The following is a 57671-nucleotide window of genomic DNA, read 5'->3' on the forward strand; positions in this document are numbered from 1 at the left end:
TCGTTTTATCGATCGGGAAAAACTGAATGATTACAAAAGCGACGAGTAAAATGACCAGTATTTTTTTCATAAATGAATGTTTTAGAAAGTCTTAAAAATTTAGAACAAATCAAATGCCTAAACTTTAAAAATAAGAAAAATCGTGCAGTATTCGTTTGTAAATTAGTGATTTATATCAATCAATTCCAAATGCTGAAAAATAAACGTTATCTTTGCAAAAAAAATTGGGCTCCAATAGTTGGAGTAACCCATTGATAATCTTGTCCTATCGCATTGCCGAAGGATTATTAAACATTTTTTATGTCAAATATTGTTGCTATTGTTGGGCGTCCCAATGTAGGAAAATCCACGTTATTTAATCGTTTATTAGAAAGAAGAGAGGCTATTGTAGACTCTACTGCAGGGGTAACCAGAGACCGTCATTACGGAAAATCTGACTGGAATGGTGTAGATTTCACCGTTATCGACACAGGAGGTTATGATGTAAATAATGATGATGTTTTTCAGGGAGAAATCTCAAAACAGGTTCAGCTGGCAATTGATGAAGCTACTTCAATTATTTTTATGCTGAATGTGGAAGAAGGTCTTACCGATACAGATTTTGAAATCCACGAAATGTTGAGAAGGTCTAATAAACCTACTTACATTGTTATTAATAAAGTAGATTCTGCAAAAGAAGAAATTGATGCAACAGAATTTTACCAATTAGGAATCGACAAATATTATACTATTTCTTCTGCTACAGGTTCCGGAACGGGTGAGATTTTGGATGATATTGTAAAAGATTTCCCGACAACAGATTACAAAGATCCGTTTGAAGGTCTTCCAAAAATTACCATCGCAGGTCGTCCCAATGTAGGGAAATCTACCATGACGAATGCTTTGCTTGATGCAGAAAGAAATATCGTAACTGATGTTGCGGGAACAACGAGAGATAGTATTCAGACACTTTACAATAAATTCGGGCACGAGTTTGTATTGGTTGATACAGCCGGAATGAGAAGGAAATCTAAAGTTAATGAAGATTTAGAATTCTATTCCGTAATGCGTTCAATTCGTTCTATTGAATATTCTGATGTCGTAATCATTATGGTTGACGCTACTCTGGGATGGGAATCTCAGGATATGAATATTTTCGGTTTGGCTCAGAAAAACAGAAAAGGTATCGTGATTGTTGTTAACAAATGGGATTTGGTAGAAGATAAAACGACAAATACCGTAAGAGATTTTGAAAATTCAATCAAAGAAAAGATAGGTCAGTTCAGCGATATTCCAATTTTGTTTGTTTCAGCTTTAACGAAGCAGAGAATTTTGAAAACTGTTGAGATGGCAATGACTGTTTATGAAGACCGTAAGAAAAAAATCAAAACGTCTAAACTAAACGAAATTATGCTTCCAATCTTTGAAAGAACGCCGCCACCGGCAAACAAAGGGAAGTTTATTAAAATTAAATATTGTGTACAGCTTCCAACGCCATCGCCGCAATTTGTATTCTTCTGCAACCTGCCACAATACGTGAAGGAACCTTACAAAAGATTTGCTGAAAATCAACTGAGAAAAGAATTCGGTTTTACTGGAGTTCCAATCGAAGTGTATTTCAGACAGAAATAATTTACAGTCCCTTTTAGATTTCTAAGAGGGATTTTTATTTTTTATTTCATAATTTTGTTTTTAATCTAGTCTTGATTGTTTTAATCAATATGAATGGGCTTTAGCCCGTTTTTGATAAGAGATAAATCAATTTGGCTTTAGCAGAAACTTAGTATTTGTAAATCAATTTCCCCTCAAAACTATAATAATCATGACAGTAATTCTTTCAGAACAATTTTCTTTAGTAAACTCTTGGATCAACGAATTAAGGAATATAGAAATTCAACATGACAGAATGAGATTTCGTAGAAATATGGAAAGGATTGGTGAAATTGCTGCTTTTGAAATATCTAAAGATTTAGAACAAAAAGAAATCGAAATTCAGACGCCATTAGATACAATAAAAGTAAAAGAAATTGCTGTTCAGCCTGTTATAACAACCATTTTGAGAGCCGGAGTTCCTTTGTTTGAAGGAATTTTGAATTATCTGGATAAGGCAGATTGTGGTTTTGTTGCTGCTTATAGAAAACACGATGCCAATGATTATTTTTCCATAAAACAGGATTATCTGACGTGTCCGAATATTGATGGAAGACCACTTATTGTTGCAGACCCGATGTTGGCAACCGGAGCTTCTTTAATTGAAGCCATTAAAGATTTATTAACAAACGGAACGCCGACTCAGCTTCACATTGTTGCGGCAATTGCTTCTAGGCAAGGTGTAGAAACGATTGAAAAAGCTTATCCCCATGCAAAACTATGGATTGGAGCAATCGATGAAAATTTAACTGCAAAAGGCTATATTACACCGGGATTGGGAGATGCAGGAGATTTGAGTTATGGTGAAAAATTGCAGAGATAATTAATTTCGTCCATCAGGGCGGAAAACTTCCAGCATCCAGCTTCTAGCTTCCCAAATTACTCATCCATCGCCATTACCAAAACACTCACTTTATTGTCTCTGGTTTTCAAAATTTCCCAGGCAATTGTTGAAAGCGTATTTCCCGTTGTAAAAACATCATCAATCAGTAAAATATGTTTTCCGGAAATAAATTTTGTGACGGAAAATGCATTTTCAGTTTCCAAACGATGTTCCTTATCTTTCAAAGCCTGAGCTTTTGAATAATAATTTCTCTTCAATAAATCCTGGCTAAATGGAATTTCATAAAATTTCGACAAAGTTTCTGTAAACAAATGAAGTTGATTGTAACCTCTTTCTTTTAATTTCTTCGGATGCAAAGGAACGGGAACTAATAAATCTGGTTTTTTATTTTTAAAATCTAAATGTTCTGTCGTCCATTCAGCTAATATTTTTCCAACTTTTTCACGGCTTTTATATTTTAATTCATGAATAATTTTTCGGCTCAGACTTTCTTCTTCGAACTGCATCAGAGAAAAAGCGTTTTCAATCGGGAAAAGTAGTTTGCATTTTTCCTTAATATAATTGTTCTCAAAAAAGTTGAAATGGGTAAAATGAATTTGCTCAAAACACAGATTACAAACCAGCAAATTGTCATCAATAATTGTATTGCATTGAATGCAGCGATTCGGAAAGAAAATATCTAAAATCATTTGTGTGTTTTCTGTAACTAATTTAATCAAAATAATTCAAAGAAATAAATTCAAAATCAAAATCCTATCTTTGAGTATGGGTTTGATTTTTGAAAAGCAGATACAGATAACGAAAGAGCATATCGACGGAAATAATCATGTTAATAATGTTCAGTATATAAAATGGGTTGAAGAAGTTGCTGCAGAACATTGGGATTCTGTAAAAAATAAATTAGGTTTTCCGGATGATATTTGGATGTTGCTCGATCATCATATTCAATATAAAAAACAGGTTTATGTAAATGATACCATAACAATAAAAACCTATCCAAAACCGCCCGAAGGAATTCGTCAACCGAGAAAAGTAGAGTTTTATTGTAATAATGAGCTGGTTGTAGACTCTTCTACGCTTTGGGTTTTTCTTGATAAAGAAACTCAGAAGATCAAAAGATTGGATGAGAATTGGTTGAATTTAATATAAATGTCTATTTTCGTCTTTCAATAAAAACTACATGGAAACAAAAATTACTGAAAATCGCTTTGAAGAATTTGAAAAATACAATATACTGTCGGATAAAGACGTTTTCACAAAAATCTGGACTGATCCTCGAAAGGTTTTCAGATTTATAAATGAAACCCGCTACGAGAAATATTTTTACTTACTGATGTTTCTTGCGGGTGTATCAAGTGCTTTTGAGCGTGCAAGTTCTAAAAATATGGGTGATAATTCATCATTGTTTTCTATTGTTTTCGGATGCGTTATTCTTGGTGGAGCTTTGGGTTGGATTTCCTATTACATTTATGCGGCATTGATGAGCTGGTCAGGAAAATGGTTAAACGGCGTTGGAAATACTTCTTCCATTTTTAGAATGATGGCGTATGCAATGATTCCTTCAATTTTAGGTCTGTTCTTTTTATTTTTGCAAATTGCAGTTTATGGGGTTGATTATTTTACGGATTTTGCAGGATATTTAGAAACAAATTTAGTCACAAACATTGTTTTCTGGATTTCATTCGTTATACAAATGCTATTATCACTTACAACTTTGGTTTTTATGGTGATCGGACTTTCAGAAGTCCAGAAATTTTCAATAGGAAAAGCTATTTTAAATCTTATTCTACCGGTATTATTTATTGTTGTGCCGATTGTTTTAATTGTAGCAATATCGGCGGTCTTTTAATTAAATCAAAATTAAAGTCAGGCAAAGGTCATTCATTTACCTATTGAATTTCCTTATCTTTGCAACATGATACGTATTACAAAAATTTTTACATTCGAAACCGCTCATGTTTTGTACAATTATGACGGAAAATGTAAAAATATGCATGGACATTCTTACAAACTTTTCGTTACGGTAAAAGGAAAACCAATCAATGATCTTGAAAATCCTAAAAATGGAATGGTGGTAGATTTTGGTGATATCAAAGCTATCGTGAAAGAAGAAATCGTTGATGTTTGGGATCATTCAGTGTTAATAAACGGTGTTTCTCCACACAGAGAAATGGGTGAAGAGCTTGAAAATAAAGGTCAGAAAGTGATTTACTGTAACTTTCAGCCAACTTGCGAAAATATGTTGTACGCCATTGCAGCAAAAATAAAAACAAAGCTTCCGGAAGGAATTTCTTTAGCTTATCTAAAGCTTCACGAAACCGAAAACTCTTACGGAGAATGGTTTGCAGAAGATAATCAATAAATTTTTTGCTGAATTTAAAATTTAATAAGTGCTCAAGACGACCATTAATTTAGAACCTGGAAAAAAAGTGTATTTTGCTTCAGATCAGCATTTTGGTGCGCCGGATCCTAAGCAGAGCAAAATTCGTGAGCAAAAATTTATCCGCTGGATGAATGAAATTAAAAAAGATGCTCAGGTTTTGTTTTTGATGGGTGATTTATTTGATTTTTGGCATGAATGGAATCACGTAATTCCAAAAGGTTACGTGCGTGTTCTAGGGAAAATTGCAGAATTAAAAGATCACAGCGTTCAGGTTTATTTTTTTGTCGGAAACCACGATTTGTGGATGAAAGATTATCTGGAAGAAGAAATTGGATGCACGGTTTTTTATAAAAAGCAATATTTCGAAATCGCAGGAAAGCAGTTTCTTTTGGCTCACGGAGATGGATTAGGACCAGGAGATAAAGGGTATAAAAGAATGAAAAAAGTCTTTACAAATCCTGTTGCACAATGGTTTTTCAAATGGCTTCATCCGGATATTGCTATGAAAATTGCATTGTACATGTCTCAGAAAAATAAAATGATTTCGGGAGATGAAGACAAAGAATTTTTAGGTGAAGACAAAGAGTTTTTGATTATCTATTCAAAAAAGAAGCTGGAAACCGAGAAAATCGATTACTTCATTTATGGTCACCGACATTTGCCGATGGTTTTAGATTTAGTAAAAGATTCAAAATACATCAACTTAGGAGACTGGATTTCCTACTTTACCTATGGAGTTTTTGAACATGATTTTGAATTGAAAACTTTTGAAAAACAGGAATAAAAAATTACCCCAAAAGAGGTAATTCTTGAATAAAGTTTCTACAGTCTTTATTACTAATCCATATTCCACCGGTCATGTTTCAAAAACCTAACCAAAATCGGCTCCTTTAAATAAATTAATTGTGAATGATTAAGCTTAAATCTATAAAAGATTCATTTTGAATCAATAAGCTTAAAATTTAATCTGAAAATTACATTGAAAAATATTTTTGACATACAAACCGAAAAAGATTTTTTGACAGCTTGTCTCGAAACTTTCCGTTTTCAATATGAAAATGTTGAGATTTATAGAAAATTTGTAGATTATTTAAAAATAGATCCTCAAAATGTAAATTCTTTGACTAAAATTCCGTTTTTGCCGATTGAAATGTTTAAAAATCATCAGATTTTAAATAAAAATATTTCGGCCGATTTGTTTTTTCAAAGTTCAGGTACAACGCAGATGAATTTGTCTAAACATTTCATTGCAGACGAAAATATTTATCAGGAAAGTATTTACAAAAGTTTCGAACAGTTTATCGGAAAACCTGAAGATTTTATTTTTTTAGGTTTATTGCCAAGTTATTTGGAGAAACAAAACTCATCCCTGATTTACATGGTTGATTATTTAATGAAAAAATCCGGCAAACCAGAAAACGGATATTTTCTCTACAATCACGAAGATTTACTTCAGCTTTTAAACAAATTGAAAGATAAAAAGGTCATTCTTTTTGGAGTTTCTTTTGCGCTTTTAGATTTCTTAGATTATTGTCATTCTGAGCGAAGTGAAGAGTCTTTAAATTCATTAAAGAGTTTAATAGTTATCGAAACTGGCGGAATGAAAGGAAGAAAGGAAGAAATGACCAAAGATGAATTGCTGAAAATTTTACAGAACGGATTTAAAACCGATAGAATTTATTCAGAATATTCCATGACGGAATTGCTTTCTCAGGCGTATTCTTTAGGTGAAAATATTTACCAATGCCCAAACTGGATGCGGGTTTTGATAAGAAATACTGAAGATCCGTTTAATTATGAGAAAGAGGGTAGAACCGGGGCAGTTAATATTATTGATTTGGCAAATATTCATTCTTGTTCATTCATAGCGACTCAGGATTTAGGTAAAACAACAGGCAATAAATTCCAGGTTTTAGGAAGAATTGATCATTCTGATATTCGTGGATGCAGCCTTCTTGTGAGCTGATTCATTTCAATTAGAGCATTTGAGTTGATTTTAACAGAAATTCTGCTTTCATTTGCTGAGTGAAGCGCCTTTGCGAACGAAAAATATTCACAATAATTTTTTAAAAAAATACTGGCGAACTTTTCGTTAAAAATATATTTCATTTTAAAGAGTCATGTTAAAAATAGAAGAACTTGTTCATGCCTACATTCATTCTCAATGTGATTTTGAGAAGGAAATTGTCTTAACCAATCATTTTCAGGCAGATTGGGAAGCCGATATTTTGATTATTAATACTGAAGGTTTCAGTCATGAAATTGAAATCAAGCTTTCGAAAAGTGATTTTAAAAATGATTTTAAAAAGTCTTACGTCAATGCTTCCACGGGAGAAAAATTTCTAAAACACGATAAAATTTGCTGTGGTGATTATATCTGTAATTCTTTCAGTTTTTTGTTGCCAATGGGAATGATTGAACATGCTGTAATTCCCGAACACTGTGGAATTATCGAATTTTATCACAATGTAGATTCCTGGGAAACAGAATTTTATGTAGTTAGAAAACCTAAAACGGTTCATGGAGATTCTTATTGGAAATTAGCCGATAAAGATTTATTTATAAGAAAAATGGCGCTCAATCTTTTGTATAAGAAAATGGAAGTCAAAGGGAAACATGAAGAATTAATTTTTAAAAATCCCTTTGAAATCAAGAAAACAAAATAGAAAATCCTGTCCGATAAAAGGCAGGATTTTATTTTGATACCTGTTGTGCATTTATAAATTTGTTTTACTTCAGTAAGTGAAAAGCCTTTGTTTACCTTTAAAAAAACTTTGTGATTTAAATTCTTTGTTTTCCTTTGCGATAAAATAAACGCAATGTTAAACAAAAGAAACTCAAAAACTATGCTGAAATAAAGTAAAACAAGGGCGCTTCGCTTATCAAAGAAATACAAGTTTTTGATTTTCAGTTTGTTTAATATTTTCTCATAAATGCACAACAGGTTTTGATATAAAATTGTAATTAATTTACTTCAGGTTTTTCCATTAATAAGTTGTAGGTAAATGCTGCAAAAACTCCTCCCAAAACGGGTGCTAAAATAAATAACCACAGTTGAGAAAGTGCTTCTCCACCTGCAAAAATTGCTGGTCCGATACTTCTTGCTGGGTTTACAGAAACTCCTGTGATTTTTATTCCCACGATGTGTATCAATACTAAAGCCAGTCCGATTGCTAAACCGGCAAATCCGCCGTTGATATTTTTTGTAGAAGTTGATCCTAAAATCACCATCAAAAAGATGAATGTGAAAACAAATTCTGCAATGAAAGCAGCCGTCATATTGTAAGCGTCTAAATATCCTGTTCCCCAACCGTTTGATCCTAAAGCCCAGGGTTTCATTTCTGCGCCGGGATGATTGGTGAAAATCAGATACAGAATTCCGGCTCCGATGATGGCTCCGAGAATTTGGGCAATAACGTAACGGATTGCTTCGTCTATTTTCATTCTTCCGGCAGCGACCATTGCGATAGAAATTGCGGGATTAATGTGGCATCCTGAAATATGGCCAATTGCATAAGCCATTGCTACAACGCTTAAACCAAATGCGAAAGAAATCCCCAAAAGCCCGACTCCTGTAGTTCCGTCTGCGCCGGCAATTACTGCGCTTCCGCAACCCATTAAAACCAAGACCATTGTTCCGAACATTTCTGCTACGAATTTTGAAGTTTTTGAAATCATCTCTTAATGTATTTTTAAATTAGAGAGCTAATGTACAAAAATTAATAATTCATTTTTTATATATTTTTAATATTTATAAAATAGCTGTTGTGGTTTATTTCATATTGATAATTAAATTATTTAACATAATTTATAAATTTGTTTTTAATCGTAAATTATTATGACGTTGCATTAAATTAATATCTTTGAGCGTAAGAAAATCAAAATTGTCTGTTATAAAATTCTAAATAGCCTTTCATGAAGAAGTACCTGTTTATAATTCCTATTGTTTTTTCGCATTCTTTTTACAGTCAGAAGTCGATCAAATCTCTTCCTTGTTATGATTTAACAGAAGTTTTGAAGGTTGAGCCAACTGCGCTGTACAAGCCACATTTGGATGCATCACGAAGCTTTAATGTGAACATTCTGAAGAACACTTCGCAGGTGCAGAAATACATCAATAAAGGGAAGTTTCATACAGTTAAAAAATCAGGAAAAGGATTTAAGGTTCAAAAATTAGATTACAGCAGAGCCTATTTGGTTTCAAAAGCAAAATCTATATTAGAAAAAATAGGTTCGAAATTCAGCAAAGAAACCAAAGGTCATACTTTTACGGTTTCTTCGATTACGAGAACGCTTGAAGATCAATGCAGATTAAGAAAAGTAAATTCTAATGCGAGTTTAGGAATCAGCTCACATAACTATGGCAATTCTTTCGATATTTCTTATGTTCGTTTTAATGGGGTTTTAAAAAATAATCCAAAAATGGAGGTTGCTTTGGAGAAGGTTTTAAAATATTATGCCGATGCAGGTAAAATTTTCTATATTAAAGAAAGGCAGCAGAGTTGTTTTCATGTGACGGTGAGGAATTATTAAATTATTCTTATTTATTAAACAGATGTTTGTATAGCATGTGTAGATTCGATAATTTTATCGCTTAAACTTAAAAACCTTTATTAATGCAGAATCTAAACAGAGATCAGTACACGACAGCGGTAGAAGGATGGATGACTTCCAAAACCGATTTAAGAAGTCTTGAAAATCTTTTTCCGGAGAATTATATTTTCAACATCACTCCAGAGCAAGTTGATTGGCTTAAAAAAGCGAATGCCAACAAAGAATTTTGTGCAGAAGTTGGTGTTATCGAAGGCCGATTAAACATCATGCTTTGTCCACTCGATGAAAAAGGAAATAAAATAGCAGTAGGAGAAGTTCCTTACTCTGTGTTCGAACCTTTAGAGCAAGATTTAAAACTGACGGAAATTCAAACTTACACGGTTGTGAAGAATGCGGTTTTGTCGAAAGATATGCGCAAAGTAGATAATGACTCTGATATGTTTATGCCGATTGCAGGAAAACCTGTGATGGAGCAGGATAAAGCGGTAGATTCTATAGAATCTTGGCAGGAAAACGGGCAGGACTGGTTTTATGCTGAATACAAACAAAACGGTGGGAAAAGTATTTTTAATAAATTTTATGTTCCGTTTGATAAGATCACAAAATCCGAATTGGAAGTAAGTTTCGTTTGTTCTTTTGGGTTGAAATATTCTGAAATCTATCAAAAGCAGCTTCCGGCACTTATTTTTATTTCTTTTGTAAAAAATTTAGGAGGAAGTACAGAAACAATTTCGAATACTTTTGATTATGCAAAACCATGTCCTCCGGTTTGCAAAATCCCTGATTTCGGTGAAGGTTAATATCAATGGTAAATTTTTATAAAACATTTTTATTTCTCAACTACGGATTGCTTTTAATAATAGTTTTCCTTATTTTTTGGAAATATATCATTCTAAATAAAAAAGAAAAACAATATGCATTTTATATTGTTTTTCTTTTTCTTGTTGAGTTAATAAGTCTTTTTTTTGCCTACGTCATCGAATTACAAGATACTTCATTCATTTATCCTTATTACATAGCCGGAGAATTTTTACTTCTTACAAGTTTATTTATTAAAAAGCTTGATTTACCAAAGTATTTGTTTGGAATAACTTCGATTGTCGCTTTATTGTTTTTAATTATCAGTCATATTCCTGCAATTACGTTTAATTTTGATGAGGTGAAAGTCGCGTCGAATATTATCATTATTTGTTTTGCCGGATTTACTCTGGTTCAACAGATTAAGAATAATAAAAATATAAGTAGATTTACTCTCATTGATGCCTGTATTTTCTTTTATTATTCGGTTTCGGTATTTGTTTTCATTATTTTTCAACAGCTTCAAAATCTTTCAGAAGATAATTTTTATATGGTTTTGGGAATTAATACAGTGTTGTCGAGTATTTTATACAGTTCATTCATTTATACCTTTTTAAGATTAAAGAAGTAACGCTAAATATCAATTTGCTTGTTTTAATAATCGTCACATTGGCGATTATCGTATTCTTTATATTAGTGCTCTACAAAACATTTATTGATCGAATTATCAGAGAAAAAGATGTACAAAGCAGAGCTGAAATTCAGCATCAGAAACAGTTGGTTTTAGAAAATACCAAAGTTCAGGAAGAAGAACGAAAAAGAATTGCCGTTTCTGTTCATGATGACATCGGAAACCGGTTAAATATTCTTTCTTTATGGCTGAATAATTTGGATATTGAAGATGAGTCTACCTCAGAAGTTATTTCTAATCAGATTTCTGAGTTGATTGACAGTACAAGAAGTATTTCTCACTCTTTATATCCTGTGAATTTAGAAAAATTAGGTTTGATTTTATATATTGAAGAATTAATTACCAATTTATCAGCAAAAATTAACATCGAATTATACGTTTCTTCAAAATACAACCAAAGAGATTTATTTGCCGAAGTTCAGATTTATCGTATTATTCAGGAGTTTACAACCAATGTTATAAAACATTCTACTGCGGATAAGATTGATATTATAATTAAAGATTTTCAAAATTTTACCGGAATTATTATCTTTGATAACGGACAAGGTTTTGATTATGAAAAAGTTAAAAAAGGAATGGGAATCAAAAATATAGAATCCAGAATGAAATCGATGGATGCAGAATTCAAATGGAAAAGTATTATCAATAAAGGAAGCAGATTAATTTTTAAAATTCAGAAAAAACAATGAGTGAGCAAATAAAAATTGCATTGATAGATGATGAGCAGTTGATTCTTGAAGGGGTGAAAATGCTTTTGTCTAAAGAAAAAAACTTTTCGGTGACAATGATGGCAAATGACGGAAATGTTTTTCTTGAAAATCTTGAAACGATTGGAAAAGATAAATTTCCAGATATTGCGTTGGTTGACGTACAAATGCAACCCATGAATGGTTTTGAATTGGTTGGAATTTTAAAAGATAAATATCCCGATTTAAAAATCATCATTCTTTCTTCGCATTACAAAACATCAGTTTTAGGGTATATGGTAAAACTTGGTGTTTCAGCATTTCTACCAAAAAATTCCAACAAAAAAATATTTATTGAAGCGATTACAAAAGTTCATGAGAATGGAATTTTCTTCACCAATGAGGATCACGAAATGCTTCTTTCTTACATGAATAATTCTTCAAAAAAAAAGTCATTGTTTGATATGGAAGACGATCTTTCAGAAAGAGAAAGAGATGTCGTTAAATTAATTTGCCAGGAATTAACCAATAACGAGATTGCCGAAAAACTCTTTATCAGTCCGCGAACGGTAGAAAGTCATCGTCAAAGGGCCATTGAAAAAATTGGTGCAAAAAATACGGTGGGAATCGTAATTTACGCCATCGTTAATAATATTTATGCTCCTGCCTAAAAAGAAATTGATTCCGTAGAAATACGGAATTTTTTATTTACGTGTTTCTACTCATGTTATTTACAGTTTTCGGTCGTTACTTTGTCATGTTCATTCAGAGCAACTACATGAATAACTGATGATTGAAAATTCCTGCTTAATTTCAGAAATTATATTCTAGGCAAACGTTCTTTTTAAAATTTAGCGGGGAGCTGTCATTTAGACGGCTCTTTTTTTATTTTCCTGTCATTCATTTCTTTTCCGTATTTTTGCACCCGAAAAAGATTCACATTCAGTATTCACTTTTAATATTCATTTCAAATGCTTTCGGTTCAGGGTTTAGGATTACATCATTCGGGTAATTATTTATTTCAAAACGTAAATTTTACCATTAAAAAAGATGATAAAATTGGTTTGGTTGGTAAAAACGGAGCGGGAAAATCTACGCTTCTGAAAATGCTTTCCGGAGAAATCACATTCTACGAAGGAAACGTGGTTCCTGAAGGAAATATTACCATCGGATTCCTAAAACAGGATCTTGATTTTGTGAAAGGCAGAACCGTTTGGAACGAAACCATGCAGGCTTTTGAGCAAATTAATGCATGGAAAGATGAATTGGAAGAAATTAATCATCAATTGACGGTAAGAACAGATTACGAAAGTGATGCTTACACCGATTTGATCAACAGAATGACTGATCTGAATGACCTTTTAATGCATCACGATGCGTATAATCTTGAAGGTGATATTGAAAAAGTATTGTTCGGTCTTGGCTTTAAAGCGGATGATTTCCAAAAAATTACCGACGAATTTTCCGGAGGCTGGAGAATGAGAATCGAACTGGCGAAACTTCTTCTTCAGAAAAATGATCTGATGCTTCTCGATGAGCCTACCAATCACCTGGATATGGAATCGATCATCTGGCTAGAAAACTTTTTGAAAGATTATCCGGGAGGAATTCTTTTGGTAAGTCACGATAAGCAGTTTATGACAGCGGTTTGTAACCGTACTTTTGATGTTAACAACAGAAAAGTTGACGATTATAAAGCCAATTATTCTAAATATTTAATCATGCGTGAAGATCGCCGTGAAAAACTGATTCAGGCTAAAAAGAATCAGGATGCGGAAATCAAGCAGATGGAGGATAACATCAATAAATTCCGTGCGAGTGCTACAAAAGCTTCTTTCGCACAATCTCTGATTAAAAAATTAGATAAAATAGAACGTATCGAAGTTGATAATGATGATGTTTCTAAATTTAATATCCGTTTCGTACAGTCTGTTGTTCCCGGAAAAGTTATTTTTGAAGCCGAAAAATTAGGTAAAGCGTACGGTAAAAAACAAATTTTTGATGATGTAGACTTTATCGTTCAGAGAGGAGACAGAATTGCACTTCTTGGTCAAAACGGACAGGGAAAAACGACCCTGGCAAAAATTCTTGCCGGCGATATCAAAGAGTTTTCAGGAAACTGGAATTTAGGACACAACGTCAACATCGGTTATTTTGCACAAAATCAGGAAGAAGTTTTAACTCCAAATAAAACCGTTCAGGAAGAAGCCGAAGATGCAGCAACCGAAGAAACGAGACCGAGAGTTCGTGATTTATTAGGATCTTTCCTTTTCCAGGGTGAAGCAGTAAATAAAAAGACAAAAGTACTTTCCGGAGGTGAAAGAAACCGTTTGGCACTTTGTAAATTGCTTTTGCGCCCGTTCAATGTTTTGATTATGGATGAGCCTACCAATCACCTGGATATTCAGTCTAAAGAGATTATCAAACTGGCTTTGCAAAGATTTGAAGGTACATTGATTGTAATTTCTCACGATAGAGAATTTTTACAGGGATTAAGTGATAAAATCTACGAATTCCGTGACGGGAAAATGAAAGAATTCTTAGGCGACATCAATGAATATCTAGATTTCAGACAAAAAGAATCCATCAGAGAAATTTCTGCCGAAAAAGCAAAACTTCATGGTGAAGAACCCAAAGTTGAGGTAAAGACCAAAAAAGTTGAAGAAAAACCAACAACTGTCAACCAACAACCAACGACCATCGTTAGCAAAGAACAAAAAAGCATTCAGAATAAATTAAAGAAAGTAGAAGAAAAAATCTCAGAATTGGAAACTACCATCGAAAATTTTGAAGCTTCTTTTACCAAAGATAATCCATCAGAAGAAACTTTAGAAAAATACAATAAAACCAAAGAAGAGCTTGATCTTGCGCTGCAGGAATGGGAACATTTGGGAACGCAATTAGATTAATTTCTAAATTTAAAATATTGAAAAGATGGACTTTGGTTCATCTTTTTTTTATTGAAATAAGATTCATGCTTACAAAAAGCTTAATAATTCAAAAATTATGCGATGAGCATTTGCTCCGTAGAAACAATCTGTTAGTAAGAAACGTGTTAACTAAGAGCGACCTGTTAAAAGATTGTGTAAAAAATCGCTCCGTAGGAGTAAAAACCTTTGTAGCATAATTGATAACGATAGGATTTTAGCTCCGTAGGAGCGAAGCCTTTTTAAGATTTAAACAAAAAATTGTATCATAAATATCACAAATCTTTTCTATTGGAATACGATATTGTATTAATAATCTTTTATTAATCAAAAATTAATTTTAATTGAAATCCCTTTCAATAATTTTTTATAATTTTGCCAAATGATTTTCAAGGAAAGCCGACAACTAAAAAGCTTTATCTCAAAACTGATGTTTGGGATTTACTTTTTTGCGCTGTTTTCTTCGAACTTTCACAGCCATGAGTCTTCAGATGTTTTTATAGGTTTTAATTTTAAAAAATCTGAGAATACTATTTCAAAATCTGAAGCGAAAGAAAAAGCCGGCGACTGTTTGGCCTGTCATTTCTTAGCAACAGGCAATACGTTAGTTCCGGACGAATTTAATTTCACTTTGATCAAACACGCTCATGAAGCAGAGCAGGTTTTTGCTGTACAGGAAAAAATATGGTCACAGACAAAATTCTCCTTTCAACTTCGGGGACCTCCCGCAATTTCATAATCAATAGATTCTTTTATGGATTTTTTTGCTTTAAATTTTTCAAGATTTGAATGATTTTAAAAGCGTATAGTTTAATTAAATAATCCTGTTTTTTAACCATTAAGGTTAATTTAGGATTTAAGTTTTATTAAGGAAAACCATATAGATTTTTTAAGTATGTCTAAAAAGCAAAGCGTAACTTAATTATTCTAAACTGCTTAAATAAATCTTAATGGTTCAAATTTGAGCGTAAAGATTTAAAATTTAATTAAAAAAATCCAATTCAAAATTTTAACGAAATGTATTTTTTAAGTTTATCATTACTCGTAATGAAAAGCTTAAAACGTACGCAATCAATCTATTTTACAATGAAATTGATATATAGTGTTCTGCTTATCCTTTGCGGATTTGCAATGACAAACGCACAGAAAACTTACACAGTTGAAGGAACTGTTCAGGATTTCCACGATAAAACCATGCTCGACAATGCAGTGGTGACAATAGGAAATTTTACAGCTAAAACTGATAAAAAGGGCAAGTTTTCATTTAAAAATATTCCTTCCGGGAATTATCTACTCATTGCAAAGCATCCTGATTGTAATGATTATACTGAAAATGTAGGAGTTACACAGGATCTTCAGCTATCAATTACCTTAGAGCATCACGTTCAGGATATTGAAACGGTGACTATTCACGGAAATCATAAAAGCAATGGCTCTTTAATTGTAAAAATACTTGACAAATCTGAGATAGAAAGAAATTCTACAGATAATCTTGGGAATTTGCTTTCAAAAATTTCAGGAGTTTCAGCGTTGAAGACCGGAAATAATATTTCAAAACCTATTATTCATGGGCTTTATGGAAGTAGAATCTCTATTTTAAATAACGGAGTGAAACTTGCTGAGCAGGAATGGGGAGTAGAACATGCACCGAATGTTGATATTAATAATTTTCAACATATTGATGTTATAAAAGGAGCATCAGCGTTGAAATACGGAAGCGATGCAATAGGTGGAGTTGTCGTAATGGAGCCTGAAATTTTCCCTAAAAAAGATACGATAAAAGGCTCAGTTGGTCTTTCGGGGATCTCCAATGGTCGAGGTTTGGCTCTTGACGCAGATGTTGCCAAAGTCTGGAAAAATGGTTGGGCCATAAAATCGGGTGGAAGCATCAAAAAATTGGGCGACCAAAGTGCTCCGAATTATAACCTGAAAAATACAGGAATGGATTTTTCTTCTTTCAATTTCACCGTTCAGAATAATACATATGAAAAAGGAATTTCATTTGATTATTATTTAACGAACCAGAATATTGGGATTTTGAGAGATTCTCACGTTTCTACAACGGGAGATTATGATAGAGCGATGACTGCAGGTATTCCTGTTTATTCGGGAAATTTCAGTTATGATATTGACAATCCGAGACAGGTTATCGAGCATCATATTGCAAAAATTTCGGCTTTTAAAAGATTTTCAACTATCGGAAAACTGTCTGCAACGTACAGCTATCAATACAATCACAGACAGGAATACGATATCAGAAGAGGTGAGCTAAAAGATATACCTTCTCTCGATTTGGAACTGATGACGCATCAGTTTAATATTAATGACTTGTTGGAAAGAGAAAAATGGTCTCTTGAAACGGGATTTGATGGCGGTTTTCAAAACAATTATTCAGATCCTGCTACAAAAGCCAGACGTTTGATTCCTAATTATGACAAATATTCTGCAGGTGCATATTCGATTTTTAAATATAAAATTGCCGACCATTTTAATGCAGAAGCAGGCGCAAGATATGATTTCGCACGTTATGACGTTACCAAATGGTATGACACCAGCGATTGGGAGTCAAGATATGCTGATCTATTTCCCGAATTTTATGTGAAAACTAATCAAAACAGAACTTTAACGCGCCCTCAATTGAATTATAACAATATTTCTTTCAATGCAGGTTTGGAATATCATCCGAGTTCAATGTTTGATCTCAAATTTAATTATGCGAAAGTGGGAAGATCTCCGAATATTGCAGAACTCTTTTCTGACGGACTGCATCATTCTGCCGGAATCATAGAAACCGGAGATATGGGATTAAAAAATGAACAGGGACATCAGTTTAATTTAACGGTAGATTCAAAATTTAATGTTTTGAGAGGTTTAAATATTTCTGTAAACCCATATTTTTTCATGACTAAAAATTTCATCAATGAAGTTCCGGTAGGAATTAAAGGAACAATTCGGGGAGTTTTCCCGGAATGGGCATATCAACAGATTGATGCAAAGATGTATGGTGTGGATCTGGATGTTCTTTTTAAAATTACAGATGATCTTACCTACGTTGGAAAAGGAAGCTACGTTTACGGACAGGACGAAACCAACAACGAACCATTAATTTTAATGATGCCTCCGAATTTTTCCAATGCATTGCAATTCAAAAAAGAAAAATGGAATAATTTCTATTTTACGATAGAAAACCAAACGTTTTTAAAACAAAACAGATTCCCGATCAGAAATGCCGATTTGGAAATCTATGTTGATGGCGAACTGACCAATAAAACAATAGATTTCAGTACACCTCCAAACGGATATTCACTCTTGAATATTCAGACGGGCGTGAACATCAGCAAAAATCTTTCAGCGGGTCTTATCGTCAACAACCTCTTCAATACTTCATACAGAGATTATCTTAATCGTTTAAGATTCTTTGCAGATGAGGCAGGAAGAAACTTTATTTTAAACTTTAGATACAGATTCTAAAGACTCAACAAATTATTTAATTAAAATTTCACAATCTTAAATTTATCAAAATGAACAAATTTTTCAATACAAAAAATATTATTAAATTATTAGCCGTTTTATTCATCACCATTACAGTTGTTTCTTGCCAGAGAGATGGTTCGGCAGACGAAGATGATCTTCCACAGGAAGAATTAACTAATATTGTTCTGCTGGTTACGGAAGATGGAACAACGACTACAATACCTTACGATTATAGTATTGGAGCTGGAGGAATTCCTACAATTCCTTTGAAAAATGGAAAAACCTATACTGTTGAAGCACAATTCAGAAACGGAAATGAGGATGCTACAGGTGAAATTATTAGTGCTAAAGATGAGCATTTCCTTATTTTTGATTTTCCGAAATCTAATATCAATATCACAAGATTAAATGGGAACGATCTTAGAAATGACGGAAAAAGAGTTGGATTGAAAACAAAATGGGAAGTTGTAAATGTGGTGAATTCTCCATCACCTTTCTTGAAATTAGATTTAATTCATTCTCCTCAAAGTGTAAACGATGCCAAATCAGGAACAGCATGGGGAAGTGTAGTAGGTGGAGAAACCGATGCCGAAGCAACCTATAATCTTACCAACTAATTAAACCTTTGATTTGTACTAAAAATATGATACAGATTTTAGAGACTAAATACCTTTAGATTATTATAAAACCACTGAAAATTTCGGTGGTTTTACATTTATACCATTTTGGTGACGAAGAATTTATCTTTAATGATTCATTTTAATAAAAAATTCATATTTTTGCAACCTAAAATTTTAATCAATAATGAAGGTTACCGCAAAAAACCATGATGATGTAAGTGCATTGCTTACAGTAACATTGGAGAAATCTGACTACAAAGAAAAAGTAGAAAAGCAATTGATTAATTATGCTAAAAACGCACAGGTTCCTGGTTTCAGAAAAGGAAAAGTGCCTTTGAGTATGGTTAGAAAGCAATATGAAGCAGGGATTGCATTCGAAGAAATCAACAAACAAGTTTCTGATGCTTTAAATAACTATATCAACGAAAACAAACTGAGATTAGTTGGTCAGCCGGTTCCGCAACCTGTAAATGATTTCAATCATAACGCAGAGAAATTGGAAGTAGCTTTCGAAGTAGGTTATGAGCCCGATTTTACAATCGACCTGGCTAAATATGAAGCTCCTCACTACAAAGTTTCTGCTTCAGATAAAGAAATCAACAAGAGCATAGAAAATATGCAGAAGCGTTTTGCAGAGCAGGTTCCGCAAGATAAAATCACTAAAGATTCTTACATCAACTTCGAGATTACTCAGGTTGTAGAAGAAGGTGCAGAAGGAGAGCACAACCACGCTCCGAAAATAGCTACCATTACTGCTGAAAACAAAGCAGCTTTCAAATTGCTTAAAGGTTTGAAAATGGATGAGTCTGTGAAAGTTTCTAAAGAAACTCTTGCTTCAGACGAAGATTTGGCTAAAGAATTAGGTTTTGCTAAAGAAGAAGTTGAGCATTTACACCACGCTGAAGTTGAAGTGAAAGTAAAAGATTTCTATTCTTTAAACCTTGCAGAACTAAACCAGGAGCTTTTTGATAAAGTTTACGGTGAAGGAAACATCAAAACTGAGGAAGAACTTAAAGAAAAGGTAAAAACTGAATTAGACGAGTATTTCCAGCAGAATGCAGACGTACACTTTGTAAATAAAGTATTGGAGCAGGTTTCTGAGAAAGAAGAAGTAAAACTTCCTGAAGCATTCTTAACGAAATGGTTAATCTTCTCTAACCAGAACATTCAGTCTGAAGAGCAGGCTCAGGCAATTCTTGAAGCTGAAAAAACTCAATTGAAATATCAGATCATCGAAGGTAAATTGATGTCTGATAATGAGATCCAGTTAGATTATGCTGATGTTTTGGCACAAGCTGAGCAATTGGTAAAAAATCAATTGGCAATCTACGGAATTCACCATTTAGGGGATGAAGAAGTTCAGAAATATGCTGCTGAAATGTTGAAAGATCAAGAGCAGGTAAGACAAATTTCTTCTGAAGTAGCAATGGCGAAGTTGAAAGACGTTATCCTAGAAAAAGCAACTAAAAAGGAAACTGAAATCTCTCACGACGAGTTTTTAGAAGAATTGAAGAAATAATTTATTTTAAATAAATATTTTAACCCCTTTCAGGAAATTGAAAGGGGTTTGTTTTTTAGACTTAGAATTTATATTATCTATGAGTTTAAATGGAGAAAAAAAATGAAAAATCTGGAGTGAAAAACTTTCTTGGAAATGGAAGTCTTAACTTAAATCCAGAGCGGGAGAAAATATATGAATTTGAGGAAAACTGAAAGATGTAGAACTGGAGCGAAATATAAAAAAAATGCACTTTTTCTAAGATCTGTTAATAAAAATATTAATTCATTAAAAAATCATAAACCGCCTTTTTGTGAATGAAAAATATAAGTGGTTTTATAAGTTGGTTTCGGCAGTTACTCCAAATGGGAAAGCAGATTATTTTAAATAAATTCCTTAGGTAAAGAATCCAACTAGCCTCAACATATTTCGCTTTAAATATATTATTGATGGCGTAAAAATTCCGCTAGAGACAAATTCTTCATGACATAAAATATATCGAATAAATTATGCAGAAACCTATATTCTGAAGTAAGTTTAATTTTTTACATGAATGGCAGTAAATGATAATAATTAATAATTAAGTTTTAAGAGTTCGTTTGTCATTCCGGAAGAATCTAAATCGCTTTATTTCAGAATGTTTAGATTCTTCCGGAATGACAAAATGACTGCAGATTTTAGAATTGTTATTAAAACGGACATTCTTTTTATAATAAAGAGGTGCTCAATATACAAATAAGGTATTTGTAAAAACAATTGAATCTTACAGTAACAAACTTATTTCCAAAGGAAAGATAGAACTGGAAATTTTTGAATGTATAGTAATTTAATGTAAAAAAAACCTTCACTCTAATATAGAAAACAATTGAAGAATTTAACAATCAAAAAATTGAATTAAAATACTGCTTAACTAATGCTAGAATTTTATTTACATATCCTATTATTGTTCACTAAAAAGCGTGATTGAGCAGATGAATAATAAGATGATCATTCGTAAGTCTTGTGAACCTTACGAAATAAGAGAACCTTTGAAATGCCGAAGTATTTTTCGTACGGATCAATTCATATCATATCATTAATATGATTATCTTTACTGCTTTAATTTTAATATGGGAAATCAAAACATATTCTAAGGAGAATAAAAGGGTTTCTTTAAGCTTTAAACAAATAAATAATTAATATGAAAAAGATCATCATTCCGTTTTTCTGTGCAGCACTGCTTACTGCTTCAGTCAATATCAATGCGCAAACAGCAGCGGCAACAGCTTCGGCAGCTGTAAAATCTTCACTTTCACCTAAGCAGGTCATTGATAAATATATTGATGCATTAGGCGGAAAAACAAAACTGGAATCTGTAAAAAGTACCATCACCGAAAATACAATGTCTGTACAGGGCATGGAAATCTCTATGAATACCAAAAAAATGGGTAACAAATTCAAATCGGTACAGTCTGTAATGGGACAGGAAGTTACGCAGATGTTTGATGGCGAGAAAGGTTATATGAACCAGATGGGTAACAAAAGTGATCTTCCCGCTAACGTTATTCCGGAGTTGAAAAAAGGGAGAACAGTAGATGCATTAGGATATGATGCAGCCAACTTTAAAGAAGTTACTGTAGAAAAAATAGATGGTAAAGATTATAATGTGCTGTCTTCAGATAAAGGCAAATTCTATTTTGATACCACTACGGGTCTTCTATATAAATCTAACTCAGGAATGGGTGACGCTGTTATAAAATCTTATCTTACCGTAGACGGAATCAAGTTTCCTGGCGATATCGAAGCAGAAGGAAACGGCCAGAAAGTGTCTATCAAAACCACAAAGGTAACGGTGAATTCTGGAGTTACCGATGCTGATTTTAAATAATCCTTATTAAATACATATTAAAAGCCGGTTTTTGCCGGCTTTTCTGTTTTTAAAACTTTAACGCAAGTTTAACTAAAATGGAAGGGATAAAATTTCTTGGGGTTGTGATAAATATTTAATTTTATCTCCGAGAAAAGATTTAAAATCAAATTGTATGAAAAAAATTTTATCGTCAGTAGCGGCCATTGTATTAATGTCATCTACGGCTTTTGCACAGAACATTCCGATGGATGCTTCTGTAAGAACGGGTACTCTTCCAAACGGAATGAAGTACTACATCAAAAAAAATACACTGCCTGAGAAAAAAGTAGACTTCAGACTGGCCATCAACGCCGGCTCGATCCTTGAAGACGAAAACCAAAGAGGTCTTGCTCACTTTATGGAGCACATGAACTTCAACGGAACCAAAAACTTCCCCGATAACAAGTTGGTAGATTATCTACAGTCGATCGGAGTAAAATTCGGGCAACACCTTAATGCGTATACGAGTTTCGACGAGACTGTTTACATGCTTCCTGTTCCTCTGGACAAGCCGGGTAATCTTGATTCCGGCTTGAAAGTAATGGAAGACTGGGCCTTCAACGCAACACTTACCGATGAGCAGATTAATAAAGAAAGAGGCGTTGTTTTGGAAGAATTAAGACTGGGTTTAGGAGCTGACAAAAGAATGTCGGATAAATATCTTCCTAAATTATTATACAAATCTCAATATGCAAACAGATTACCCATCGGTAAAAAAGAGGTTCTTGAGAACTTTAAGCCCGATGTCATCAGACAGTTTCACAAAGACTGGTACAGACCAGATTTGATGGCGATTGTTGTGGTTGGAGACATTAATGTAGATGAGGTAGAAAAGAAGATTAAAGATAATTTCGGCAAATATAAAAATCCTGCGAAGCCAAGAGAAAGAAAAACTTTTGATCTTCCGAACCATACAGAAACTCTGGTGGCGATTGAAACCGATCCGGATGCTACCAATTCTATGGTTCAGTTTATCATGAAAGATGCAGATTCTTATCAGCCGGATGTTACCGTAGAGCAGTACAATCAAAGCATGATTGAGAACCTTTCAACCCAAATGCTGAACAACAGACTGAGAGAACTGGTGAATTCAAACAATCCTCCTTTTACTTTTGGATCGGTCTATCATGGCGGAACGTATGCAAGAACTAAAGAAGCTTTCCAGGGATTTGCCATGGTAAAAGAAGGCAATCAGATCAGCGCATTGAAAGTTCTTCTGGAAGAAACGGAGAGAGCAAAAAGATTTGGCTTTACACAGGGTGAATTAGACAGAGCAAAATCTCAGATCATGTCTAATTTGGAAAGATCTTACAACAACCGCGACAAGACTGAAAGCGATATGCTGGTAGATGAATATGTGAGAAACTTCCTTGAGCAGGAACCAATGCCCGGAATTGCCTGGGAATATGAAGATGCCAAGAAGTTTTTACCAACAGTTACATTGGCTCAGACAAACGAGGTGATCAAGAAAATGGTAAAAGACGACAGCAGAGTAATCGTGATTACAGGTCCTAAAAAGGATAATGTAACCATGCCTACAGAAGCCTTGGTTCTAAAAACTTTTGATGATGTAAAATTGGCCGATCTTAAACCTTACGAGGAAAAGGCAACTCTCAAAAATTTAGTAAAACCTTTCAAATCTGAAGGTAAAATTGCTAAAACAGAAACCGATGCCAGATTAGGAACTACAACGTGGACTCTAAGCAACGGTGCAAAAGTTACTTTTAAAAAGACCGACTTCAAAGATGATGAAATCGTATTCTCAGCAAGAAGTTTAGGGGGAAATTCATTATTAAATGATTCAGATTACAACAAAACACAATTCGCTTACCAGGCTCTTACTGAAGCGGGGGTTGCAGGAGCTTCTAAAGCAGATCTTACCAATTATTTAGCTGGAAAACAAGTGAATGTAAATCCTTTTATCAGCAGTACTTTGGAAGGGATATCAGGAAGAACCAACCAAAAAGATTTGGGAACTGCAATGGAATTGCTCTATGCTTATTTTACAAGTTTAAATTACAGCCCGGAAGCATTTAATGCCTACAAAGTAAAGCAGTCTGCCATGTTGGATAATATTTTGTCTAATCCGCAAACTTATTTTGCCAATGAGCACGCTAAATTTACGAATCAGAAAAACCCAAGATTCATTGGTATTCTTCCGTTGGAGAAAGATTGGGCAGCTACAGATTACAAAAAAGCGTACGATATTTACAAAGAGAAATTTGCCAACGCAGGAAACTTCCATTTCTATTTTGTAGGAAATATCGATGAAGCTAAATTTAAAAATGAAGTTTTACAATACATCGCAAGTTTGCCGACTACAGGAAAATCTACAAATTTCAGAGATACAGGATACCGAGGAATAACAGGTGATCACACCAGAGTATACAAGAAAGGTAAAGATCCGAAGAGTATGGTGCAAATCGTTTATTCGGGAGAAACTCCTTACAACGAGAAAGAAGCTTTGGCGCTTTCAGCTTTAGGTGAAGTGGCGACAATCAAGGTTATCGAAAAATTGAGAGAAGACGAAAGCGGAATTTATGGTGGTGGAGCAAGAGGTTACATAGGGAAAGTTCCTTACGGAAGTTATTCATTCAGCTTAAGTTTCCCTTGCGGGCCGGAAAATGCTGAGAAATTAACGAAAAGTGCCATCGCTGAACTTCAGAAGTTAATTGATAAAGGTCCTGAACAAAAAGATCTTGACAAGTACAAAGAAGGAGAGCTGAATGACTATAAAACAGACATCAAAGACAACTCCTACTGGATGAGCGCAATCTCTAAAAATCAGCTGGATGGAAGTGATAAATACGAAATCCTGAATTATCAGGATAAAGTAAAAGCATTAACTGTAAAAGATCTGCAGGATGCCGCTAAAAAATATCTTACCAAAAACAGAGTAGTGGCAACTCTAATGCCTGAAGACGGTTGGGAAGCTAATGCAAAACCAACAGCTAACGCTGTAAAATAATAATCTTAGTCGATTACATATAATGAAAACCACCGCAGGAATTTTTCTGCGGTGGTTTGTTTTTATTTGACACTGAATTCCTTTTCTTTACCATTTTTCACACTCCAGTAATAATTGTTATCATGAGAGTTTTCGTATCCTATCATTTCGCCTCCTTCATAAACGATATATGCATTTTTATGCTTATCATAATAAATATTAGTATATTCTATCGGAACAATAATTTCATTTTTCGAATTGACAATTCCCCATTTACCACCAGTTAAGGAAATTTCTTCTTTTTCACGATCAATTTTAAAAATAAATGTACCCAGACCAACTTTAAAATGATCATCATGGATCTGCTGTATTTTATCATAAATGTTGGGAATACAAATTTCGCCATCAGCATTTATTAAGCCATATTTACCTTCATCTGTTATAAATCCGTCTCCAAAAATCCCGTTTTTTTCATAAAAATCATCACCGCCGTCGATATAATCCGTAACGGTTATAAATTTTCTTACGTGATAAAGCGAAAGATCATAAAGGCGTGAAGTGGGATAGATCAAATCGAAGTCAAGTTTTATTTTTTCTCCTGAACAAATATCTAAATGATAATATGTTTCAGATCCTTTGATGATAATTTTATTATTATAAATTTCTTTAAAAATAATTTCTGAAGATCCTATGTCGAAGATGATTTCTTCTTTTTCATTAATTAATAATTGTTTGGAAGAAGACGATATTTTTACAACAAAAAGGTTTTTTCTTAACGCCGAAAAAACACTGTATTTTGCAGGAATCTGTATTTCAAATGCAAAGTCGAGTAATCCGTATAAATGACTGAATGAAAAATAAATATTCCCGAAGGGGTCAAAATTAAGAAAATCAACATCTCTCAACTCTCTGATGACATCTCCTTCTGTATTAAAAATAGTGGAAATATTGCGACGGGAATAAGATTGATTTTTACAGACAACAGCTTCAATAATTTTATATCGAGGATGAAAACCTATAGCATCATAAATACATTCTGCAATAATAGAATACTGATGACTTTCTTTATCATATTTTAAAGCGCCCCATTTTTCATTTGATGACTTAAAAACAAAGATATTCTCATAGTTTTTATAACTATCATCATATATCACAGAATACTTTTTTCTTATAAATTCGGGAAGTTTATTGTAAATCTGCTGCAGTGGCTCGGGCTGAGAGTCATCATATTCTTCTCCGTTATTTTTCATGTTTATTTTTAAGTTTTATTACTTTTCTCCTTTAAAAAAGGAAATATAATCAGCTCACACACGAAAAGATGCCTTAAAATATGGAATAAAGCTCCTTCGTCTGATAAAGATATTAAAAAAACAAACCACCGCAGGAATTTTCCTGCGGTGGTTTGTTTTTTTGTTTGCATATTTAATTAATAGGATTGCATCCTATTCTGTAGAAAATAAAATCGTCCTTTCAGGACTCTAGCATTGATTTGATAATAATAAGATTGTAATTAAATTTGCTATCAACTATCAACTATCAACTATCAACCATTAACCAAACCCCAACAACTATTTCCCATATTCCTTTTTCCACTCCTCGGCAACATCGCTCAAAGTTGTATAAAAATCCTCACCATATTTTCTTGTAAGCGGAGTTTTCAGAAATTTATAAACGGGAACCTGCAGTTCTTTTCCCAAAGTACAGGCATCGCTGCAAACACTCCATTCGTGATAATTTAAAGCTGAGAATGTAGAATATTCTGTAACTCTTATTGGATATAAATGACAGGAAATAGGTTTTTGCCAGTCAACCGCACCATCTTCATAGGCTTTTTCAATTCCGCATTTGGTTATCCCTCTTTCGTCAAAAGTTACATAGGCACATTCTGCATCTTCGATCATTGGGGTTACGTACATTCCGTCCATGGGATCGGTTGTCCATGTTCCCTGTTCGTCTAATGCTTTAATTCCGGCTTCCGTTAGATAAGGTTTAATCTTGTCATAAATATTATCTAAAATCACAAGCTCGTCTTTATCCAAAGGAGCTCCTACGTCACCTTCCACACAACACGCACCTTTACATTTGGTAAGGTTACAAACAAATTCTTCAGAAAAAATATCTTCAGAAATTAATTTATCGTCTATTTGAATCATAATCTTTTTTTAAAATAAATTGAAGTGAGTTCCTGCCTTAAAAGCAATTAAACTTATAATGGTTAACCATACACTTGCTTCCTGCATCCAGTATTTGGGGAGGAATTTCATCATCCTGCTCAGTATAATCGTCGATGGAAAAGCCAGAAGCAAAAGATATTCATAACTTTTATCCATGTAAAGAATAATACTGACTAATTGAGCCAAAGAAAAAACCAAAAGGAAAGTATATTTATAACGACTTACGGGACTTTTTTTATTATAATGCTTGAAGTGATCGTAAATGGCATAAATCAGCAGCAGAATAATCGGAATCAACGGAATCAGTTCGGTATAATCGGTCACCATTTTCATTTTTCCAAACGGAATATAATCTGTATTCCAGGAATTAAACTGAAAGAAAAACATCACTGAAAAATAACTCATCGCAATCATCGTGATTCCTAAAAGAAACCTGAAAATATTTAAACTGACTCTTTCAGAAGTTACAATCAGGTGTATCAGTACAAAACACATCATCGGCCATGTTGTAGGAAGGAAAATAAAATTTAAAGCTACAATAGAGCCTACCAAAACATAAGATTTCTTTCTCAAATCTTCATCTGTACTCATTAAAAGCAGCAGAAGAAAAGAATTGGTAAGAATAGCGACCGCAATTCCGAGATCAAGATTTCCGTCGTACAACCCGAAAATAAAAAATGTGTAGAGGAATAAAGGGAGATGGGTATGATAATTAAGGTCGATTGCATTAAAACAAAAATATCCCAGCGCAATTCCTATAAAAGTAATTCCTGCGATTATTCCTTCGTAAGTATTGAAATTCAGTATGTTAAATAATATTACAATTAAAAGAAGAAAACCAATATACACCGGAATTGAAAAAATATTGCTTTCTTTTGAAAGTAATCTAAACATTTTTTATAAATTTGTGCAAAGTTAATTTAAAAAAGGAAAATAATGACGTCTTTCTTTCTATTCTTAAGTAATGCATTCAAATGGGCATTCGGTTTCTACGATATTTTCGGAAACGTACTAAACTGGGTTTTATTCGCAGTTTGTTGTGTATTATTTACGTATTGGTGTTATGTTTTGGTGGCAACTCTTGGGAATAATAAAGACAAAGACTATCATTCTCCGACAGAAGGAAAGCATCCTTACTACGATCCATCGATCTATAAAAAAGAAGGTTAATTAATTGGTTATATAGAAAAAGACCGGTCAAATTTTTTGATCGGTCTTTTTTAATTTTAGCTGAAACTAAATTTTATTCGTGAATAGGAATAACCAGAACAGGAACTTTAGAATCTTTTGTTAATCCTTTTGTCAGGCTTCCTACAAATACATCGTAAATTCCGCTTCTGCCGTGAGAACCCATGACAATGTAGTTTGCATTTTTAAGGTCGGCATATTCCAAAATAATATCTTTTGCGATACCTTGCTTCAAAATATGCTCACATTCCACATCGTGAGCGAGAATTTTTTGATTAATTTTATTTAAAAGCACCAGTTCTTCTCTGATCTCGTTTTCTTCAATTTCCGGAAAATACTGATATCCCATATCTCCGATTGCAAAACCAATATCTGTGGGTGCAACGTGGATAAGACAAATCTTTCCGTTTACTTCTTTCGCAAATTTTACGGCTCCATTTACAAGCTGATCTGTTTTTTCTCCAAAATCGACAGGCAAAATAATGTTTATCATAATTTGTAATTTAAGTCTTTCTAAAGGTATGAAAAAAACAGACCATTCTCAAATCATATTTCTACATAATTCTAATATCCAAGACTTTTTCGCCTTCGAGATACGCTTCCAAAACATCATTTTCAGAAACCTTTCCAACACCTTCCGGAGTTCCTGTGAAAATAAGATCTCCGACTCTTAACGTGAAGTATTGTGAAATAAAAGCGATGATATCATCAATTGTGAAAATCATGTCTTTTGAGTTTCCATTCTGAACTGTCTCTTTGTTTTTTTGCAATGAAAAATTCAGCGATTCAAGATTGTAATTTTCTTTTTTAAAAAAATTTCCTACCACTGCAGAACCGTCAAAACCTTTCGCCAATTCCCACGGAAGACCTTTAGACTTTAAATCACTCTGTAAATCTCTTGCTGTAAAATCAATTCCCAAACCGATTTCCTCGTAATGTTTGTTGGCAGATTCTTTCTGAATGTATTTTCCTCCTTTTGATATTTTTACTACAACTTCCAGCTCATAATGTACGTCATTCGAAAATTCGGGAATGTAAAAATCGTTTCCTTTCAAAATCGCCGTATCGGGTTTCATAAAAATCACAGGTTTGTCTGGAATCGCATTGCCCAGTTCTTTTGCGTGTTCGCTGTAATTTCTTCCTATGCAGATTATTTTCATAATTTATTTTTTCATTGCGATGAGCGAATCGAAGAAGTAATTTCAAATTCACTCATTAATTAATATTTTTTATTTGAAGCTAATTCCCGCTTTCCGCTCTATCTTTTGTTTCGCTGCGCTTCACAAAAGGATGTCGCTGCAATCGGGGCTAGAATTTTTGTCTTACTTTGAAATTTAGAGTTTTACTGCAATATTTGTCATCCTGAAAGGATTAAACTTTACAATTTAAATCATTCAAATTCCTTCAAAATGCTCAAAACCAATTTGTCTATTCGTGAGTAAACTCGTTTTCACAATAATAGCAAACATATTTATCGCTTGATAACAGCGAAATTCCAAAGAAGCTCGTTGAGCTGTCATCTTTATAAATATGGTTGGAACCACATTTCGGGCAAACAAAATCAAACTTCGGATTTTCAATAGTATGTTCAACTTCTAAAGAAAATTTGTTGTTTTCGTGATAATCAGTTAAAACTTTTTCAGCCTCATTAAAGTCATCTTCAAAAACCTGCAACTGAATTCCGCCAACAGCTTGCGAAAGTAACCAATCTGACTGGATTAATTGCTCGTTTGCAATAAAGCTGTTGATCCCGTTTTCAGCAAGAATCTGTTTGTCACGATTGGCTTCTAAAGCAGTTTCATAAAATTTAAACTTAACTAAATCATTCATCTTTTCAATTTTATAATTCTTTTACCGCAAAAGAAACAAAGAATGTGCTGAAAATAAAATTACAAAAGTTTTAAAAACGAAAATGTATTATGGATGTCCGTTTTCAATCATAACTATAAACTCAACCGTCAAACAAACTTTTTAAACTAAATTATTATTAATAACGCACATTCATCAATGTATTAATTTTTTTGTATATTTTGAGATCTTCAGCGATTAAGTCTTTTCCCTTTTGCGGTTGAAAAAAATTAAAATTTACTTGAAAGCTGAATTTTTGTAAAAACTTTTTTCGTGTACAGAGGAAAATCAGCGTTTTGCAGCCATCCGAAATATCCCAGATCTTTCTGGAAAACTTCTTTCACAACCTGTCCTTTATATTTTCCGAAAGCGAAAATTTCCTGGTTTTTTGCGTTGTAATGAATCATTCCTGCTAAATCGGCAAATTTATTCTGGGTTGAAAATTCGCTTAGCTCAGCAATTTCATTAGAAATATCATCGTATTTTCCAACCTGAGCATCCAGAACTTCGAATGTTGCCAAAACATCAGCTTCGGCAGAATGGGCATTTTCTAAAGTTTTTCCACAGTAAAATTGAAAAGCCGCACCTAAATTTCTTGGTTCTTTTTTATGGAAAATAGTTTGTGCATCAACCAGTTTGAATTTGCTCAAATCAAAATCAAAATCGGCACGAAGCAATTCTTCCGCCAACAAAGGAACATCAAATCGGTTAGAATTAAAGCCTCCTAAATCACTACCCGAAATCATTTCAACGATTTTCGGAGCAATTTCTTTGAAAGTAGGCGCATCTTTTACGTCTTCATCATAAATTCCATGGATCTCGCTTGACGAAACAGGAATCGGCATTTCGGGATTTACTTTCCAGGTTTTGCTTTCTCTTGAAGAATCCGGATTTACTTTTAAGATACAGATTTCAACAATTCTGTCTTTTCCAATATTTGTTCCGGTAGTTTCAAGATCGAAAACGCAAAGAGGTTTGTATAGTTTTAAGTTCATTTTAAATTGCTTTTAGCTAATGGCGATTGGCTATTTGCTTTCTCGCTCTATTTTATTTGAAAAAATTTGATAATATATTAATTTGATAATGAAAACTTCGAGCTTGCACCATCCATCTTCCTACTTTAGTTGTTTTTGAAATAGTAATGAAATGAAGATATAGTAAAGAATGACTAACGGAATTCCTACAGTTTTAAATATAATTAAAATAAGAATTGCACCAATTAATAAAGCTATTTTTGGATAATTGTCCTGCAACTTCATTGATTTGAATTTCATAGCAATCATTTTGATTGGAGAGATTAGAAGCCATGATGCAATTACTGTTAAAAGCAATAAATAATATTTATTTTCAAAAAGAACAGAAAAAGCACTAGATTCTTTGTGAGCGAAAAATAATCCAAAAATCAAAATTGTATTTGAAGGTGTATTTAAACCTTTAAAATAATATTTTTGATCTTCATCCAAATTAAAGATAGCTAGTCTTAGACACGAAAAAAGTGTAATTATAAATCCGAAATAAGAAATCCAGCGATGTTCTTTGAGGAGAAAATATCCATAATCGATAAAATTTAAAGAATTACTGTTTTCAACTTCAAGAAGAGAAACAAAAATTGTCAATCCCGGAATCAATCCGAAACTCACCATATCTGCCAAAGAATCCAGCTGAGTTCCCAAATTTGAATTGGCTTTTAAGGCTCTTGCTACAAATCCGTCAAAAAAATCTAAAATCAGAGATAAAATAATGCAGATCGCAGTGGTCTGATAATCGCCTAAAATCAAATGTACAGCACCAACACAACCCGAAAAAAGGTTTCCCAGCGTAATAGCGTTTGCGAGATTGTTCTTTATGAAATTCATGGAAGCAAAATTACATTTTTTAAAAATTTTAACCTTAATTAATATGAACTAAAAATTACATTGCTGTGAAATCGCTGTAACCAACAGTGAAATATAAAGTCAATATATATTGGTGATTGCATATGACCATTAAAAAAATAAATATCTACATATGAATTTAGCGTAAATTTGCGGTGCGAATTTATTGTTGATCAAAATCTTAAAGTAAAGTGTTGATTAATAACGTTTCATCAATTAAAGACAAGTATATACGAATGAAATTTTTCAAAGAATTCAGAAAAGAAGAAATCCTGATTTTGTGCTACAGGATTTTTTTGGCTTTTGTGTTTTATCAGATTGCAAGACTTCTGTTTTGGTTTTTCAATAAAGATTTAATAAAAGTAGACAGCGTTTCAGATTATCTGAGTCTGGCTTTTCACGGGATTGCATTTGATCTCACTGCGATTCTTTATGTGAATGTTCTGTTTATTTTTTTAAGCTTAATTCCGATTGTTATCAACACTAAAAAAGTTTATCAGAAAATTCTTTTTTGGCTCTATTTTATCACCAACGGAATTGCCTATGCCATGAATTTCGGGGATTTTATCTATTATAAATTTTCCCAGACCAGATTGACTTCAGCCGCTTTTCAGGTCGCAAAACACGAAAGCAATATTATGAAAGTCTTTACGGCTTCTACAAAAGAACATCCTTTTGTGATTTTTTGGTTCGTAATTTTAATGGCTGCGTGGATTTTTCTTTACAAAAGATTTAAAATTACCGAAAGAAAGCCTGTAAAGCTTTTTCCATACTTTATTTTATCAATTGTTACTTTATGTATTTCTGCAGTATTAATTGTGGGTGGAATCAGAGGCGATTTTAAGCACAGCACAAGACCTATCAATTTGGTCGATGCGAATAAATTTGTGAAAACCCCGGTTCAGGGAAATCTTGTTTTAAACTCTACTTTTTCGTTTTTCAGAACATTGGGAACAAATAATTTCAAGGAAGTTTATTTTGTAGATCAGAAATTTATTGATGAAAATATAAGTACTTATAAGACGTATGACAGACAGGTTGCGGATAAACCCAATATTGTGATTTTTATTGTTGAATCTTTCGGAAGAGAATATTCGGGAGCATTTAACAGAGACAAAAACATTAAAGATTACGTTTCTTATACGCCTTTTATCGACAGTTTGGCAGGTCAAAGTCTTATTTTTCCGAACACTTTTGCCAATGGAAGACAATCAATTCACGGAATGAGCAGTATTTTAGCTGGAATTCCGAGTTTGACGGATGCTTTTACGAGCTCACCTTATTCCAACCAGAAAATTCAGTCGATTGTTTCGGTTTGCAATGATTTGGGTTACGATACGTCATTTTATCACGGTGCTCCAAATGGTTCGATGGGATTTTTAGGTTTTGGAAATATTCTGGGTTTTAAGCATTATTACGGAAAAGACGAATATCATAATGATCAGGATTTTGATGGAATGTGGGCAATTTGGGACGAACCATTTCTACAGTATTTTGCAAAAAATGTAGGAAAAACAAAGCCTTTTATGGCAACAGTTTTTACCGCATCTTCACACCATCCGTTTAAAATTCCGGCAAAATATAACGGGAAATTTAAAAAAGGGAATATTGAAATGCATGAACCGATGCAATATACCGATTATGCGATCAAAGAATATTTTGAAACCGCCAAAAAGCAACCTTGGTTTAAAAATACGATTTTTGTATTTACGGGAGATCATACCAATGAGGTTTATTATTCTGAATACGAGAAAGCGATGAACCGTTTTGCTGTTCCTTTGATTTTTTATTCCCCAAATCCGGCTTACAATTTAAAAGGTGTGAATAATGAATTGGCGCAGCAAATTGATATTTATCCGACTTTGGCAGATTTAATTGGGTATAATAAAAAAATAAGAAGTTGGGGTAGAAGTTTGGTGAGTGAAAAAGTTTATCAACCTTTAATTGTGAATTCAGACGGAACTTCAGAACAGTTTATTTACGGGAATTACATTTATAGATTCGATGGCAAAAATATCATCGGGATTTATGATAAAAATGATTTAGGTTTTGAAAATAATCTAAACGATAAGATAAAAACTCCCGAAACTGAAAAAGGAAAACAGGTTGCAAAAGCTTGGTATCAGGATTATATGAGCCGAGTGATTAATAGAAAACTGAATTAAACTGAAGATTGTTTAATTTTAAAACAGATCAAATCTTCTGTTATCTATGCAAAGGATAATAAAAATGTTTGTCTGTTTGAAATTTATTTATATTTTTAACTAATTAAGAATGTAAGAATCTATAAATAAAAATTAAACTTTATTAATATGAAAAAATTATTAGCAACATTTGTACTTTCATTATTCAGTGTAATGTCGTTTGCGCAAATTGAAGGAAAATGGAAAACGATTGATGATGAAACAAAACAGGCAAAATCAATTGTTGAAATCTGGAAAAAAGCAGACGGTAAATATTACGGAAAAGTTTCTCAGTTATTGATTAAACCGGCAGATCCGAATTGTACAGGGTGTAAAGACGACAGAAAAGGTAAACCAATTTTGGGTATGGAGATCATCAGAGGTTTGGTAAAAGACGGCGATGAATTTACTGGCGGAACAATCACAGATCCTAAAACCGGGAAAACTTACAAATGCACAATTACAAAAAGCGGTGATAAACTGAATGTAAGAGGATACATGGGAGTTTCTATATTGGGAAGAACTCAGGTTTGGCAGAAAGTAAACTAACGAACTATAAAATAATATTAAATATAAGGCAACTCAGCAATGAGTTGTCTTTTTTGTGATGTAAATAATAAATAATTACTATTTTTGTACTCTAAATTTTTCAAATAAATATGGCAGAATATACTTTTCGTGAGGTAATTGCACAGGCAATGAGCGAGGAAATGCGTAAAGACGAATCCATTTTTCTAATGGGAGAAGAGGTAGCAGAATACAACGGTGCCTACAAAGCTTCTAAAGGAATGTTGGACGAGTTTGGTGCTAAACGTGTAATCGATACACCTATTGCAGAGCTTGGTTTTACAGGTATTGCTGTAGGTGCTGCAATGAATGGTAACAGACCGATTGTAGAGTATATGACGTTTAACTTTGCGCTTGTAGGGATTGACCAAATCATCAACAATGCAGCAAAAATCCGTCAGATGAGTGGTGGTCAGTGGAACTGCCCAATTGTTTTCCGTGGTCCTACAGCTTCTGCAGGTCAGTTGGGAGCGACGCACTCTCAGGCTTTCGAAAACTGGTATGCAAATATTCCTGGTCTGAAAGTGGTGGTTCCTTCAAATCCTTATGATGCAAAAGGATTATTAAAAACAGCTATCCAGGATAATGATCCGGTAATCTTCATGGAATCTGAGCAGATGTATGGTGATAAAATGGAAGTTCCTGAAGAAGAATATTACTTACCAATAGGAAAAGCAGATATCAAAAGAGAAGGTACAGATGTAACTTTGGTTTCTTTTGGAAAAATTATGAAATTAGCGCTTCAGGCAGCTGAAGATATGGCTAAAGAAGGTATTTCTGTTGAGGTTATCGATTTAAGAACAGTTCGTCCTTTAGATTTTGACACTGTTTTAGCTTCAGTAAAGAAAACAAACAGACTTGTAATTTTGGAAGAAGCCTGGCCGTTTGGTTCTGTATCTTCAGAGATTACTTATATGGTGCAGCAAAAAGCATTTGATTATCTGGATGCACCAATCAAGAGAATTACGACTCCGGATGCACCGGCTCCTTATTCATCAGCTTTATTCGCAGAATGGTTTCCAAAGCTTGAAAAAGTGAAAGAAGAGATCAAAAATGCGATGTACGTAAAATAATGAGTATACGATTATAGAAAAAAACTTCCGAAAGGAAGTTTTTTCATTTATACAATGAATGACTTATATGACGCAGCATCATTAATTTAATATAAATTTGCGCTTTTAAAAATAATAAGCTGAAATGGCAGAAGTTATAGAAGGAGGTCATCATATAGACCTTAAGAAACTTTCATATGTGGGAGTTCTTGTTTCACTCGGAATTGTTTTCGGCGATATTGGTACTTCCCCGCTCTATGTAATGAAAGCGATTGTGAATGCAAGCAAAGATTCTACAATGCCTTTCGATACTTATATTGAAGGTGCAATTTCATGTATCATCTGGACACTAACGCTACAGACCACTGTAAAATATGTTGTTATTGCATTAAAAGCAGATAACAAAGGCGAAGGCGGGATTCTAGCGCTATATTCACTCGTCAAAAAACTCAAAAAGAAATGGCTCTACGTCGTCGCAATTATTGGAGCATCTACTTTGGTTGCCGATAGTGTGATTACGCCCTCTCTTACTGTAATGTCGGCTATTGAAGGACTTAAAATATATAATCCTGAAACGCCGGTGGTAATGATCACCATTTTTATTTTATTCGTCGTATTCGTCGTTCAGCAATTTGGTACGGCATCTATTGGTAAGCTATTCGGGCCAATTATGGTTACCTGGTTTTTGGCATTGGGAGTTTTCGGTTCTGTGCATATCGTAGATCATTTTGAGATTCTGAAAGCATTCAATCCTGTTTATGCTTATAATCTGATTACTCATTCACCAAGTGCAATTGTTATTATGGGAGCTGTTTTCCTTTGTACAACGGGTGCGGAAGCATTATATTCAGATCTGGGACATTGTGGGGCAAAAAATATCAGAGTAAGCTGGATTTTCGTTAAATTAATGTTGATTCTGAATTACTTAGGTCAGGGAGCGTGGCTTTTAACGAATTATAAACAAGTTTTTACAGGTGTTAATCCATTTTTCGGAATTATGCCGGAATGGGCAGTTTTACCGGGAGTTATATTGGCAACTTTAGCCGCAATTATTGCCAGTCAGGCAGTGATTACAGGCTCATTTACGATGTTTTCAGAGGCGATGTCAATTTCATTTTGGCCCAATCAACATATCGAATATCCTTCAGGAATTAAAGGACAGATGTATATTCCCAGAATCAATTGGGGTTTGATGGCTTTGTGTTTTGGCGTTGTTATTTTCTTTAAAGAATCGGGTAAAATGGAAGCTGCGTATGGTTTAACGATTACCATTACGATGCTGATGACAACTATTTTATTAATTTATTGGTTAAGCAGAAGCAGAGTCAACAGGATTTTTATTATTGGTTTTGCACTAGTTTATATATTTTTGGAATCAGGATTTTTCTATGCCAATGTCATCAAATTTATGGATGGCGGTTGGTTAACAATGGTTCTTGGCGGATTTATCGCCGTTTGTATGTACGCTTGGTATAACGGAAGATTGTTGAAGTCTAACTTTACAAGCTATGTGAAAATCGGTAAATACGTTAATATTATCAAAGACATGAAGTTAGATGAAACTATTCCGAAATATTGTACCAATCTCGCGTATTTGAGCCGTGCAAAGCGTAATGATGAGATAGAATCTAAGATTATTTATTCGATTATTAAAAAACAGCCTAAAAGAGCAGATCATTACTTTATTTTGAGCATTGTGAATCAGGAAGATCCTTATACTTTTAAATACAGTGTTGACGAAATTCTTCCGGGAACGATTTATAAAATTAATTTCCTTCTAGGATTTAAAGTTGACCGGAGAATTAACGATTATTTCAATATGGTTCTGAAAGATATGATGGCTGAAGGAACAATTCCTGCACGAAGCAGTCACCCTTCTTTAAGAGCGCACAATATTCCGCCGGATTTAAAGTATGTAATCATAGACAACACCTATATCAACGATATTCTTTTGACGGTAAAACAGAAAATTACGTTAAATATTTACAATTTTGTTAAATATATTGGAAGTGATGATTTCAAATCATGGGGTGTTACATCGCACAATGTTATCGTAGAATCCGCACCACTAACGGAAGAAACGATTTCCAGCAGTAAAATCCAACAGAAAGAATTCGTAAGAAATAATTCTTAAAAGTATTTTTACGGACTAAGTTACATCATATTGATTTAAATAAAAATCAATAAATTTGTAGGATAAATTTTTAAATGGATACTTTACAAAAAGAAAAGAATATAACTTTAATCAAAGATGTTTTAAGAAATTACCTTCTTGAAAAAGGTTTTCGTAATACACCTGAACGATACACCATCTTGGAAGAGATCTATAATATGGATCATCACTTTAATGTAGACGATCTTTATCTTCTGATGATGCAGAAAAAATACCATGTTTCGAAAGCAACCATCTACAATACCATCGAAATTTTCCTTGATGCAGGTTTGATTCGTAAACATCAGTTTGGCGAAAAAACATTGACTTCATCTTCGTATGAAAAGTCTTATTTTGATAAGCAGCACGATCATTTGGTGATTTACAAGAAAGATTCTGATAAAGAAATTGAAGAAATTATCGAGTTCTGCGATCCTAGAATTCAGGGGATTAAAGAAGCGATAGAGGGGGCTTTTGGGGTGAAAATTGATTCTCATTCGCTGTATTTTTATGGCACTAAGAATGATTAATCAATGAGACTGATTCTTTTTCTCATCTTTTTTATTTCCTCCTTCACTTTGGCTCAGGTTACACCAAAACCTGCGCAAAGAGATCCTTATCTGCAGAATCCTGTAAAAAATCAACCACAGAATAGTAAACCTACGCAGAAGGTAAAGATTATTCATGCTGATGAAATTATTAAGGATCCGGCTCAATATGATGGAAATCAGTATCTGAAGGGTAAAGTGGTGATCGAACATCAGGGTTCTATTCTTTCGGCAGATGAAGTCATCAGATATGAAGAAGAAAATTTTATAAGAGCCATCGGTAATGTAAAGCTTCAAAATAGTGATGGTTCTGTTATTACATCCAATGAAATGGAGTATGACGGAAACACCCAAAAAGGTGTTGCCCGTAAAAATGTAGTTCTTACCGATCCGAAAGGTACGATCATTAAAACTGAAACCATGTATTACGACAGGGTTTCAAATCAGGCTTACTACAATACAGGTGGAACGATTAATGACGGAAAAAGTACCACTTACTCAAAAAGTGCAACTTATTTTCTTACAACACGTACCATAGATTTAACAGGCAGAGTCAGAATAGTTGATAAAGACTATACTTTGGAAGGCGATAATGTGGTTCAGAATCAAAATACAAATATTGTTACCATTAACGGGTATACAGTAATTACCAATAATAAAAATCCGAAAAACAGAATCGTTACCGATAAAGGAACGCATAATATGAATACCAAAGAGTCTTTTCTTACGAAAAACTCAAGGATTTATTACAATGATAAGATTCTTACCGGTGATGAAATCTATTATAACCAGCTTACCGGTTTCGGAAAAGCCACAGGAAATGTTACCATTGATGACCCTTTGGAAAAAAGATATGTGAAAGGCGGTTATGGAGAAATTTACGAAAAGAAAGATTCTTCCATGATGACCAAATCACCGTATGCAGTAAAGATTCTTGAAAAAGATTCTATTTATTTTGCCTCAGAAAAGATTCTGACCTACCAAAAACCTGACACTGCAGATATTACCAAAAAGAAAAGTTATCTGAGAGCTTTTAAAAAAGCCAGAATTTATAAATCTAATGCACAGGGAAGAGCAGATTCTATCGCTTTCAATGAGACCGACGGAATTATGCACATGTACAAAGATCCGATTCTCTGGAGTGGAGAAAAACAGGTAACCGGAGATAAAATTGAAGCTTACTTTAATACAGAAACTGAATATATCGATTCTTTAAAGGTAATCGGGAACGGTTTTGCCATTGCCAAAGTAGATTCTCTAAATCTTGTAGACGAATTTCATCAGGTGAAGGGCAAATTAATGACTGTTGATTATGAAGGGCAGGATATCAAAGAAATTAAAGTAATCGGAAATGCTGAAGCCATAACTTACGCCGATGAAGATAACAAACAAACACAAACCAAGGAAAGAATAGGGATTACCCTTTCAACCTGCGGAATTATCGGTGCGCTTTTCGAAGGGAGATTTCTTCAGATTATTTCTTGTAGTGTAGGAGCAGCAGCAAAAACATACCCGATGAGTAAAATTGCTCCAGACCAGAAAAAGTTTGAAGACTTCAACTGGAATACCAAAGACCGAATACGGAAATGGCAGGATATTCTCGTCGATTCTCCAAATAACGAAGAGATTAAATATGAAGCCAACGATACGCTGTATAATAAGATAAAAGAAGCGGCAGATAAAGAAAAAGCCAAAGAAGAAGCTAAAAAACCTAAAAGGGTAAGAAAATAATTTTGAATATCCTTTTTTATTTTTAAAACTAAAACCAACAGTCATTTTGTCATTCCGCAGGAATCTGAACTGCTTTATTTTAGCATATTGAAACTTTTTCGAAATGACAAATATGGGGTTAAAAATAAGTTATTACAATTTGTGCATATCCAGAAATAATAGATAAAAGATCAGTTTTTATTGGTCTTTTTTATTGATGCATGCAACTTGGTAAATTCATATAGATAAATTTAAATAAGAAAATAATCAGATGTTTTGAGCAAAAGATAGTTTATTACGTTTTCTATAAGTCTGACTGAAGCCATATTGTTAATGTTGTATAACTATTATTGTATATTGTTTCTTACAAAGACGGAAGAGCTTATCCTATCATGGGATTGCCAATGGAAAATCTGATAGAAATTTATAAAAATTAACAAAACCCGTAGAACTTTCTGTGGGGTTTTTAGCTTGCTTTGATGCTTATTTTAAAATCCTTTCGACGATTATAACAAAAGCTCCCGTCGATTTACGCAAATCCACGGGAGCTTTTAGAAAAAGCAAGCTTGCTTTTCCAAAATGCACACCTGCTTTTAAAAACTCGTAACTTAGCTTTTCCTGATATTCTCAAATTAAATAATATTTATAATTTCCTATTTACCAAATCTTCTTTAGCTTTGCCTAAAATTTTTCAGACAATGGAAATGCAAAACGATTTTTTTAAATATCAGGCGCAGACTACCCAGTTTGCAGCAGGTTTTGAAGTGGAAAAAGCAGAAGGAAGCTATATTTTTGGGAAAGACGGCAGAAAATATCTTGATTTTGTGGCGGGAGTTTCGGCAAATACTTTGGGGCATTCGCATCCGAAGATTGTCAATGCCATCAAAGAACAGGCTGATAAATACCTTCACGTCATGGTTTACGGAGAATATGCTCAGGAAAAACCTGTTGAACTCTGCAGATTATTGGCTGAAGCAACGCCCGAACCTTTAGAAATTACTTATCTCGTCAACAGTGGAGCTGAAGCGATTGACGGAAGTTTAAAACTGGCAAAAAGATTTACAGGAAGAGAAGAAATTATTTCCTTTAAAAACTCATATCATGGAAATACACACGGTGCACTCAGTGTTTCCGGACATGAAGGTCATAAAAGGGAATTCCGTCCTTTGTTACCAATGATTTCTTTTATTGAATTTAATAATGAAAATGATTTCGATAAAATCACAGAAAAAACAGCTTGCGTTATTCTTGAAACCATTCAGGGAGCGGCAGGATTTTTAGTTCCGGAGGAGGATTATTTAATTAAGCTAAAAAAGAGATGTGAAGAAGTTGGTGCTTTATTGATTCTCGACGAAATTCAGCCTGGTTTCGGAAGAACCGGGAAATTGTTTTCTTTTGAACATTTCGGTATTGTTCCCGATATTCTCGTGATGGGAAAAGGAATGGGCGGTGGTGTTCCGGTGGGAGCATTTATGAGTTCAAAAAAAATTATGGATACATTGGCGCATTCTCCAAAATTGGGTCACATCACTACTTTTGGTGGAAATCCTTTAATTGCAGCAGCTTCTCATGCCACTTTAAAAGAAGTTTTGGAAAGCGGTTTGATGAATGAAGTGGATGAAAAAGAAAAATTATACAGAGAACTTTTGGTTCACCCTAAAATCAAAAACATCAACGGTAAAGGCTTGATGTTGGCTGTTAATTTAGGAACTCCGGATTTTACCTTAAATGTTGCTAAAAAGTGTATGGAAAAAGGTCTGATTGTTTTTTGGCAATTATACAGAAACGAATACCTGAGAATTTCTCCGCCATTAACGATTTCAAAAGAAGAAATTACAGAAGGCTGCAAGATTATTCTTGAAGTTTTAAATGAAGAATAGTTTTAAAATGACCAATACTCAACCTCTTTTCTTAAGAGGTTTTTTAATGAAGTTTTATCGTAAAATTTTCGATAAAGTTTCCATTTGAAACAATAAAGATGTTTCTGATAAAAATCATAAAATTATAGATATAATTTTGCGTAATAAAAAAATTAATTTATATATTGCGTCACGTTAAAAATAAGTTATATGGCGAAACATAAAGTCCATTACGAATTCCCAATGCACTGTCTTTCAGAGATTTTGTATGAATATTTGGCAACAGCTGAGGGATTGTCTGAATGGTTTGCGGATGATGTACTAGAGAAAGGCGATGATTTCTTTTTCAGTTGGGGTGGAGGTCCTGCTGAAAAGGCAACTTTAATCAGATATAAGCCTGAAGGTTTCGTACGTTACAGATGGGAGGAAGATGAAGGGACAAAAAATTTCTTTGAAATGACCATTACAATTGATGATATTACAGAAGATTTAGCTTTAAATATTACAGATTTCTGTGAAGAAGGTGATGAAGAGGAAAACGCAATGTATTGGGAAAACCTTATCGAAAATCTTAGAATAAAATTGGGTGCTGCTTAATTCCTGGCTGCATTGTTTTTAAATAACGAAACTGATGAACGATTTATCGTTCATTATTTTTTTATAAATATTCATAATGGAAAATATATATTTTACATCTGAAGAAATTGAACTGAAAAACCGCGCTTTTCTTTCAGGAGATGCGGTGAAAGTTTCATTTTTTATAAGAAATTCAAAGCTGATTATGGATGAAGAATGCTATTTCTTTTTAATGGCATCCATGAGAAAAATGAGACTGAATATTCCTTTGTCTTATACTCTGGAGTTTTTCCAAAATCTTTTCACTTCGAAAGTTATTGAAGGAAGTCATATTCAAAACGGAATCATCAATTTCCTGGTTTTCAGAAATTCAGATGGCATTACTTTGTCTAAATCGTCAGTTTCTTACTATTTTGAATTAGATGAAACGGCCGATGTTCTTTCAATTAATCAAAGACCTTTGGAATTGGATGTGATCAAAGAAATTAACGTTAATAATAATCTTTTAAGCAACATCAGGGTTCATTGTCCCGAAAATATTTATGGCGGAATTTACGCACAGGAAAATGATCTGGATGATGTGATTTTATTAAACCCAAATAAACGGATTGCTCGTGCTACAACCGGGAATCTTTTATTCCTGGAAGGTAATGTGATTAAAATCCCGAAACAGTCGGAAGGAGCTTATATTTCGCCTTTATTGGAAAATTTTGTGACCTATCTGCATAAAAATAATCTTGCAGATGTTCAGGAGCATGAAATTATCGCTTTCGAATCTCAAAAAGCAGAAGAAATTTTACTAATTTCAGACGAAAAGGGAGTTTTCTCTGTAAAGAAAATTAGAAATAAAACTTTTGAAAACAGCCGTTTCACCGAATTGGTAGAAAGCTGGAAAAATAGTTTCTAAAAATTGACAAACCCGGTAAACAACATTTCAGTCCTTTACCGGGTTTTATTCTGATATATCAGAAAGGTGTATTTTATTTTTAATTCTCGTTGATAAATTCAGCAAATTTCTGGGCAATTTCTCTTTGTCCGTCATCACTGTTAAGATATTCCCTTTCTTTTGTATTGTTGATATAACCTAATTCAACCAATACAGCAGGAGATTTTGAATTCTTAAGAATTTGTAAATTTTGTTCTCTGATATTACATTCTCCAAGTTTCTTCGATAATTTCTCAGCTAAATTTTTTGATTCAGCAGTATTTTGAATGAAAATTTCGTGACCACTTTTAGGAGTGTTTGCTTCAGGAGTTGAGTTGACGTGAAGCGAAATAACCATTTCCGGATTCAATTTGTTGATTTTCTCTGTTCTTTCAGCAAGAGAGGCGTATGTGTCGTCGCTTCTTGTCAGAATAATCTCATATTTTCCGGCTTTATCACTTGTTTTTTTGATTTGTTGAGCGATTTTCAGAACCATATCTTTTTCTAAGATGTCATTTTTGTTGGCTCCTAAATCATTTCCACCATGACCGGCATCGATTACAATAAACTTTTTGCTAACGGGAGTAAAGGAAAGAATTGCAGTAGAAGCTAAAGATAAAGCCAGTAGTTTTATTGCTTTCATATTACATTATTTTAGGTTATCAAATAACGTAAAAAGTATCTTAAAAATTATATAAAAAAACTTAAATTTTGTTAAATTTATATTGCTTCTTTGTGAAGTAATGATTAATTAAGTGAAATGTCCTCCGGAGCATTTGCCCACAGAAGATATTCACCACCAAGATTTTGCATAATTGATTTCCATAAAGTATGATCATTTGGAAGCGTGTAATCTAAATTATAGATATCTACAACCGTCCAGACTTTTTGTTGGATTTCATTGTCGAGCTGCAAACCAGACCAACCTGAATATCCTGAAAATATTTTCACATCCTGAATACTGATTTCATTCTGCAAAACTGCATTAATAATTAATTCTATATCTTCAGTTAGATAATAATCACCATTAATTGCAGTATAATTTTCAGTGACTTTTTTTCCTTTAACAATAAAAAAGACTTTGTCATTTTCTACAGGACCACCATCATAAACTTCAATTTCGAAATCGAAGAAATTTTTAAAACGATTACTCATCTTGCTGTTTTTTTTATTCAGGATCAAGCCAAACGCACCACTTTCGTTATGGTCGATAATCAGCACTACAGAACGTGAAAAAATATCGCCGGAAATATCAGGTGTGGAAATTAATATTTTACCTTTGTATGAGTAATTCATACTCAAATTTAATAAAAATTATTTATGGAAAACCTCCACGATAAAAGAAAAATCTACGAAAAATCACAACTTATTGAAAGTGAGATTAAAGAGAATCCTATCGAGCAATTCAGAAATTGGTTTTTAGATGCTTCGGAAAATCCATCGATTTCTGAGGCAAATGCAATGGCGGTTTCTACGTTGGAGGAAGATGGTTGTCCGCGAACGAGAATGGTTTTATTAAAAGAATATACATATGAAGGTTTTATTTTTTATACCAATTACAGCAGCCGGAAAGGAAAATCTATTGAAAAAACTCACAAAGCCTGCCTTCATTTCTTTTGGCCGGGTTTAGAAAGACAGGTCATTATCAAAGCAACCCTTGAAAAAATTGCTGAAAACCTGAGTGATGGTTATTTTCATTCCAGACCCAAAGGAAGTCAGCTTGGAGCAGCAGTTTCTCCTCAAAGTCAGGAAATTCCAAACAGGGAGTTTTTAGAAGCAAAATTGAAGGATTTAGAAAAACAGTATCAGGATTCAGAAGTTCCCAGACCAGAAAATTGGGGCGGCTATATCGCAAAACCTTATGAAATTGAGTTTTGGCAGGGAAGACCCAACAGATTACACGACAGAATTATCTACGTCTTAGAAGATCTGGACTGGAAGATTTCAAGATTAGCTCCTTAATTATTTAGACTGTAGTTTTAAATGAAATATTAAAAATGGTTGAGATAGACTCTTGAAACCACAAAAAAACCCCATCGAATGATGAGGTTTTATTTTTTTATAATCGAATGATTATTTTTTCTTTTTACCAGTTGCTGCAGGTACATTCGCCATTGAAACAGCTGTAGATAAATCTGCACCAGCTTTAAACTTAGCAACAGTTTTAGCTTCGATGTTGATTGGTTTTTTAGTTGCAGGGTTGATACCTTGTCTTGCAGCTCTCTCAGATACAGAGAAAGTACCAAAACCTACCAAAGATACTTTACCTTCTTTTGTTTTTAATGTATTGGTAACATTAGAGATAAAAGATTCCAGAGCAGCTTTTGCGGCAACTTTAGTAATTCCTGCGTCTTTTGCGATTGCGTCGATTAATTCAGACTTGTTCATAATTTTTAATATTAAAAGTTAGTTAGTTATAAAAGCAAATTTAAAACAATTTTCAAATTGTGCAAATTTTTTGTAAAAACTTATTGATTTTTTTTATGTTTCATCAAAATCAATTAAAATTTGATAATTTGGGTTTTTACGAAAAATCAAGGTTTCGAGATGCTAAAACCATGCCAAATACTTATGTATATTGACTTTACTAAATTATTGTTATTTGGTTTTAAATTTATTAATTTCTTAATTTGGTATCAACAATTGGTTTTTTTATAGATATGCTTGCTAAGTTTATAAAATAAATATGAATATTTTAGTTTGAATTAAATTAACGGTCTCAACTAATGGGAGTTGTAATTTTCATTTTAAAATGATTTTCTTAAATATTATTAATAAATTTGCACCATGTTAATAGAAGTATTTAAATCTAAGATTCACAGGGTTAGAGTTACGGCTTCAGACCTTAATTATATTGGAAGTATTACCATTGATGAAGATCTTATCGAGGCTGCAGGATTGGTAGTTGGAGAAAGGGTTTACATCGTAAATGTCAATAACGGAGAACGTTTTGATACTTACGTCATCAAAGGAAAAAGAAAATCCGGAGAAGTTTGTTTAAATGGTCCTGCTGCAAGAAAAGTGCAGCGTGATGACATTATTATTATCATTGCTTACGCTCAAATGACACCGGAAGAAGCTCAGGAATTCCAGCCTAAAATTGTTTTCCCTGACGAAAAAACGAATCTTCTTACTTAATTTATGGAGAAGAAATCAAACAAAACTTTAAAATCTCTATTTACTGTAGTAATCTCGCTTGCTTTTGCAGGCTTTTTTTTGTGGTTTGCGCTCAGAGGATTAGATTTTAAGGTCATTCAAAAATCTTTGGCAAAAGCAAATTATCTTTGGGTAGCTTTTGCTGCAGTTTTTGCCCTTTTGGCTTATTGGTTCAGAGCAATTCGCTGGAATTTATTATTGGAACCGATGGGACATAAAATCTCCAGCTCAAATGCACTTTGGTCTTTATCTTTCGGATATTTAATGAATCTTACCATTCCCAGAAGTGGAGAGTTGGCAAGAGCAACGGCTTTATATGGTGTAGAAAAAGTTCCTGTTGATAAATCTTTCGGAACAATTATTCTGGAAAGAGTAGTCGATTTGATTTGTATGCTTGGATTTTTACTTTTAACAGTAATTTTCAAGTTTAAAGCAATTGTATCTTTTTACGATTTCGTCATGGAACAAAAAGATAAAAAAGAAGTTTTTGAACCTAATGTTTTCGAAAGAATGATGATGAAATTAGGTGTTGAAAATTTTGATTCTTTTTATTTATATTTAAAAATTGTTGTTGTCGTTTTGCTTTTAACAGCTCTTGTTGTTTTCTACAAATATAAAAAGGAAGCTTTAATTAATTTTGGAAAAGGGATATTACAGGGTTTAACCTCAATTTTCAAGCTAAAAGAAAAAGGCAAGTTCATTATATATACCATCGGAATTTGGGTTTCTTATTATTTTGCGGCATATCTTGTCTGTTTTGCTTTGCCAGAAACTTCAGATTTTACCTTTTCAGATGGGTTTTTCATCATTGTTGTAGGAACTTTAGGAATGATAATTCCTGCAAGTGGAGGAATTGGAGCGTTTAATCTTGCAATGAAATATGGTTTTATGGCATTATTTCTTGCAATGGGTAAAAGTGCAGAATTTGGTGGCGAAATGGGATTGACGTATTCATTTATTTCGCTTCCTTTACAGATTGTTGTAATGTTGGTGATGGGATTGATTTCCATTCCGATGTTGGCGAAAGCCCGAAATAATATAGTAGAAGAATAAATCGATCAATTCAAAATATAGAAATCCCGTTTCAGTCTGAAGCGGGATTTTTTTTTGCTTAATTTTTTCAAATATTAAAAAAAGTTTAAAACTGTATGACTTTTTATCATTAATTTGGTTAATTCAAAAATCAAATCTATCTTAAGGGAAAAATTATATTTATAGATTATGGCAATTAATTTACAGAAAGGGCAAAAAATAGAATTAGGACTTACAAAAATGACAATCGGTCTTGGTTGGGATCCGAATGAAGGAACAGGCTACGCTTTCGACTTGGATGCATCAGCAATTATGATTGACTCAGACAGAAAATTGGTCGGAGACGAATATTTTGTTTTTTATAATAATTTAAATTCTCCGGATGGAGCATTGCAGCACACGGGAGATGATCCCGATGGAAAAAGCAGTGATGGAGATGACGATGAAGCAATAGTTATTGATCTTGAAAAGGTAGATCCGAGAGTACAGGAAATTCTGTTTGTGGTAACCATTGAAGATTTCGAAAGAAGAAAGCAAAACTTCGGAATGGTAAGAAATTCTTACATCAGAGTTGTAGATAATAACAGTCATCAGGAAATCGCAAAATATGAGCTTGATGAAGATTTTTCTATCGAAACCGGTGTAGAATTCGGACGTCTGTACAAAAGAAACGGAAGCTGGAAATTCGAGGCTTCAGGAATCGGCTACAGAGCAGATCTTGGATTCTTTTTAGAGAAATACTACAAAGGTCAAATCATCAAATAACAAATTGTATCAAGAGAATAAATGGTTTTGCGAACTTAGCTGAGTGAAACGCCTTTGCGACCGAAAATATTTTCAATTAAATAAGATAAACTTAGTGCTCTTTGCGTTAAAAAAATAGAAAATAAAATAACACAGAAAACGATATTAAAAATGGCAATTAATTTACAGAAAGGTCAGACAATAGATTTAAGAAAAAACGACCGTGGAGAAAGTGTTTACGATTTATCTCAGGTAACCATCGGATTAGGTTGGGATGTTCGTAAGCAAGGCGGTTTCTTCGGAAAAATTTTCAATAAAGAAGCAGAATATGATTTGGATGCAGTTGCATTTCTTTTAGATGGAAACGGAAAAGTTGCCAACTTAGGAAGAACAGTTCAGACCAGTGACGGAAGGCAGATGGGATTATACCAAGGAGACGTAATTTATTTCAACTCAATGCAGCATCCAAGCGGACATATCTGGTTGACCGGAGATAACAGAACAGGAGCGGGAGATGGTGATGATGAACAAATTATTGTAAAATTAGACCAACTTGACGAGCGTTATCAGAAAATTATTTTCGTGGTGACTATTTACATGGGAAGACAGAATAATCAGCATTTTGGAATGATCGACAATGCGTTTATTCGTGCCGTTGATGCAAGAGGAAAAGAAATTACAAAATACAGCCTTTCAGGTGATGCAAGTATGAACGGAATGTGTTCTATGGTTTTTGCAGAAGCTTATAGGCATAACGGTGACTGGAAATTCCGTGCTTTGGGTGAACCCAATCAATCAGACAGTTTTGTTGATCTTTTGAAGAAATATTCTTACTAATTTTTGTTGAAATTAATTTCCTCAAATTTGATTTAATCATAAACTAACAGCAAATAGCAAAAGCCGTTTGCTGTTAGTCAATTAATACCTGTTATAATGAACAGAAGATTATTAGCCTACTTTTTACTGGATACTTCCGGCTCGATGAACGGAGAACCGATTCAGGCTTTGAATAATGGCTTCAACGGCTTGATTTCGATGCTTCGCTCAGATCCTCAAGCCATGGATACGCTTTATTTAAGTGTGACCACTTTCGATCGTGAGGTGAAAAATATCATTCCGATGGTTGATTTGGCAAGTTTTCATCCGATGGAAATTACGTGTCCCGATAGCGGTCCCACTCATACCGGAGCAGCTTTGGAATTGGTTTCGGCATTGCTTCAGGTGGATTTAATTAAAGGTTCTACAGAAGTAAAAGGAGATTGGAAACCTCTTCTTTTTATTTTTACCGATGGAAAACCTTCGGATATTCAAAAGTACAGACAGATGATTCCTGTAATTAAAAACTTGGATTTCGGAGTGATTGTGGGATGTGCTGCAGGACCAAAAGCGGATGAAAGTTTCCTGAAAGAATTGACTGATCATGTAGTGAAACTCGATACAACTGATGCGGCAACATTGTCTTCGTTTTTCAAATGGGTAAGTTCATCCATCACCATGGGCGGAAAATCGCAGGGAACAGGCGAAAGCATCAGTCTTCCGCCACCACCTTCAGAACTGAATATTATTATTTAAAAATTAAACCATTAAAATGATTTAAGAAGTTAAGTTTCATTAAGAAAATCAAATAGATTTTTAAAAAGCAACTGCGACAAGCGAAGTTCAACTTAATATTCTTAACTCCTTAATTAAAATCTTAATGGTTTAATTTAAAAATTATAATTTCTCGCAAATTATTTTAATTATACAGATTAAAAAATCAGCAAAATTTGCTCAATCTGCGTGAAATAAATTATAATTTAGGTAAAGCGCTATTAAAAAAAATATGAGAAGACTTCCCATTTATTTTCTGGTAGATATTTCCGAATCGATGATTGGCGAGCCGATTGATCAGGTTCAGGAAGGTATTTCTACCATTGTTCGAGAATTAAAGAAAGATCCGTATTCCTTAGAAACCGTCTGGATTTCGGTCGTTGGTTTTGCAGGAGAAGCTGAAGTAATTACGCCTTTACAGGATATTATTTCATTCTATCCTCCAAAAATTCCTGTCGGAAGCGGAACATCTTTGGCAAAAGGTCTTTTTAAAATAATGGATTGTATTGATAAAGATATTGTAAAAACTACCTACGACAGAAAAGGTGACTGGAAACCTCTGGTTTTTCTTTTCACAGACGGAGTTCCAACTGATGATGCTCAAATTGCCATCGAAAAATGGACGACTCAATATCGTGCAAAACCCAATACGATTGCCATTTCGATTGGAGATAATACCAATTATAAACTTTTAGGAACGCTTTCAGATCACGTATTGCTATTTAATAATAATTCTGAAAATTCATATAAAGAATTTTTTAAATGGGTGACAGATTCAATTAAAACAACAAGCCAGAGCGTTACGGAAGCCAATAAAGAGGGAATTAATTTATCTAAAATCGATCACAGTATTTTAGAAAAAATAGATCCCGAAATGCAGCAAAGATTTCCAGATAATAACTTTGTGGTTTTAAGCGGAAAATGTTCAGATTCTAAAAAATCATATCTCATTAAATATAAAAAAGCCTTCACAGATTCCGGAATTGCAGGAATGCAAACCCGTTATTACCGTTTGGAAGGAACTTACAGGATAGATGATGCTTCATATTTCCGACTTTCGTCCACACAGAAAAGCAGTCAGAAAATTTCGGTAGAAGAACTTCATGGTGCTCCGTCTTGTCCGCACTGTGCGAATCCGATTGCTTTGGCAACATGTTCGTGTGGCGGAATTCACTGTTTAAAAGGCGAAGGTTACAACGAATGTCCTTGGTGCGGAACTTCAGATTATTATGGTTTCAGCAGTGAAGGTTTTGACATTAACCGAACTTTAGGCTAAATGGAAAAAACAATCAGACAGATTTTGAAAAATCATAATATTCAGGATGATAAAATGATGGATAAAGTGGTTACAAAACTGTTGACCCAAACGGAAATTAAGAACAATTTGGAATTGATTATCGAAGCTCAGAAAAAAATTATGCACGAAGTGATTATTTATAAAGAAAGAGAAGAATTTGCCGATGCATTTTTTCCGATTACGAATGCACATTCCAAGAAAAAATACGAGTTTGTTTTTCCGATGGAGGAGTTTCCGAATATTAGAATTAAAGATGTTTCAGGATTGGATTTGGCGGGTTTAAGTTTTGAGGAAAATACAATTAAAGGTATTCCTTTTGAAACTGATACTTATGATTTAAAAATTGAATTTTTCCATATTTTGGATGAAGAAAATGTTGAAATTAAAAAAGCTCAGCTTTTCGTCAATGCAGATCCAAAAGATTTGTGGAAAAATATTCCCTCAGATAAAGAAGCTCCTTTTCATAAAGCTGATGAAGCATTGTTTAAAGGAGAATTCTCAGATAAAAAAATTGTGGCCGCTTCAAAAAGAGGCCGTTCTCATTCGCATGAAGGGAAATTCAGAGATGATGATTTTGCAGTAGACAAATTGCCTGATTTCTGGAATATTATTTCTGTTTCTGATGGAGCTGGTTCTGCACAATTGGCGAGATACGGCTCTGAATTGGCAACAGAATCGATCAATGATTACTTTAAGAATGAAGAAGTCTTAGCTCAACTTGATTTTCATTTAAATGAAATTTTTAATAATGAAAAAAATACTTCGGAAACAAAACAGGAAGTTATAAAAATTCTTTATCAGGGAGTTTCAAATACATTTAAAATGCTTTCTGAAAAGGCAGAAGAACATTTTGTAAGTTTAAAAGATTTACATTCGACTTTAATTTTTGCTTTGCTTAAAAAGTTTGATTTTGGATATGTATTTCTAACTTTTGGCGTTGGAGATTGCCCGATTAATCTGATTAATGAAGATTTTTCTGAAGTACAATTATTGAACACAATGGATGTCGGCGAATTTGGCGGCGGAACCCGTTTTATTACAATGAATGAAATTTTTGATGATACGATTTCTTCCCGTTTCAGAATTACTTTGATAAAAGATTTTTCTAAATTGGTGTTAATGACTGACGGAATTTACGATCCGAAATTTATAACAGAAAACAAATTAGAAGATATCGAAAGCTGGAAAACTTTTTTCGAAGATTTAAATGGTAACAACGATGACGAGTTAAAAGTTGATTTTCAAAATGATGAAAAAATCGGTGAACAGTTACTTTCCTGGATGGATTTCTGGAGCAAAGGAAATCATGATGACAGAACTTTGGCCGTGATTTATTGAGGTTAATAATTAATTTTCAGATGAAATTTAAACTGATATTTTGCTTTTTAATATTTTCATTTTTTACTTTTGCTCAAAGTGGTAAGTGTACAATTAAAATAAATTATAATCTTTCAGAGGTTAAGGAAAATGGAATAATTTCATTCTCTGCTACCAATTTGAGTAATAAAAATATAAAAGTTCTAAAAAGTTTTCATGATTACAAAGCTCAGTTAGAAAATATATTTTATGTTGATTCTGATGGTAATCTATTACCTAAAAACTTAGGAACTGCAGATATTGATTTTTTCAAACAGGATAAAACAGTAGTCTTAAAGCCTAATGAATCAAGAATATATAAAATTAATATTTTTGAAACATTGCAAGGAAGTAAATATTTAAGAGCAGAGTATAGTTACAAATTTGATGTGTGGTTTAATTTTATTGATTTAGTAGATCATAGATTTGATTGTGATGTTATCGGTCTTGAAAAACTGAAAAATTTAAAATATCAACCACAAGCTATTCAATAGTTTTTATAAGTATTAATTCTCAAATGAAAAAAACAACCACCGTTTCCTCGATTTTAGACTCAGCAAAATCCTATGAATATATAGAAGAAAATCCCGTAAAAGGAGGTGTAAAAGATGTTTATTTTTCGCCTGACAAAAAATATGTGGTGGCTTTTTACAGAAATCCGTTGGAAAACGAACAAAAAGAAAGAATCAAAAGAATTGTTTCGACCTATTTGGTCAATATTCAAAACGGAAACGCCTCAGATTATTATCTGGATGAGGTTTTCAGATGGCCTTACGATATTGTTCAGAAAAATAACTTAACGGGAATTGTAGTTCCAATTTACCAGCAGAAATTTTTTTTTGCAAAAGGATATTTTGGTTCGGATAATATTGCAGGCGGAGATAAAGTAGGGAAGTGGTTTACAGCACCGATGTTTAGAAATCAGCATTATCCGCTCCGTTTAGACAAATCAGAGTTGGGAGATTGGCTGAGTTATTTTCAGATTGCGATCAATATCACTCGTGGAATTAAGAAACTCCATCAGATGGGTTTGGCGCATTCTGATCTTTCTTATAATAATGTTTTGGTAGATCCGGTGACAAAATCGGCCTGTATTATTGATATTGACGGATTGGTGGTTCCAAAATTGTTTCCTCCCGAAGTGATCGGAACAGCAGATTTTATCGCTCCGGAAGTTTTAAAAACAAAACATTTGCACCTGCATGATCCGGGAAGACAGCTTCCGAATCAGAAAACCGACCTTCATGCTTTGGCAGTTCTTATTTATATGTATCTTCTTCGCCGTCATCCGTTGAGAGGCGGAAAAATCTGGGATCTGGATTCTGAAAAAGACGAAATCATTTCAATGGGTGAAAAAGCTCTTTTTGTAGAACATCCGAATGATTCCAGCAATAAAGTAAGAACGGAATATCTTAAGAAATGGGATACCTTTTGGGGTGATCCGAATAAAATTCCGTACACAATTACAGGACTTTATTTATCAGAATTGTTTAAAAAAGCGTTTATTGACGGACTTCATGATCCGATTAAAAGACCTTTGGCGAATGAATGGGAAACTGCTTTACTGAAAACCGTAGATTTAATTCAGCCTTGTCATAATCCTGAATGTAATGAGAAATGGTATGTTTTCGACAATACCCAAACTCCGAGATGTCCTTTCTGTGGAACTTCACATCAGGGAACTTTACCTGTTCTTGATCTGTATTTTAAATATGATGATGAAGTCTGGAAACCTGAAAACCACCGTTTGATGGTTTATCACAATCAGTATTTATTTAAATGGCATGTTTCAAGAAAAGTAATCCGCAATGAAAGTCTGACTGCTGAAGATAAAAAACCGGTCGGGTATTTTACGTTTTATCAGGATAAATGGGTTTTGGTGAATCAGACTTTAACGAGCATGAAAGATTTAACCGAACAAAAGGAAATTTCACCAAATTCAATGGTTGAATTGTCTGAAGGCAAAAAAATATTGCTTTCCAATGAAGAAGGCGGAAGAATTATTTATGTGACGATGGCGAATCAATAGAAAATCGGATCGTTTGTAAATCTTTTTTAAAACAAAAAATCCTGAAAAAATATTTTCAGGATTTTTATATTTAAAATTCAATTTTATTTTCTTGGCTTTTCTACTCCGATCCACGCTTCACCTTCTCTTTTTACCTGGCTTAATGTGAATGTTTCGAAATCGTCTGTTTTATACTCGATGTTGTCTTTGTTTTGCTCGAAAGGCATTATGTAGAAGAAATCTTTATCTGTTTTATCGGCTTTAGATCCTTTTTTTACCGTAGGCATAAATTTTCTTTCAAATTTATACTTAGGAAGATATTGCTTTACAGAGGCATAAAATTTTGCATTATCTTTTTCATTAGGAACAATATCTACGATTTTAAATTTGTCTTTTTTCTTATCAACCCAAAGATAATAGTTGGTTTCTTCGTGCGTTTTTTTATTTAAAGAAGCAAATCCGAAGAATTCTTTAGGAACCAGTTGCTTGATTCTTTCTGCATCTACTTTTGTGAAATATTCACCTTGAGAAGGATCTACATACGTTTCAAGATTCAACAATAATACCTGATTATTCTGGAAATTTTTGTTTTTGAAATATTGATCTAGAGATAATTCTGCAGTTTTTCTTAGTTCTTTTCCTCTGTCATCCAGCTTTTTAGTTGGGTTTTGAGGATTTACTTTTTTTACGAAGTTGTACAAAACCACTGGCTTTATATCTGCAAGGTGAGGGTATGTTTTCAGCTGTTCAGCTTTTACCAACCAATAATATTGCTGGTAATAATCATCTTTTTCTGCAGGTTTTACACTTTTATAAGTAAGAGCTAATTTTTTAGAGTTGAGATATTTTCCGTATTTACCTTGTCCGAAAGCTAAGCTTGTACACAGTAAAGCAAAAAAAATAGTAATGTTTCTTTTCATTTTACAACAGAGATTATTTTTATTTTTCAAATATAATTATTTATTAGATAATAAGTTTAATAGTTAGTTAAATTATCAAAATATTATTGATTTTATTGAATAAAAAATCCTGTACGAATACAGGATTGATAAATTTCTTCAGTTTTAATAAGAAGTTTCATGTACTTTCACGGCTCTTCCGCTAGGATCGTTCATTTTTTTGAAAGCTTCATCCCATTCCAAAGCAATCGGCGTAGAACAGGCTACAGAAGGAACCGAAGGAACCGTTGCTGCTGCTGTTTCACTTGGAAAATGCTCCTCAAAAATCGTTCTGTAACGGTATTCTTCTTTGTTTTGAGGCGTATTTAAAGGAAATCTGAATTTCGCATTCGCCATCATTTCATCCGAAACATACTTTTCAGCAATATCTTTCAGCGTATCAATCCACGAGTAACCAACGCCGTCTGAGAATTGTTCTTTCTGTCTCCATACAATCGATTCCGGTAAAAGATCTTCAAAAGCTTTTCTCAAAACCCATTTTTCTATTTTTCCTTCCTCTTTTCGGATCATTTTGTCTTCAGGATTTACATTCATCGCAACATCCATAAATTCTTTATCCAAAAACGGAACTCTGCCTTCAATTCCCCAACTCATCAAAGCTTTGTTGGCTCTCAAACAATCATATAAATGAAGTTTGTTCAGTTTTCTAACCGTTTCATCATGGAATTCTTTTGCATTCGGAGCTTTATGGAAATATAAATATCCTCCAAAAAGCTCATCTGCACCTTCACCGGAAAGCACCATTTTAATTCCCATTGATTTAATAACTCTTGCCAAAAGATACATCGGTGTAGAAGCACGGATTGTGGTTACATCATACGTTTCCAAGTGATAAATTACATCACGGATGGCGTCTAAACCTTCCTGAACGGTGAAATTAACTTCATGGTGGACCGAACCGATATGTTCCGCTGCTTTTTTTGCTGCTGCCAAATCTGGTGAACCAACCAATCCGACTGCAAAACTGTGCAATCTTGGATACCAAGCTTCCTGAGTGTCACCGCTTTCAATTCTCTGTCTAGAAAATTTCGCAGTAATTGCTGAAATAATTGATGAATCTAATCCGCCGGAAAGTAAAACTCCGTACGGAACATCACTCATCAATTGTCTGTGAACTGCATCTTCCAAACCTTTTCTGATTGCCTGAATGTCTGTAATGTTATCTTTTACAGCGTCAAAACTTTCCCAATCTCTTTTGTACCATTGTTGAAGTTCATATCCTTCAATATTATATAAATAATGTCCCGGTAAGAAAGTTTCAATTTTTTTGCAGATTCCTTCCAAAGCTTTTAGTTCGGAAGCAACATAATAGTTTCCTTCTCTGTCCCAACCTTGATAAAGCGGACAAATTCCCATGTGATCTCTTGCAATCAGGTAAATGTTTTTTTCAATATCATAAAGTGCAAAGGCAAAAATTCCATTTAATTTTTCAATGAAATCTTTTCCATACTTTTCATAAAGTGCCAAAATAACTTCACAGTCAGATTTTGTTTGAAATTCGTAACCAGGAAATTCTTCTTTCAACTCTCTGTGGTTGTAAATTTCACCATTTACAGCAAGCACAATTTTTCCGTCTTTAGAAAACAACGGCTGTTTTCCGGATGTAGGATCTACAATGGCTAATCTTTCATGAGAAAAGACTACTTTTTCATTTTGAAAAACTCCACTCCAATCCGGACCTCGATGACGGATCTTTTTAGACATTTCCAAGACTTGAGGTCTTACTATTTCGGTTGACTGTTTTGCGTCAAATAAGCATACGATTCCGCACATTTTGTATTTATTTAAAAGCAAAACTAGATATTGTATTTAAAAATTACAATAAAATTTTTATTAAAGTTAAAATATTTAATTAAAATAATTAAATAAATGAATTTTTTTAATTATCAGACACTCTTTTACCCTCTTTAAGAGTAAAATTTTCACATGTGAAT

General features: G+C 33.5%; 56 protein-coding genes (1 of these 56 cut by a window edge). 40 read left to right on the plus strand and 16 right to left on the minus strand.

All coding sequences use genetic code 11. The annotated features are described in order from the left end of the window. Positions 1-70, minus strand: partial view of a heme-binding domain-containing protein gene (locus ACOOWA_RS10345; protein WP_421375028.1) — the beginning only. Its footprint begins 389 nt before the window's first position; 70 of the gene's 459 nt are visible here — the first part of the coding sequence; it begins with the start codon at positions 68-70; its stop codon lies beyond the left edge, outside the window. 230 nt (positions 71-300) lie between these two features. Between ACOOWA_RS10345 and der the strand changes: the two genes are divergently transcribed. Both der and upp read left to right on the plus strand, forming a co-directional pair. Further along, entirely contained in the window at positions 301-1611 is a 1311-nt protein-coding gene (gene der / locus ACOOWA_RS10350; protein ID WP_421375029.1) for a ribosome biogenesis GTPase Der, read from the plus strand. A gap of 190 nt (positions 1612-1801) precedes the next feature. Beyond that, on the plus strand, positions 1802-2452 hold the full coding sequence (gene upp, locus ACOOWA_RS10355) for a uracil phosphoribosyltransferase (RefSeq protein ID WP_421375030.1): 651 nt from the start codon (positions 1802-1804) through the stop codon (positions 2450-2452). A gap of 56 nt (positions 2453-2508) precedes the next feature. Here the strand turns inward: upp and ACOOWA_RS10360 are convergent, their stop codons facing one another. Next, complete coding sequence (locus ACOOWA_RS10360) at positions 2509-3162, minus strand: ComF family protein (RefSeq protein ID WP_421375032.1); 654 nt, start codon at positions 3160-3162, stop codon at positions 2509-2511. A gap of 76 nt (positions 3163-3238) precedes the next feature. Here ACOOWA_RS10360 and ACOOWA_RS10365 point away from each other — a divergent pair, with 76 nt between their 5' ends. From ACOOWA_RS10365 to ACOOWA_RS10390, 6 genes are all read left to right on the plus strand, one after another. After that, positions 3239-3622: an acyl-CoA thioesterase gene (locus ACOOWA_RS10365; RefSeq protein ID WP_421375033.1), complete on the plus strand. Its 384-nt coding sequence runs from the start codon at positions 3239-3241 to the stop codon at positions 3620-3622. Between the two features lie 31 nt (positions 3623-3653). Next, positions 3654-4322 carry a Yip1 family protein gene (locus tag ACOOWA_RS10370; protein WP_421375035.1) on the plus strand — a complete coding sequence of 223 codons (669 nt, stop codon included), beginning with the start codon at positions 3654-3656 and terminating at the stop codon, positions 4320-4322. Positions 4323-4388: 66 nt separating this feature from the next. After that, positions 4389-4835, plus strand: coding sequence for a 6-carboxytetrahydropterin synthase QueD (queD, locus tag ACOOWA_RS10375; RefSeq protein ID WP_421375036.1), 447 nt, complete (start codon positions 4389-4391; stop codon positions 4833-4835). A 28-nt stretch (positions 4836-4863) separates the two neighbouring features. Beyond that, complete coding sequence (locus ACOOWA_RS10380) at positions 4864-5640, plus strand: UDP-2,3-diacylglucosamine diphosphatase (RefSeq protein WP_421375037.1); 777 nt, start codon at positions 4864-4866, stop codon at positions 5638-5640. Between the two features lie 195 nt (positions 5641-5835). Continuing rightward, a complete protein-coding gene (locus ACOOWA_RS10385) occupies positions 5836-6822 on the plus strand; it encodes an acyl transferase (RefSeq protein WP_421375038.1) in 987 nt (328 codons plus the stop codon). Positions 6823-6976: 154 nt separating this feature from the next. Continuing rightward, positions 6977-7522: a hypothetical protein gene (locus ACOOWA_RS10390; protein ID WP_421375039.1), complete on the plus strand. Its 546-nt coding sequence runs from the start codon at positions 6977-6979 to the stop codon at positions 7520-7522. 298 nt (positions 7523-7820) lie between these two features. Here the strand turns inward: ACOOWA_RS10390 and aqpZ are convergent, their stop codons facing one another. After that, positions 7821-8534 (minus strand): aquaporin Z, encoded by a 714-nt coding sequence (gene aqpZ / locus ACOOWA_RS10395; RefSeq protein WP_421375041.1) that lies wholly within the window; start codon positions 8532-8534, stop codon positions 7821-7823. Positions 8535-8771: 237 nt separating this feature from the next. On the opposite strand from aqpZ, the gene ACOOWA_RS10400 reads away from it, so the two are divergent. From ACOOWA_RS10400 to ACOOWA_RS10455, 12 genes are all read left to right on the plus strand, one after another. Continuing rightward, positions 8772-9389 carry a DUF5715 family protein gene (locus ACOOWA_RS10400; RefSeq protein WP_421375042.1) on the plus strand — a complete coding sequence of 206 codons (618 nt, stop codon included), beginning with the start codon at positions 8772-8774 and terminating at the stop codon, positions 9387-9389. Positions 9390-9472: 83 nt separating this feature from the next. Then, on the plus strand, positions 9473-10210 hold the full coding sequence (locus ACOOWA_RS10405) for a hypothetical protein (protein ID WP_421375043.1): 738 nt from the start codon (positions 9473-9475) through the stop codon (positions 10208-10210). Between the two features lie 47 nt (positions 10211-10257). After that, positions 10258-10839: a hypothetical protein gene (locus tag ACOOWA_RS10410; protein WP_421375045.1), complete on the plus strand. Its 582-nt coding sequence runs from the start codon at positions 10258-10260 to the stop codon at positions 10837-10839. Between the two features lie 14 nt (positions 10840-10853). Continuing rightward, positions 10854-11588 (plus strand): sensor histidine kinase, encoded by a 735-nt coding sequence (locus tag ACOOWA_RS10415; protein WP_421375046.1) that lies wholly within the window; start codon positions 10854-10856, stop codon positions 11586-11588. Next, a complete protein-coding gene (locus ACOOWA_RS10420; protein WP_421375048.1) occupies positions 11585-12256 on the plus strand; it encodes a response regulator transcription factor in 672 nt (223 codons plus the stop codon). The genes ACOOWA_RS10415 and ACOOWA_RS10420 overlap by 4 nt, the downstream gene beginning before the upstream one ends. 300 nt (positions 12257-12556) lie before the next feature. Beyond that, positions 12557-14494, plus strand: a complete 1938-nt coding sequence (locus tag ACOOWA_RS10425) for an ABC-F family ATP-binding cassette domain-containing protein (RefSeq protein ID WP_421375050.1) — start codon at positions 12557-12559, stop codon at positions 14492-14494. A gap of 400 nt (positions 14495-14894) precedes the next feature. Continuing rightward, complete coding sequence (locus tag ACOOWA_RS10430) at positions 14895-15251, plus strand: hypothetical protein (protein WP_421375052.1); 357 nt, start codon at positions 14895-14897, stop codon at positions 15249-15251. Between the two features lie 347 nt (positions 15252-15598). Continuing rightward, positions 15599-17983 carry a TonB-dependent receptor gene (locus tag ACOOWA_RS10435; RefSeq protein ID WP_421375054.1) on the plus strand — a complete coding sequence of 795 codons (2385 nt, stop codon included), beginning with the start codon at positions 15599-15601 and terminating at the stop codon, positions 17981-17983. A gap of 50 nt (positions 17984-18033) precedes the next feature. Further along, positions 18034-18603 carry a hypothetical protein gene (locus tag ACOOWA_RS10440; RefSeq protein WP_421375056.1) on the plus strand — a complete coding sequence of 190 codons (570 nt, stop codon included), beginning with the start codon at positions 18034-18036 and terminating at the stop codon, positions 18601-18603. Positions 18604-18790: 187 nt separating this feature from the next. After that, positions 18791-20125 carry a trigger factor gene (locus ACOOWA_RS10445; RefSeq protein ID WP_421375057.1) on the plus strand — a complete coding sequence of 445 codons (1335 nt, stop codon included), beginning with the start codon at positions 18791-18793 and terminating at the stop codon, positions 20123-20125. Between the two features lie 1159 nt (positions 20126-21284). Further along, the gene (locus ACOOWA_RS10450) at positions 21285-21971 is read left to right on the plus strand and encodes a hypothetical protein (protein ID WP_421375059.1); all 687 of its coding nucleotides are present in this window, start codon (positions 21285-21287) and stop codon (positions 21969-21971) included. 154 nt (positions 21972-22125) lie between these two features. After that, positions 22126-24960: a M16 family metallopeptidase gene (locus ACOOWA_RS10455; protein ID WP_421375060.1), complete on the plus strand. Its 2835-nt coding sequence runs from the start codon at positions 22126-22128 to the stop codon at positions 24958-24960. Positions 24961-25022: 62 nt separating this feature from the next. Here the strand turns inward: ACOOWA_RS10455 and ACOOWA_RS10460 are convergent, their stop codons facing one another. The 3 genes from ACOOWA_RS10460 to ACOOWA_RS10470 all read right to left on the minus strand — a co-directional run bounded on the left by ACOOWA_RS10460 (position 25023) and on the right by ACOOWA_RS10470 (position 28007). Continuing rightward, complete coding sequence (locus ACOOWA_RS10460; protein WP_421375062.1) at positions 25023-26189, minus strand: hypothetical protein; 1167 nt, start codon at positions 26187-26189, stop codon at positions 25023-25025. Positions 26190-26507: 318 nt separating this feature from the next. Then, complete coding sequence (locus ACOOWA_RS10465) at positions 26508-27092, minus strand: DUF3109 family protein (protein WP_421375064.1); 585 nt, start codon at positions 27090-27092, stop codon at positions 26508-26510. Between the two features lie 9 nt (positions 27093-27101). Beyond that, entirely contained in the window at positions 27102-28007 is a 906-nt protein-coding gene (locus ACOOWA_RS10470; RefSeq protein ID WP_421375066.1) for a DUF6427 family protein, read from the minus strand. A 42-nt stretch (positions 28008-28049) separates the two neighbouring features. Between ACOOWA_RS10470 and ACOOWA_RS10475 the strand changes: the two genes are divergently transcribed. Next, positions 28050-28283, plus strand: a complete 234-nt coding sequence (locus ACOOWA_RS10475) for a DUF6341 family protein (RefSeq protein ID WP_421375068.1) — start codon at positions 28050-28052, stop codon at positions 28281-28283. A 73-nt stretch (positions 28284-28356) separates the two neighbouring features. Here the strand turns inward: ACOOWA_RS10475 and ACOOWA_RS10480 are convergent, their stop codons facing one another. The 5 genes from ACOOWA_RS10480 to ACOOWA_RS10500 form a co-directional block, all read right to left on the minus strand. Beyond that, positions 28357-28794, minus strand: a complete 438-nt coding sequence (locus ACOOWA_RS10480; RefSeq protein WP_421375069.1) for a universal stress protein — start codon at positions 28792-28794, stop codon at positions 28357-28359. A gap of 61 nt (positions 28795-28855) precedes the next feature. Then, the gene (locus ACOOWA_RS10485) at positions 28856-29461 is read right to left on the minus strand and encodes a fumarylacetoacetate hydrolase family protein (RefSeq protein ID WP_421375071.1); all 606 of its coding nucleotides are present in this window, start codon (positions 29459-29461) and stop codon (positions 28856-28858) included. A gap of 268 nt (positions 29462-29729) precedes the next feature. Then, the gene (locus ACOOWA_RS10490) at positions 29730-30131 is read right to left on the minus strand and encodes a hypothetical protein (RefSeq protein ID WP_421375073.1); all 402 of its coding nucleotides are present in this window, start codon (positions 30129-30131) and stop codon (positions 29730-29732) included. Positions 30132-30379: 248 nt separating this feature from the next. Continuing rightward, entirely contained in the window at positions 30380-31144 is a 765-nt protein-coding gene (locus ACOOWA_RS10495) for an exonuclease domain-containing protein (RefSeq protein WP_421375075.1), read from the minus strand. 120 nt (positions 31145-31264) lie between these two features. After that, positions 31265-32005: a CDP-alcohol phosphatidyltransferase family protein gene (locus tag ACOOWA_RS10500; protein ID WP_421375076.1), complete on the minus strand. Its 741-nt coding sequence runs from the start codon at positions 32003-32005 to the stop codon at positions 31265-31267. A 254-nt stretch (positions 32006-32259) separates the two neighbouring features. Here ACOOWA_RS10500 and ACOOWA_RS10505 point away from each other — a divergent pair, with 254 nt between their 5' ends. The 9 genes from ACOOWA_RS10505 (at position 32260) to ACOOWA_RS10545 (ending at position 43577) form a co-directional block, all read left to right on the plus strand. Next, positions 32260-34188, plus strand: a complete 1929-nt coding sequence (locus ACOOWA_RS10505) for an LTA synthase family protein (protein ID WP_421375078.1) — start codon at positions 32260-32262, stop codon at positions 34186-34188. A 147-nt stretch (positions 34189-34335) separates the two neighbouring features. Next, positions 34336-34755 carry a DUF2147 domain-containing protein gene (locus tag ACOOWA_RS10510; protein WP_421375079.1) on the plus strand — a complete coding sequence of 140 codons (420 nt, stop codon included), beginning with the start codon at positions 34336-34338 and terminating at the stop codon, positions 34753-34755. 110 nt (positions 34756-34865) lie between these two features. Further along, entirely contained in the window at positions 34866-35846 is a 981-nt protein-coding gene (locus tag ACOOWA_RS10515) for a pyruvate dehydrogenase complex E1 component subunit beta (protein ID WP_421375081.1), read from the plus strand. Positions 35847-35970: 124 nt separating this feature from the next. Beyond that, positions 35971-37959: a KUP/HAK/KT family potassium transporter gene (locus ACOOWA_RS10520; protein WP_421375083.1), complete on the plus strand. Its 1989-nt coding sequence runs from the start codon at positions 35971-35973 to the stop codon at positions 37957-37959. Positions 37960-38033: 74 nt separating this feature from the next. Next, complete coding sequence (locus tag ACOOWA_RS10525) at positions 38034-38507, plus strand: Fur family transcriptional regulator (protein ID WP_034673237.1); 474 nt, start codon at positions 38034-38036, stop codon at positions 38505-38507. A 3-nt stretch (positions 38508-38510) separates the two neighbouring features. After that, positions 38511-40256, plus strand: a complete 1746-nt coding sequence (locus ACOOWA_RS10530; RefSeq protein WP_421375084.1) for an OstA-like protein — start codon at positions 38511-38513, stop codon at positions 40254-40256. Positions 40257-40939: 683 nt separating this feature from the next. Continuing rightward, positions 40940-42115 (plus strand): aspartate aminotransferase family protein, encoded by a 1176-nt coding sequence (locus ACOOWA_RS10535; protein ID WP_421375587.1) that lies wholly within the window; start codon positions 40940-40942, stop codon positions 42113-42115. Positions 42116-42304: 189 nt separating this feature from the next. Then, positions 42305-42691, plus strand: a complete 387-nt coding sequence (locus ACOOWA_RS10540) for an START-like domain-containing protein (RefSeq protein WP_267265355.1) — start codon at positions 42305-42307, stop codon at positions 42689-42691. 76 nt (positions 42692-42767) lie between these two features. Next, entirely contained in the window at positions 42768-43577 is an 810-nt protein-coding gene (locus tag ACOOWA_RS10545; RefSeq protein ID WP_421375086.1) for an aminotransferase class IV, read from the plus strand. Between the two features lie 79 nt (positions 43578-43656). On the opposite strand, the gene ACOOWA_RS10550 is transcribed toward ACOOWA_RS10545, so the two are convergent. Together ACOOWA_RS10550 and ACOOWA_RS10555 are read right to left on the minus strand one after the other, a co-directional pair. Further along, on the minus strand, positions 43657-44238 hold the full coding sequence (locus tag ACOOWA_RS10550; protein ID WP_421375087.1) for an N-acetylmuramoyl-L-alanine amidase family protein: 582 nt from the start codon (positions 44236-44238) through the stop codon (positions 43657-43659). A 104-nt stretch (positions 44239-44342) separates the two neighbouring features. After that, positions 44343-44891 carry a YqgE/AlgH family protein gene (locus ACOOWA_RS10555; RefSeq protein ID WP_421375088.1) on the minus strand — a complete coding sequence of 183 codons (549 nt, stop codon included), beginning with the start codon at positions 44889-44891 and terminating at the stop codon, positions 44343-44345. 24 nt (positions 44892-44915) lie between these two features. Between ACOOWA_RS10555 and pdxH the strand changes: the two genes are divergently transcribed. Beyond that, positions 44916-45557 carry a pyridoxamine 5'-phosphate oxidase gene (gene pdxH, locus ACOOWA_RS10560; RefSeq protein ID WP_421375089.1) on the plus strand — a complete coding sequence of 214 codons (642 nt, stop codon included), beginning with the start codon at positions 44916-44918 and terminating at the stop codon, positions 45555-45557. A gap of 111 nt (positions 45558-45668) precedes the next feature. Here pdxH and ACOOWA_RS10565 read toward each other — a convergent pair whose 3' ends face one another. Continuing rightward, positions 45669-45983 (minus strand): HU family DNA-binding protein, encoded by a 315-nt coding sequence (locus ACOOWA_RS10565; protein WP_421375090.1) that lies wholly within the window; start codon positions 45981-45983, stop codon positions 45669-45671. Between the two features lie 399 nt (positions 45984-46382). Here ACOOWA_RS10565 and panD point away from each other — a divergent pair, with 399 nt between their 5' ends. The 9 genes from panD to ACOOWA_RS10610 all read left to right on the plus strand — a co-directional run bounded on the left by panD (position 46383) and on the right by ACOOWA_RS10610 (position 54799). Continuing rightward, positions 46383-46733 carry an aspartate 1-decarboxylase gene (panD, locus tag ACOOWA_RS10570; protein WP_066679682.1) on the plus strand — a complete coding sequence of 117 codons (351 nt, stop codon included), beginning with the start codon at positions 46383-46385 and terminating at the stop codon, positions 46731-46733. A gap of 3 nt (positions 46734-46736) precedes the next feature. Continuing rightward, positions 46737-47804 (plus strand): lysylphosphatidylglycerol synthase transmembrane domain-containing protein, encoded by a 1068-nt coding sequence (locus ACOOWA_RS10575; RefSeq protein ID WP_421375093.1) that lies wholly within the window; start codon positions 46737-46739, stop codon positions 47802-47804. Between the two features lie 168 nt (positions 47805-47972). Further along, entirely contained in the window at positions 47973-48548 is a 576-nt protein-coding gene (locus tag ACOOWA_RS10580; protein WP_421375094.1) for a TerD family protein, read from the plus strand. 150 nt (positions 48549-48698) lie between these two features. Beyond that, positions 48699-49364, plus strand: coding sequence for a TerD family protein (locus tag ACOOWA_RS10585; protein ID WP_421375096.1), 666 nt, complete (start codon positions 48699-48701; stop codon positions 49362-49364). Between the two features lie 96 nt (positions 49365-49460). After that, positions 49461-50099: a vWA domain-containing protein gene (locus ACOOWA_RS10590; RefSeq protein WP_421375097.1), complete on the plus strand. Its 639-nt coding sequence runs from the start codon at positions 49461-49463 to the stop codon at positions 50097-50099. Positions 50100-50349: 250 nt separating this feature from the next. Next, complete coding sequence (locus tag ACOOWA_RS10595) at positions 50350-51393, plus strand: TerY-C metal binding domain-containing protein (RefSeq protein ID WP_421375099.1); 1044 nt, start codon at positions 50350-50352, stop codon at positions 51391-51393. Next, positions 51394-52752, plus strand: coding sequence for a PP2C family serine/threonine-protein phosphatase (locus ACOOWA_RS10600; RefSeq protein WP_421375100.1), 1359 nt, complete (start codon positions 51394-51396; stop codon positions 52750-52752). Between the two features lie 20 nt (positions 52753-52772). Beyond that, on the plus strand, positions 52773-53264 hold the full coding sequence (locus ACOOWA_RS10605; RefSeq protein ID WP_421375101.1) for a hypothetical protein: 492 nt from the start codon (positions 52773-52775) through the stop codon (positions 53262-53264). A gap of 23 nt (positions 53265-53287) precedes the next feature. Next, positions 53288-54799: a helix-hairpin-helix domain-containing protein gene (locus ACOOWA_RS10610; RefSeq protein ID WP_421375102.1), complete on the plus strand. Its 1512-nt coding sequence runs from the start codon at positions 53288-53290 to the stop codon at positions 54797-54799. Between the two features lie 83 nt (positions 54800-54882). Here the strand turns inward: ACOOWA_RS10610 and ACOOWA_RS10615 are convergent, their stop codons facing one another. Continuing rightward, positions 54883-55698, minus strand: coding sequence for a hypothetical protein (locus ACOOWA_RS10615; protein WP_421375103.1), 816 nt, complete (start codon positions 55696-55698; stop codon positions 54883-54885). Between the two features lie 144 nt (positions 55699-55842). Further along, positions 55843-57510, minus strand: coding sequence for an asparagine synthase B (gene asnB, locus ACOOWA_RS10620; RefSeq protein WP_421375104.1), 1668 nt, complete (start codon positions 57508-57510; stop codon positions 55843-55845). Between the last annotated feature and the right edge of the window lie 161 nt (positions 57511-57671).

The organism is Chryseobacterium sp. GP-SGM7 (assembly GCF_049166575.1).
In the GTDB taxonomy this organism is placed as follows: Bacteria; Bacteroidota; Bacteroidia; order Flavobacteriales; family Weeksellaceae; genus Chryseobacterium.

Coding starts and splice junctions, on each gene's coding strand:
- aqpZ (WP_421375041.1), bottom strand. CDS start 8,534: ATGATTTCAAAAACTTCAAAATTCGTAGCAGAAATGTTCGGAACAATG.
- ACOOWA_RS10545 (WP_421375086.1), top strand. CDS start 42,768: ATGGAAAATATATATTTTACATCTGAAGAAATTGAACTGAAAAACCGC.
- ACOOWA_RS10500 (WP_421375076.1), bottom strand. CDS start 32,005: ATGAATTTCATAAAGAACAATCTCGCAAACGCTATTACGCTGGGAAAC.
- ACOOWA_RS10605 (WP_421375101.1), top strand. CDS start 52,773: ATGAAATTTAAACTGATATTTTGCTTTTTAATATTTTCATTTTTTACT.
- ACOOWA_RS10490 (WP_421375073.1), bottom strand. CDS start 30,131: ATGAATGATTTAGTTAAGTTTAAATTTTATGAAACTGCTTTAGAAGCC.
- ACOOWA_RS10435 (WP_421375054.1), top strand. CDS start 15,599: ATGAAATTGATATATAGTGTTCTGCTTATCCTTTGCGGATTTGCAATG.
- pdxH (WP_421375089.1), top strand. CDS start 44,916: ATGGAAAACCTCCACGATAAAAGAAAAATCTACGAAAAATCACAACTT.
- ACOOWA_RS10430 (WP_421375052.1), top strand. CDS start 14,895: ATGATTTTCAAGGAAAGCCGACAACTAAAAAGCTTTATCTCAAAACTG.
- ACOOWA_RS10365 (WP_421375033.1), top strand. CDS start 3,239: ATGGGTTTGATTTTTGAAAAGCAGATACAGATAACGAAAGAGCATATC.
- der (WP_421375029.1), top strand. CDS start 301: ATGTCAAATATTGTTGCTATTGTTGGGCGTCCCAATGTAGGAAAATCC.
- ACOOWA_RS10530 (WP_421375084.1), top strand. CDS start 38,511: ATGAGACTGATTCTTTTTCTCATCTTTTTTATTTCCTCCTTCACTTTG.
- ACOOWA_RS10550 (WP_421375087.1), bottom strand. CDS start 44,238: ATGAAAGCAATAAAACTACTGGCTTTATCTTTAGCTTCTACTGCAATT.
- ACOOWA_RS10360 (WP_421375032.1), bottom strand. CDS start 3,162: ATGATTTTAGATATTTTCTTTCCGAATCGCTGCATTCAATGCAATACA.
- ACOOWA_RS10575 (WP_421375093.1), top strand. CDS start 46,737: ATGGAGAAGAAATCAAACAAAACTTTAAAATCTCTATTTACTGTAGTA.
- ACOOWA_RS10475 (WP_421375068.1), top strand. CDS start 28,050: ATGACGTCTTTCTTTCTATTCTTAAGTAATGCATTCAAATGGGCATTC.
- ACOOWA_RS10515 (WP_421375081.1), top strand. CDS start 34,866: ATGGCAGAATATACTTTTCGTGAGGTAATTGCACAGGCAATGAGCGAG.
- ACOOWA_RS10535 (WP_421375587.1), top strand. CDS start 40,940: ATGCAAAACGATTTTTTTAAATATCAGGCGCAGACTACCCAGTTTGCA.
- ACOOWA_RS10600 (WP_421375100.1), top strand. CDS start 51,394: ATGGAAAAAACAATCAGACAGATTTTGAAAAATCATAATATTCAGGAT.
- ACOOWA_RS10565 (WP_421375090.1), bottom strand. CDS start 45,983: ATGAACAAGTCTGAATTAATCGACGCAATCGCAAAAGACGCAGGAATT.
- queD (WP_421375036.1), top strand. CDS start 4,389: ATGATACGTATTACAAAAATTTTTACATTCGAAACCGCTCATGTTTTG.
- ACOOWA_RS10420 (WP_421375048.1), top strand. CDS start 11,585: ATGAGTGAGCAAATAAAAATTGCATTGATAGATGATGAGCAGTTGATT.
- ACOOWA_RS10615 (WP_421375103.1), bottom strand. CDS start 55,698: ATGAAAAGAAACATTACTATTTTTTTTGCTTTACTGTGTACAAGCTTA.
- ACOOWA_RS10445 (WP_421375057.1), top strand. CDS start 18,791: ATGAAGGTTACCGCAAAAAACCATGATGATGTAAGTGCATTGCTTACA.
- ACOOWA_RS10555 (WP_421375088.1), bottom strand. CDS start 44,891: ATGAATTACTCATACAAAGGTAAAATATTAATTTCCACACCTGATATT.
- ACOOWA_RS10405 (WP_421375043.1), top strand. CDS start 9,473: ATGCAGAATCTAAACAGAGATCAGTACACGACAGCGGTAGAAGGATGG.
- ACOOWA_RS10520 (WP_421375083.1), top strand. CDS start 35,971: ATGGCAGAAGTTATAGAAGGAGGTCATCATATAGACCTTAAGAAACTT.
- ACOOWA_RS10590 (WP_421375097.1), top strand. CDS start 49,461: ATGAACAGAAGATTATTAGCCTACTTTTTACTGGATACTTCCGGCTCG.
- ACOOWA_RS10610 (WP_421375102.1), top strand. CDS start 53,288: ATGAAAAAAACAACCACCGTTTCCTCGATTTTAGACTCAGCAAAATCC.
- ACOOWA_RS10390 (WP_421375039.1), top strand. CDS start 6,977: ATGTTAAAAATAGAAGAACTTGTTCATGCCTACATTCATTCTCAATGT.
- upp (WP_421375030.1), top strand. CDS start 1,802: ATGACAGTAATTCTTTCAGAACAATTTTCTTTAGTAAACTCTTGGATC.
- ACOOWA_RS10595 (WP_421375099.1), top strand. CDS start 50,350: ATGAGAAGACTTCCCATTTATTTTCTGGTAGATATTTCCGAATCGATG.
- ACOOWA_RS10455 (WP_421375060.1), top strand. CDS start 22,126: ATGAAAAAAATTTTATCGTCAGTAGCGGCCATTGTATTAATGTCATCT.
- ACOOWA_RS10425 (WP_421375050.1), top strand. CDS start 12,557: ATGCTTTCGGTTCAGGGTTTAGGATTACATCATTCGGGTAATTATTTA.
- ACOOWA_RS10480 (WP_421375069.1), bottom strand. CDS start 28,794: ATGATAAACATTATTTTGCCTGTCGATTTTGGAGAAAAAACAGATCAG.
- ACOOWA_RS10510 (WP_421375079.1), top strand. CDS start 34,336: ATGAAAAAATTATTAGCAACATTTGTACTTTCATTATTCAGTGTAATG.
- ACOOWA_RS10460 (WP_421375062.1), bottom strand. CDS start 26,189: ATGAAAAATAACGGAGAAGAATATGATGACTCTCAGCCCGAGCCACTG.
- ACOOWA_RS10450 (WP_421375059.1), top strand. CDS start 21,285: ATGAAAAAGATCATCATTCCGTTTTTCTGTGCAGCACTGCTTACTGCT.
- ACOOWA_RS10585 (WP_421375096.1), top strand. CDS start 48,699: ATGGCAATTAATTTACAGAAAGGTCAGACAATAGATTTAAGAAAAAAC.
- ACOOWA_RS10505 (WP_421375078.1), top strand. CDS start 32,260: ATGAAATTTTTCAAAGAATTCAGAAAAGAAGAAATCCTGATTTTGTGC.
- ACOOWA_RS10440 (WP_421375056.1), top strand. CDS start 18,034: ATGAACAAATTTTTCAATACAAAAAATATTATTAAATTATTAGCCGTT.
- ACOOWA_RS10525 (WP_034673237.1), top strand. CDS start 38,034: ATGGATACTTTACAAAAAGAAAAGAATATAACTTTAATCAAAGATGTT.
- ACOOWA_RS10400 (WP_421375042.1), top strand. CDS start 8,772: ATGAAGAAGTACCTGTTTATAATTCCTATTGTTTTTTCGCATTCTTTT.
- ACOOWA_RS10465 (WP_421375064.1), bottom strand. CDS start 27,092: ATGATTCAAATAGACGATAAATTAATTTCTGAAGATATTTTTTCTGAA.
- ACOOWA_RS10485 (WP_421375071.1), bottom strand. CDS start 29,461: ATGAAAATAATCTGCATAGGAAGAAATTACAGCGAACACGCAAAAGAA.
- asnB (WP_421375104.1), bottom strand. CDS start 57,510: ATGTGCGGAATCGTATGCTTATTTGACGCAAAACAGTCAACCGAAATA.
- ACOOWA_RS10495 (WP_421375075.1), bottom strand. CDS start 31,144: ATGAACTTAAAACTATACAAACCTCTTTGCGTTTTCGATCTTGAAACT.
- ACOOWA_RS10540 (WP_267265355.1), top strand. CDS start 42,305: ATGGCGAAACATAAAGTCCATTACGAATTCCCAATGCACTGTCTTTCA.
- ACOOWA_RS10470 (WP_421375066.1), bottom strand. CDS start 28,007: ATGTTTAGATTACTTTCAAAAGAAAGCAATATTTTTTCAATTCCGGTG.
- ACOOWA_RS10580 (WP_421375094.1), top strand. CDS start 47,973: ATGGCAATTAATTTACAGAAAGGGCAAAAAATAGAATTAGGACTTACA.
- ACOOWA_RS10370 (WP_421375035.1), top strand. CDS start 3,654: ATGGAAACAAAAATTACTGAAAATCGCTTTGAAGAATTTGAAAAATAC.
- panD (WP_066679682.1), top strand. CDS start 46,383: ATGTTAATAGAAGTATTTAAATCTAAGATTCACAGGGTTAGAGTTACG.